The organism is Peribacillus sp. YIM B13481 (assembly GCF_042787985.1).
GTDB classification, from domain to species: Bacteria; Bacillota; Bacilli; order Bacillales; family DSM-1321; genus Peribacillus; species Peribacillus simplex_A.
The window spans coordinates 1-57,671 of record NZ_JBHZPE010000030.1 but is presented as its reverse complement, the minus strand read 5'-3'; the positions used below and the strand labels follow the sequence as shown (position 1 = coordinate 57,671).

Here is a 57,671-nt window from a genome sequence, read left to right as displayed (position 1 = left end):
GTCGGGAGGAAGACACTGGTTTCCGTTGTTTTATCAGGGTATCATCCTTAATATTTAAAAAATGGAAAAACTTTGTTATTATCAAAAAGAGAATATACATACGATGATATAAGGCCTAATAGAAGGAAGGGGAATCTGGGGATGAATGATTCTTCAAACGAAGAAATGACATTAGAAAGCAGGAAGCGCATTTTCCAAGAAGAGCTGGGTGTTTTATGGGAAAGGCGGCTCATCCCTAAATCAGAATATATCCGGATTAGCAAGGCCTACGAAAGGCATTTCCAATTAGCCCTCTATAAACAAAAGTGCTTAGAGCATGAAAAAAGGAAATCCATTCAAGGACCTGAGACGATTATCGGTGAAAGTCCCGACAAGAAGGTTCAAGATAGCCTGATTGAAGAATCTTCATTGGAATTACTGGAATCTGGTGGATTGAAAAAATCGATAATGAAAGATGAGAAGACCGGATTTGAGCCTAATGAATCAGTTTTGGAGGATAGTCTTGAACCTATCAAGGGAATCCCTGAAAGGACACCGGTTATTGAACAGCAGGAAATCAAGCGGGAGAAACCAGCAAAACCAGTAAAACCGAAGAAAACACCTGAGCAGATCAGGGAACGGAATATCTCTGTCATCCTGCTTACGGGGGTCATATTGCTTCTGTTCGGCGGGGTGATTTTGGCAACCTCTTCATGGGGGGATTTGAATGCAGTCCTGAAAGTTTTCTTCATTGGAATGGTATCCGGCATTTTTGCGGGAATGGCCTTCATCGCTTCAAAGCTGAAAATTAAACAGACCGCTTTTGCATTCCTGACGCTAGCGGGTTTATTTATCCCGATTACGATTTTATCAGCTTCATATTATCGGATTTTTGGAGAGTACCTTTCACTTAATGGTGGGGGGCGGGGGCTTCTGGGGTTTCTTGGAGGATTACTCTGCTTAGCCATTTATTTTAAGATCGCTGACTATTTTAAGTCGAAAATATTCATATTCATTTCCATATTCACGTTCGGTATTACCTGCTATTTCGGTTTAGCTTTTGTGACGCCGACTATCGAGTGGATGTTTTTGACGATTGGCATTCTTAACTTAATACTTTTATGGAATATTGAACAATTGAAAAGTCAAAAAGCCTTAACGATATTCAAACCATTCATTTTTCAATTCATCCAGTTTAAGATCATCGTGGAGGCCTTTGCGATCTTGACGTTATTTTCAAGTAACTTTGTCTATTCGCTAACGTTGATGGTCTTTTCTGTTTTGTTTTTAGTTTTTTCCGTTAAATTCCAAAAGAAACATTATGAAATGGCTTTTAGTGCCGTTTTCACTTATGGATATATCCATTTTGTTTTTAATTCATTTTTAAGTGAGTACGTGGTCATTGCTTTTGCACTTGTACCAATCATTTTTACAGCTCTTTCAAAATATCTGGCCAAATTCAAAATGAATAAGCTTTCCAGGAATTTCATGTTTACCAGTTTGATTGAGAGCGGGATTGTCTTCCTATATATAAACGCAATGGTGTACCAGGAAAACTATGCGCAAATATTCATCGCGCTCATGATAGTATCCGCACAGCTTGTCTATGTTTCCCTTCAATCGAGAAATTCAAGCTTCACGTACCCGGCGGTTGTTGTTTTCAACTTAGCGTTCGTATATCTTTTCTTTGCCTTGCCAGTCTCTTTTTCTACCGTTTTAAATCTGATTTTTATCCTTCAGGTCATTCAATATCTTGGATTATATTTATATAACCACCCAAGGTACAGCCTGTTTAGGAGGAGTATCTTACTTATCTCCCCAATGATCATGTTAATGATACTGACCAGTAAATTCAGCGAGATGGATTGGCTTGCAGTTAGCGCCGCCCTCGCCATGATCTCTGGACTTTTCTTCATCACATATATAAAAGACGATACAAAGCATATGAAGGAAAACGCCATTTACGGATTTCCAATCACTTTCGTTCTGGCTTTGGTTGCTTTCTATCCATATTTGTTGGAAAGTTTAGAGTGGGCCCGTTCAAATATCCCGGTCAGCCTCTATTTAATGGGGGTTTCCCTGATTTCCATCGGTGGGGCTTACACATTAAAAAAGGGATATCATAAATTCTTTCCTGTTTTTGCATATAGTGGTCAGATTCTTTCCTTCCTTTCCTTTTTATGGATTCCGTTCAATTCACTGAATCCTTTAGAGGCAAGCGGAGTGATTGCCGTAGCTGCTGCAATAAATGGTTGGTCCGTCCATATACATCGGAAGCACATATTCTGGGTGCCTGTCGTGATTTCAAGTGCCGGCTTATATGCTTCGCTCTACGATGTTTTTGATTTTGGTTCAATGGTGTTGAAGATTGCGTTCGTGCTGACCGGCCCTATTATCTTTTTCCTTTTAGGGGAATGGCTTGGGAATTATTCGAAAAATGGGAAACAGTACTTCATTTACGCAAGTCACCTTGCCAATATACTGGCGATTCCTGTTGGATATTTGCTCATTGTCAATACGGAAAGTTCACCGTTCCTATATACTGCACAGCTGTTGATCTATATTTTGAGTGTTTGGCGGGCACATGTGAAATGGGAAAAATACGTTTTTACGTACCTAGGGTTTTCAGTTCTTTTCCTACAGGTCCACTTATTTTTGGCAAACATGGGGCAAATGGTATTCATTACATCAATATGCTTGATGATAACAACTGGAATCATAACCATTCTGTGGGCGGTTTCCAATAAGAATTGGAAAGGCATCATGGAGTATTACCTTATTCCATTCATTCATTTAGGCATAAGCATATCCATATTGGAAACGGCAATCCGGGATTTTCCGCTTGACTGGGGATTGGTCTGGGTCGGGGTGATGACTGTACAGTTCTTGTTTACCTGGTATCTGCTCATGAAAAGGAATTGGCGGAACTATGTAGTGGTTCCTCTAAGCCTGGCGTTCATTTTTTACAATATGTATGTAAATACATTACCCCTGATTATGACGATTATCGTATTATTTTTATGCACGGCTGTGATGGTGTTTGCCAGCAGTCGCCATTTCAAAGGATTGGTCAGCCAAGAGGAATCGAAGAGATTCATTGATTATTATAGGATTTATGGCTTGTTATATCTATGTACTCTGAATCTGGAAGTGTTTACGAGCGATACAGGTTCTGCGATTTTGGGGATTTTTGTTTCCCTGCTGTTGCCTAGCTACTTCATCTTGATGAGAAGGCTCACGATCTATAAGAATGAAAGAAGCATTTACTCAGGGATAGCGGCCATCATCGGAATTTTTCCGTTTATCATGATCAAAGACTATGCACATACACTCCCAATCTTCACGAGTTTGGCTGTTCTTATTGGCTGTATGGCAGGAATGTTGTTGTTGAGCAGGCTGTATTCCAGCGGGTTACTCAAGAAAAACGGATCAGGCATCACCAGCTTTGATCCCTTCAGAATCTATGGTTTATTCTTTATGATCGATTTGAATGTAGAGGTTTTTAATAAAACTGATCAACTGTTACTCAAAGTCTTTGTATCGCTCTTGTTAACCGCTTATTTCATTTTCCTGAGAAGCTTCACAAAGGAAAAGCAAGAACGGAAAATCTATTCCAATATTGCTGCTATAGTCAGTCTGTATCCTTTCCTAATCATCGTCATCTATGCCGACAGCCTCTCTGTTGTAATGGGATTGATGGTCCTTTTCAGCTGTATGTTAGGAATGCTATTTTTAAGCCGACGTTATTTCACTGGATTAATCAAAAGGGAAGAAACAGGTATAACCATCGATGCATACAGAGTATATGGCCTGCTATTTTTACTTGCCATGAATAGGGGAGTTGCAGTAACTGAAACACCAAGCCAGTTACTCCAGGTTTTTGCATCACTCTTGATCACGGTTTACTTCATCCTGATTGGCAGTTTCACAAAGGATGTAAAAGAAAAGGGCATCTATGTTTGGCTGACGGGAATTCTCAGTTTGTATCCGTATTGGACCATCATCATGTATGCGGACACGTTACGGCCTTTCGTTGAAACGACAATCCTTTTTGGGTGTACGGCCATGATGGTACTATTAAGCAGGAAATTCTTTAAAGGCATGCTGAATAAAGGCGGGGCAGGACTTCAATTGGATTTTTACAGAGTCTATGGTCTGCTGTTCCTTCTTGCCATGAACATGGATGTTTTGACTGGGGAACCACAATTCATTCTCGAAATCATCGTGGCACTTCTGATTCCGGCCTATTTCATTTTAATGAGAAGCACGACGACAGGAACGATGGAAAGAAAAATCCAATTGGCTGCAGCGATATTGTTCAGTCTTTATCCCTATTGGGTCATCACCGATCAATTTACGATACCAGCGGTACTTGAGGTGGAGGTAAATATTCTGCCGCTTTTCATTATCAGCACCATTCTGCTGAGGAAAATCTTTGTTAAAGGAAAAATCACACAATATATTGAGATTGGTATTGTTTCCCTCCTGTTTTCAGTTTTGATCATTGATGCAATGGCGGGCAACACCTTATATGATGCGCTCATTATCGGAACAGTGTCATTGGCTGCTATGCTCTTTGGATTCATGATGAAATACAAATCCTATTTCATCGCTGGAACTGGCACCATTTTATTCAATGTCTATATGAATACCAACTCGATGTGGGGCGAGATGCCCTGGTGGCTGTATTTAATCATCGGCGGAGGGCTCCTTATCGGGATTGCATCTCTCTTTGAATGGAAAAAACAAAAAGACAACCGGACATCGAAGGAGGTTCTTGAGAAAAATAAACAAAGGATCAAGAATTGGTTCAATCGTTGGAATTAATTAATCGTATTGTTAAACCACTGTAAGGTTAATGAAGAAGAAGCGCTAAGCGGCGTTACGAATAATAGAGCATCAAAAAAACGCTTGGATTTTCCAAGCGTTTTTTTGATGCTCAAGACGAACAAGAGCTGCATGAAGAACAGCTAGAAGAGGAATCAGAACTGCTGTCATGGGAACTGTTATGATCACCACCATGAACGGCATGACCGGATTCAGAGGAAACCGCGGTCGGTTCTTTCCCAAAAATATCTTTAAATTCACTGTCAAAATCATCGGTGCTGGCATAAGTGAAATAGGCAGGAGCTGCGTAGTCCGTCTGGTTGTAATTTTTCTGCCAATTCAATTCTTTCAAGGGACGATTTTCTTTAAATTGGGAAGTGAAACATTCAAAGGTCCGTTCCGCTTGGGCACTTGTCGGTTTTCGCATATATTTCTCTTTTAACTGCTCCAGTTCCATCGTTTCAAAATCGCGGAGAAACGTTAGCCCTTTATCATGCTTGAAAAACTTGCCCCATTTTTGGATTGAAGGGGAGTCAACCGTAAATAGCTGTATATAGTAAAAGTCAAAAAGAGTGCGTTCTTCAGGTTTGAAAACGGGTTGTGAATGAGGATGGTGCTGAATGGCCCTACCGATGAAAGTCTGGCAAAACTCATTATATTCCTGTCCATAATCCAGCATGATATGCCACAACTCATCGATGACTGAATTAAACATTTCAACTTTTCCAAACACAGCAGCCATAATCAAGTAGCGTTTCAATTCACGCCATGCCTGATTGACCCTTATCTGTGAATCCCTTGGATGCTTCAGTCGGAATTCAGTATTGACCTTTTCCATATAATCGATATCCAGTGCTTTGTTAAGCTTTTCTATCAATGCTTCTGAAACGATTTCCGTTGCATGCAGATCTAAAGTTTCCGCATGGTATTTACGGAATTCATTTTGATAGCGTTCCAATTTTGCCGGCTCACTTTGCCTTTTCATGAAATTGACCAGGAAAACAGCAAAAATTGCCGCGAGAATGACATAAAAGAAGGTCATTTTGTTCACTCCTCTTAATCTATGGATATATTACTTTAACATTATCTTACATGTTATTGGAAGGGATTGTAAGTCATTACTGTGATTTTTAACCCTGAAACGGGATGCGTCCTTTTTTTGGTATGGAAGGGCTATTTAATTGCAAAGATCAAGCACTTCAAATAATGCCTCCAATCTAGTATAGTTAGTAAGGAAAAGGGGTGAAGGCATGTACTTGACAGTAAAAGAGACTGCGGAATATTTATCGATGCCGGAATCTTATATAGAAAGTTTGATCGTTCAAAATAAAATTCGCACCGTTCATGACGGTGAGCAGGTATATAATAACATTTAGACAAAACTATGTTATTCCCTTTAAAAACCTTTAAACACATTGATGTGTCTGGGTTTTTAAGGGGGTATTTTTTTATCTAATATTTTGAAAATTGAGACAGAATATAAACTTTATGCTATTCTTAATAGGGGAATATACGTTTGTATTTTGGGCAGGAGGATAGAAAATGGATAGCAAAATAACCAACAATAATACAAATAAAGTAATCGAGGTATTATAAAGCTGTACAATATATGCAAGATACATTTGTTAGGACAACATTTGTATCCACAAATAGTATAGTTCAAGGTGAATAAACACCTATTTTATGGAAAAAATCATTGGAGAATATGGCATAGTGATAGATTTTGCTTACCGGTCTTTTGTCTGGACCAATGAGGCAAAAGGAAAGGCTGCTGTCCATTGTGTAATAATAGGTTTTTCAAAAGGTACCCTCAAGAAAAAGAAAATTTTTGACGGTGACGAAGTAATACTTACCCAAAATATCAATCCTTATCTAGTAGATGCTCCTACTGTGTTTATTGAAAGCAGGAAAAATCCTCTCGTGAATGTTGCTAAAATAAATTATGGAAGTATGCCCATAGATAATGGATTTTTGATACTATCGAATGATGAAAAAAAACAGTGTGTAGATGAGAATCCCGACACAGAAATCTTATTAAAAAGATATGTTGGCGGTGACGAACTAATAAATAATAAAATTCGTTGGTGTTTATGGCTCAAAGATACTCCAGACCCCAGATTAATTCGGAAATCAAGATTTATTATGGACCGGATTAGAAACACAAAACAATTTAGAGAAACCAGTAAAAGAATAGCTACTAATAAATTAGCTGATTATCCTATGCTATTCGGTGAAATAAGACAGCCTGACAGTCAATATATAGCTATCCCAAAAGTATCATCCGAAAGAAGACGTTACATCCCTATATCAATTGTTGAACCTAACGTAATTGCAAATGGGAGTTTACTAATTATTTCTGAAGCCAATTTGTATAATTTCGGCATATTAACATCAAATGTACACATGGCCTGGATGAGGACGACTTGTGGTCGTATGAAAAGCGATTATCAATATTCTGCCAGTGCTGCCAACAGAAACATGAAAAGACCGCAATGCTTTCTTGAAGAAGAACATTGCAGCCTTTTGTTTCTTTGTTTCAGAGGTGAAAATAAATAGTGAGTTCTTAGAAATCTATAACGTGATATTATGACTCCTACGAAAAATCTGCTAAAAATGGTCACTGAAAGAATAGGGTCTTCTAAAATGGCCAACACACCCAAATACTCCAAAGCCAAATGGCTGCCATAAATCCATATTACTAATCATCAATTAAGGGTTCACGAAAAGACTCTTTTCTATCTTCGACTATCATGCGCAATCCACGCTTTGGTCTGAGTGTAATAGACGGAAGTGGTTTTACTTCATGATGGTCCGGCGCAAGCTTTATCCGATATCGTTGAGCAATGCACGCTAAAACAAGCACAGCTTCCATCATTGCGAAATGATTACCGATACAAACTCTCGCCCCTCCGCCAAATGGAAAGTAAGCGAACGGAGGTAGAGTTTTCACAAAGTTGTTTTCAAATCGCTCAGGATTAAAAGACTCTGGATTATCAAAATACTCTGGCTTGTGGTGCATCACATACTGACTTAACAAGAGCATATCGCCTTTTTTAAAATGATATCCTCCTATTACCACATCCTCCTCCACTTTCCGTGATACTATATAGCCAGGCGGGTATATGCGCATTGATTCATTGATAATATTTTGTGTGTACGTTAATTTCATATAATCGCCAGGAGTAGGGTTACGATTGCCGATTACGCTATCTATTTCATTGAAAAGTTTAGTTTCCACTTCAGGGTGTTGTGAAAGCAAGTATAAGGTCCAGGAAAGCACGTTTGCAGTTGTTTCGTGACCGGCAAGGAAAATGGTCATTAGCTCATCACGTACCTGCTGGTTTGTCATAGCTAAGCCATCCTCATCATCTCGAGCATCCATTAGAATCCCAAGCATGTCCTCATGTCTCTCTGCATCTGCCCTACGTTTTTCAATAAAGTTATAAATCACTGTATCAAGTCTTTGTATCGAATTTTTAAATTCACGGTTATTTTTAGTCGGAACCCATAGTGGCAATTGAAGAAGTGTTCTCATCCTTTTAACAGCAATTCTCATAGATGCTTCTATAGGTTCCCCGAGCTCGTCATATCCTTCTTTGAGGTTCATACTGAACATGGTCTTGCTGATAATACCGAGAGCAAGGCTCATCATATCCTCCGTAATAATCCGTTCTTCCCTGTTTTTCCAATCGGAAATATAGTTCATTGTTATATCAATCATATCCTGTGCATAATTGCTAATATGAGACCTTTTGAAAGAAGGTTGAATAAGCCTTCTTTGGCGCATGTGAATTTCTTTTTCACTTGTAAGAAGGCCTTCTCCAAGTAATGGTTTTAAAGCATGGAAGTCCTTAGATTTCAAGAAGGATTTTTGTTTTGTTACAAGTACCTGCTTAATTAAATCTGGATTTGAAATGAAGTAAACATTTTGGAAAGGTCCAAAACGAATTTTAGCAACATCTCCATATTCTTTTGCTAAGTGGGTAAGAAAGCCAAGTGTATCTGAAATAAACTCCTTTGAATGGCCAGTAATTAGTCTTCCTTTTGGGCCCTTGGGAGAATCATGTGAAAAATCTGTGTCACTCAATGGTTTGTTCCTCCATTTCGAAATAATTACTTGTAATCATTCTATGAGGAAAGTATAAATTGGTTTGGACAGGTTGTTAAAAAGAAGACTAACAAATATTTTTTTTAAAAAAAGTTTAAACAAATTGAATGAAATTACAAATGTGGATAATGGAGTTAGTATAGTTTCATGGACACATTTTAGTTAAGTCCTTACAATGATTTTTGAGAGGATGTGTCCGTCTTGGAACGTAAGAATACAGGTGAAAAATATAATAATGAATTCAAGAAGACTATTGTTTGAAAAATGTTATCCTTATCCTTAGTAGCTGCTCCAAAATATTTTTTATTGGATTTGAAAACTAAGTTTGATTGTTTATAAAAGACTGATCATTAGTAATTTGTTTCTGGAAGAGATTGGCGATTCGATCAGGAGCTGTCTCGTGATGAACGGGTAGAGGGAGGCTACATCTAATAGGTTAACTTTCACCAAAATTGGCAGCCCTTAAGAGTAGCCCTTTTATGTACTATCAATAAAAGTGACGTCAATAGGTAATTACATACCTGAGACAAAATAAGTCTGTACGTAATTAATCACCGACAGTGTAGTCGCAGGTCTCATTTTACAACAAAAAATGTTTAGTCTCAGTGAATCGTATTGAAGAAGTTTTACTGGCATATAAACTATTTTATGTAGGTTGCTATCGAGCAAAAGAAAGATGTCTATGTTAGCTATGAAGGAGTGACGAATTAATTGTATATAACAGTAGAGGAAACGGCTGATTACTTATCGGTGTCTGTACCATATGTGGAGAAATTAATTTTACAAGGGAAAATAAGAGTTTTGCATGACGGTGAGGGTGAAGTATTGGTCTACAAGGAACAGTTCAAGACCCATTTTGAACAGCTTGAGAAATATAAAAAGTTAGTGGAGGAGTTGGAGAATGAACCAATTCCAGAAGATAAAGATATTAAAGATGAAGACTAATAAAGGCTAATACCTACGTTTATCTAACAACCTTAATGTCAGATCTTCAGCTCGTTACAGGGACATAAAATTATATTTATATAAATTAAAATTACATTGGGAATACAAAGCGTAAACTGGATAAAAACAATTCAGATTATAATAATATAGTTTTATCTAAATGTTATTATATATTCGCCTGTTAATTATTAAGGGTTTTGTCCTTCTTTTAGTTTTATCCCAATTAAAAATACAGTGATATCAAAGATTAATTAGTTTTATCTCATAGTAATTTATAATATACACCCATCATTTGATTTTTAAAGAGCAGTTTAATATGCATCTTGAACAGATGGAGAAGTATAAGAAGCAATTAGCGGATTATTATAACGAGCCCATCCCCGAAGATATCGATGTGAAGGATGAGGATTAGCATCTGCCCATTTGGCAGATGTTTTTTCATGCATGAATGGCAGTGGAATTAAGGAACCGGATGTTCTAAAAAGGTCTTATCTAACGTCCGCATAATGGGGCTTACTGATGATTCAAATAATTTTGTTGTCAATGTAAGGTATTTGTAGTAGAATCCCTCAATTCCGTGTAAAATAGGAATTATCACAGCAGAATGGTAGTTAGGAGATAGGTAAGTGGTAAAAGAGTATTTGCAAAGCGAAGGTTTTTCAAGGTTAATTACATTAATTGTGTTAGTCCTCTTTTTAATAAGCATCGGAAGTATGGTTAATATCGTGTTATTCACATTTGTTTTCACTTTCTTGATGGGAAGGCTGGAGCAATTTATCATGATTCGGCTAAATAAAGTGATGCATATCAACTCAAAGGTTGTTATTAGCTTTTTATATGCAGTCGTTATTTCTTGTTTAGCCATCGTTCTTTATAAATATCTACCGGTCATAACGTTGCAATTTACGGAATTAGTTACACAAATCGTTTTCTTCTTTCAACATCCTCCCGATAGTCGGGTCATTCAATACGCCATTAGTTTAATGAACGAGAACGGATCGCCGCTCGATCTTCAAAAACAGATGAATACTCTTTATCTTTATGTATCTGATTTCGGCAAACTGGCATTACAGATTTTCCTTTCTATACTGCTTAGTCTATTTTTCTTATTGGAAAAAGATAAAATTATTCGTTTTACTTCTAAATTTAAGCGGGGTAAATTCAAATCCTTCTTTATAAATCTTGGTCACTTTGGAGTTAAGTTCATCAATTCTTTCGGAAAGGTAATTGAGGTCCAGTTCTTAATAGCCATTACGAATGCAGTCCTTTCGGTATTTTTCTTATGGATTCTTGGATTTCCACAGTTGATCGGTCTAGGAATTATGATTTTCTTCCTAGGGTTGATTCCGGTTGCAGGAGTTATTATCTCCTTAGTTCCACTTAGCATGATTGCCTACAGTATCGGCGGTATGCCAAAAGTGATTGCTGTGTTTATCATGATTGTTGTGATCCATTCACTTGAAAGCTATATTTTAAATCCGAAATTCATGTCGGCAAAAACAAATCTTCCAACATTTTTCACCTTTATCATCCTATTGTTTTCCGAGCATTTCCTTGGGATATGGGGATTGATCATCGGGATACCGATCTTCATCTTCCTGTTGGATATGTTAGATATTGAAGAGGGGACTAAGGAAGTCCCATGATAATCATTTAAGCAGCGGCCACGCTAATTTGGCCGCTGCTTATTTTTGTTCGATTAAACCTTTAGAAAGTTGGCACTATCTGTTTCCAATATAATAACCATTAATTGGAATAGAGGTGAAAAAAGTCTGTGTGTTTACTCATTAAAGCATAATTACGTTTCTAATTTACTGAGTTAATTGATTAATAATTTATTTTACTAAAGTTAATTGTCCGACTTTTTATTGCATAAAAAAACAAATAAACGTATAATATTCTTGAAGGAATAAACTGAATCTTCTATAAAATTAGATTTATCTGTTTTTTTTTGAAAAAAATAGAGTTTACGAGAGAGAAGAGGGGATTATTTTGAAAAAGGTTTCTTTTTTAGTTTTTGCCATGGTAACTTCTTTGTTATTAGTCATGACAGGATGCGGGAAGGATAAGGAAGTCTCGACAACCAGTAAAGAAGAAGAGTCCAGTGGAAAAACACTCAGGATCGTGACGGACGCCAATTATGCTCCATTTGAATTTCTTGAAGGTGATAAGATTGTAGGATTCGATGTTGATTTCATCAATGCTGTTGCTAAAGAAGCGGGTTATGAAGTTAAATTGGAAACCGTTGGTTGGGATCCGATTTTTGTTGAAATTGAATCTAAGAGAGCGGATGTCGCAATTTCTGCGATTACTGTGAATGACGAAAGAAAACAATCTTATGATTTTTCGGTTCCTTACTTTTTATCCACAAACAAGATTCTCGTTCCAGAGAAAAGTGATATAAAATCAGGAAATGAATTGAAAGGGAAGGTCATTGCCGTTCAGACTGGTACAACCGGACAGGAAGCGGTAGAGAAACTCCTTGGAAAAAATCACAAGGACATCAAGAAATTCGAAAATAATAACCTGGCCATTCAGGAATTACTAAAAGGGGGAGCTTCGGCTGTCGTAGCTGATAATACGGTTGTTGAAGAATATGTGAAAAATAACCCAGATCAAAAACTGAAAGTCGTTGAAGATAGCAATAGTTTCAATAAGGAATTCTATGGTCTTATGTTCCCAAAAGGCAGTGAATTGAAATCGGAGTTCGATAAAGCAGTGAATGCCATTTATAAAAATGGTAAATACGCAGAAATTTATAAAGAGTGGTTTGGTACTGATCCAGATATCGAAACATTGAAAGCACAACAATAAAAACAAGTGGATAGTAGAAGATTGCGTAACTTTACGTGTGAAGTTACGCAGTTTTTTTGGTCTTTAGGAGGGGAACGGAATGAGTTTTCGCTGGGATATTATTTTTGAATATGCTCCTTTCTTATTAAAAGGAACATTACTTACTATAGGGCTGTCGGTTTCCTCCATCCTCATCGGAACCTTTTTGGGGTTATTGATCGGTTTAGGGAAAATCATGAGAAACAAAATGCTTGCCTTTCCATTTTACTGTTATGTCACGGTTTTTCGCGGAACACCGCTATTAGTTCAAATCTTTTTAATCCATTTTGGCATTGTGCCCTTTTTTACCGGGGAAACGAATGCAGTAACTGCTGGGGTCATTGCTTTATCTTTAAATGCAGCCGCATATATTGCGGAAATTTTCCGTGCGGGCATTCAATCCATCGATAAAGGGCAAATGGAAGGGGCACGTTCATTGGGAATGACCCATACCCAAACAATGATTCATATTGTATTACCTCAAGCTTTTAAACGAATGATCCCTCCGTTGGGAAATGAATTCATCGTATTATTGAAGGATTCATCCCTGCTTTGTGTCATTGCAGCACCAGAATTAATGTATTGGGGGAAAGCGATGGGGAGTCAGTATTTTAAAGTTTGGGAGCCATATTTGGCATGTGCCTTCATTTATTTATTCCTGACCCTCATTTTAAGTTTCGTATTAAATAGACTCGAAAGAAGGTTGAAAACAGAATGATCAAGGTCGAGAATCTAAAGAAGTCATTTGGGGAAAATGAAGTATTGAAAAATATCAATGCAATCGTTGCACCTCAGGAAGTAGTGGTGGTAATTGGGCCTTCTGGATCGGGTAAATCCACTTTCCTTAGGTGTATCAATCAACTTGAAACGATAACGGGAGGCCATATTTTCATCGAGGGACTTGATACGACAGACAAGAAGGTCAATATCAATAAAGTTCGAACGGAAGTTGGCATGGTATTTCAGCATTTTAACTTATTCCCACATAAGACTGTTCTTGAGAATATTATGCTCTCGCCTTTAAAGGTCCGCAAGATTTCCAAAGAACAGGCTTCCCAAAGAGGCATTGAACTGCTTAAGAAAGTGGGGCTTGCCGAGAAAGCAAACGCATACCCGGATTCATTATCGGGGGGACAAAAGCAACGTGTGGCAATCGCCAGGGCGTTGGCGATGGAACCCAAAATCATGTTATTCGATGAGCCGACTTCCGCTCTTGATCCGGAAATGGTCGGTGAAGTCCTTGAGGTCATGAAGCAACTGGCCAAGGAGGGCATGACCATGGTGGTGGTGACCCATGAGATGGGGTTCGCAAAAGAAGTTGGCGATCGCGTGATTTTCATGGATGAAGGTTATATTATCGAAGAAAATATCCCCAGTGAGATTTTTGATAATCCCCAGCAGGGAAGAACCAGAGCCTTCTTGAGTAAAGTGCTATAATTACGCTTTTTAAAAAAAACCTTCCGTTAATGGAGGTTTTTTTTAGGAACATATCATTGGCTTCATTTGATGCATGAAGCGCCTAAAAGCGATTCAGGGCTTTTACCGAGCACAAGCATACTGATTTTGGCATATCCAATATTTTTATATTGGGAGAAGGTCTGAAGTAATACCTGGAAATTCGGATCATCCTTTAACTTTTGAACTTCCTCTATATATAATCTAATAACGGAGGGCATAACGAATTCAGGGGTACATTCGTTAGGGGTTACATCCATGATTAATGTCCCCATAAATTGATATTTAAATTGAAAAGCCCGTGTTAAGGCAACGACATGGAGCAGTTTATTAAATAGTTCGGGGTGTGAACTTTTAATTTTCTCCAGAGTTGCTTCTGCTGCATGTAACTCATCGACATTAGATAAAGTGATCATGAATATCTCCTTTCCGAAACTATGGAATCCATCGGCATTTACCGTGCTTACCAAGTCTAACCCCGCCCTTACGTATTGTAAAATGGTTAGATGTTATCATGTGCATAACCAAAATCTATGATAGTGCTTACAACGATCATGCCTTTTAATTCACTCTTTATGTGACAACGCTTCCCTCGTATATTTCAGCCATTCTTTTGCAGCGCATGAAAGGTAATGGTCCTTACTCCAAATGAATCCCAAATTCCAACTAATGGAGGGGGTTTTAACCTTGATGGACTTTACGCGTTCATCCTTACGACATAAACTTTCAGGCAATAGAGAAACGCCAAGTCTACAGTAGACCATTTCCTCAATAAAATCCCAGCGTGAGCTTTCCGTGACGATATGTGGAGAGAAACCTGCTTCATTACAGGATGAAATGACGAGATCACGAAGGACGTAATCTTTATTGAATAAGATGAAAGACTCGTTTTCCAGGTCGGCCAAATCGATTTCTTCCCGACAAGCATATTGATGGGAGGGATGAACTATCAAGTTGATGTCTTCTTTTAAAAAAGCAAAATGATGAAAAAGTGCGGTGTTGGTTGGCAGGACTATTACGCCTATATCAATTAAGTCATTTTGGACTGATTCTTCAATTTTCTTTGAACCATCCTCTACTAATTGAAAGGTAATATTGGGATAGTCCTCATGGAAACGGCTAAGAATTCGGGGGAAGAAAGAGGCGTCGATGATCGGCGGCAAACCGATGCGTATATGCCCCTTTTTTAAACCTAATAAATTGTCCATTTCCGTTTCTAAATTGTGAAAGGCCTTATCAATCAATTTTGCCTGCTCTAAGACGACCCTGCCAGCATCGGTCAAGATCATTTGCTTACGGGAACGATCAAAAAGTTCAACGCCTAGCTCGGTTTCCAGGTTTTTAATCATCTTGCTTATAGTCGGCTGGGTAATGAATAAATGATCGGCAGCCCGAGTAAAGCTATTGAATTTGGTTACCTCTATAAAGTATTGCAAATGTTTAATATCCATTGCTTCACCTGTTATCCTCATTAAAATTACTTTCATTTTACCTGTAAACGGAAGTGTTTGTAAAACATGATAAGTATTGAGTTACCTAATGTTCATGCTCGCATAAAGAAGCTGGATTCCAAAGGGAACCCAGCTTCTCTAGGACAGGCCATAAGAAAAGTTTGCAGCACATTTTATTTGACCAATAAGACAGGCACAGGGGAATGCTGGACGATGTAGTGACTCACGCTGCCCAGGAATTCCTTGAAACCACTCAATCCGCGGCTGCCCATGATGATAAGGTCACAATTCTGGGATTGTGCATGTTCCAATAAAGCCGTGATGGCTGAACCTTCTACGACAAATGTTTGGGATGGATTCGGGATTTCGGATAATAGCGCTTCCGCTTTTTTTATTACTTCATTGCCATACTTGAGCATGGATTCTTCAATTTCCTGAAAAGCATTGCCATATATATATGGTTTGATTGGAAGTGTAACAGCGTGAAGTACCTGGATTTCGATAGAGGGATCCAGCTTCGTTAATTCAATCGCTTTTTCTAAGGATTTAAGCGCCAATTCAGATTCATCATAAGCAACTAATATTTTTGAACATAGCATGATCTTGTCCTTCCCTTCTTTTGAAGAATATACTAATAGTATATCAGTCTAAATCTTTCGCACAGTTTCATATATTGTAAATTTTGTGAATATTTATTGAAGTTTACGTTAACGTCAATGTTAAAATAAAGGTAAATAATCCCTTTGCAAAGCGTGGTTTTAACACATGTATACCATTTCTGAGTTAGCAAAAGAATTCGAATTGACGACAAGGACTCTCCGATATTATGAGGAACTGGGTATGCTCAGGCCAAAGCGTACTGAAACGGGAAGAAGAGTTTATCGAAAGAAAGAATACGCACAACTCAAAATCATAATGCGCGGTAAGAAGTATGGGTTTTCGTTAGTGGAAATTAAGGATATTGTCCTTTTATTCGATAAGGATGGGACGGGTATTAAGCAATTGGAAAAAACGATAGAAACGGCAGGACAGAAATTAAGCGAAATAAATGAACGCATTAAAGAGCTGGATGGATTGAAGCAGGATTTTGAACAGGTAATCAAAGGCTTTACCGAAACCCTTTGTGAATTGAAGGTGAAACAGGCAAGCGGTGAAATTAATATTGAAAATAGGTTTTATGATCGTGAAAGATGAATATATATTCTAGACGAAACAAATGGGGTGAGGAATTGGAAATTCAAGAAAGCATTGCAGTGGTGACTGGCGGGGCATCAGGTCTGGGAGCGGCGACAGTAAGAAATATCATTAAAAAAGGAGGAAAAGCGGTCATATGTGACCTCTCGGAAGAAAATGGCGCTAAACTGGTGCAAGAATTGGGAGATTCAGTCCTTTTTGTTAAAACGGATGTAACAAGTGAAGAAAGCGTATTGGGAGCGTTGGAAAAAGGAATTGAAAAATTCCAGAGTATCAACACGGTCGTCAACTGTGCTGGTATTGCAATTGCTGAGAAGGTCATAGGCAGGAAAGGTGTACATGAATTGAAAGCGTTCTCAAATGTGGTGACAATCAATTTGGTCGGTACATTTAACGTGATCCGGCTTGCAGCTGAAAAAATGGCCGAAAATGAGCCTAACCAAGAGGGGGAGCGCGGGGTCATTATCAATACTGCTTCGGTAGCTGCCTTTGAAGGACAAATCGGACAAGCTGCATATAGTGCCTCCAAGGGAGGGATTGTTGGGATGACCCTGCCGGTTGCAAGGGAGCTTGCAGCCAAGGGGATACGTGTTGTATCGATTGCACCGGGTCTATTCCAAACTCCGATGTTCGATTCATTGCCTGATGAAGCAAGGACGTCATTAGGTAAAACCGTGCCATTCCCTTCAAGGCTCGGGTATCCCGAAGAGTACGCTAAACTAACGGAAAGCATCATAACGAATCCAATGCTGAATGGGGAAACCATCAGACTGGATGGGGCCATACGAATGTCACCCAGGTAAGTGTGAATTCCCTTCAGAAAAGACAATGCCATTTATTGTGATTATTTGAAAAAGGGCCTTCCTAAATGAAAAGGCCTTGGACAAAGCCGTACATGAGGAGATAAAACAGATGAAACATCCATATCTAAGTGAAGATCATGAGATTTTCCGCAAATCATTCCGAAAATTTTTGGAGAAAGAAGCAGTTCCCCACTATGAACAATGGGAAGAAGAGAAAATCATTCCCAGATCATTTTGGGTGAAAATGGGGAAACAGGGTTTTTTATGTCCGGATCTTGGTGAAGAGTATGGGGGTTCCGGGGTAGATTGGGGCTTTTCGGTCATTATTAATGAGGAATTGGAAAGAGTGGGTTCTGGTTTCATTGGTTTCGGACTACACAGTGACATCACTGTTCCTTATATTGCCGCATACGGAAATGGGTCGCAGAAACAGCGCTGGCTTCCAAAATGCACGACAGGGGAAATCATTACAGCCATCGCGATGACAGAGCCTGGAACAGGTTCGGATTTAGCCAATATTAAAACGACTGCGATTTTGGATGGAGATCATTACATATTAAATGGCCAAAAGACATTCATCACAAATGGCATTCATTCGGATTTGGTCATCGTTGCTTGTAAAACGGAACCAAGTGCCGTTCCGAAGCATAAAGGGGTTAGCTTAGTTGTGGTCGAAAGGGACACACCTGGATTTTCCAGGGGACGCAAACTGAAGAAACTTGGTTTGCACAGTCAGGATACAGCAGAACTCATCTTCGAGGATTGCCGTGTTCCAAAGGAAAACCTGCTTGGTGAAGAAGGCAACGGTTTTACTTACTTAATGGAGAAATTACAGCAGGAACGTCTTGTTGTTGCCATTTGTTCCCAAACGGCATCTGAGGATATGCTGGCCGATACGATCGAGTACGTGAAAAGCAGGGAAGCTTTCGGAAAATCCGTGAGCCAGTTTCAAAATACTCAATTCAAAATCGCTGAAATGGCAACCGAAATCAAAATGGGGCGTGTTTTCCTGGATCAATTGATCGCCAATCATATGGCGGGTGAACAGGTGGTCACGGAAGTGTCGATGGCAAAATGGCGCTTGACGGAGACTGCGAGAAAAATATCGATTGAATGCATGCAGCTCCATGGCGGCTATGGATATATGGAAGAATACAAGATTGCCAGAAGGTATCGGGATGTCCCGGTAGCAAGCATCTATGCCGGGACAAATGAAATCATGAAGAAAATCATCGCTAAGAATCTTGGCCTTAAATAAAGACAGGATGAGAAGGGAAGAGAGTATATGCGGGAAGTGGTTATCGTCGAAGGGATTCGCACGCCAGTCGGCAGAAGGAACGGTGTTTTGAAAGACGTTCGCCCAGATGATCTGGCAGGGGAAGTATTGAGGAAGCTGATTGAAAAGGCAGGCATTGATCCGTCTATTGTCGATGATGTCATTTTAGGTTGTGTTTCACAGGCTGGCGAACAGGCCGGTGATATAGCACGCGTTGCTGCACTGATTGCCGGTTTTCCGATTGAAGTTCCGGGAACGACGATTGATCGTCAATGCGGATCAAGTCAGCAGGCTGTCCATTTCGCTTCCCAAGCCATTTTGTCGGGAGATATGGATGTGGTAGTGGCGGGGGGAGTGGAAAACATGTCCCGAGTCCCTATGGGGTCTAATTATCAAGGAGCCGTAACGAGTCCAAAGTATTTAGAGAGCTATGAGGTGATCAATCAAGGTTTATCGGCTGAAAGAATTGCCGATAAGTGGGGAATAACACGTGAAGAATGTGATCAGTTTTCCGTTGAGAGTCATGGCAAAGCAATACGCGCTCAAAAAGAAGGCTATTTTGACCGTGAAATGATATCAGTAATTGGTACTGATAAGGAAGGGAATTATATGGAGGTTAAGGTAGATCAAGGTCCAAGGGCCGAAACTACGCTGGAAGTACTTGCTGGATTAAAAACGGTTTTTCAAGAAGACGGTTTAATCCATGCCGGTAATTCAAGCCAGATCAGTGACGGTGCTGCCGCTTTATTATTGATGGAACGCAGTAAAGCGGAAGAACTTGGATTGAAACCGCGCTTTAAAGTGCATACACGGGTTGTTGTCGGGTCAGATCCAACCCTGATGCTTACGGGCCCGATACCTGCCACTCAAAAGGCTTTGGAAAAAGCATGCCTTTCCATTGATGATATCGATGTCTTTGAAGTGAATGAGGCTTTCGCTCCTATCCCGATTGCCTGGCTAAAAGAAACGGGGGCAGACCCCATGAAGCTGAATCCAAATGGCGGGGCGATCGCCTTAGGTCATCCTCTTGGCGGAAGCGGTGCCCGATTGATGGTGTCGATGATCCATGAGTTAGAAAGAACAGGCGGCCGTTATGGGCTGCAAACAATGTGTGAGGGCCACGGCATGGCGAATGCCACCATAATTGAAAGATTGGACTGAAACGGGACCAACCGGTTATGAACATTGTAATTCGCACGAAAGTAATGCTGAAATAGGGATGAAACCGACCTTCGGCAGGATGGCCTGAACTCTTCCTGTTGATGGTGGGTTTACTTGAGGAGGAAAATGATATGTCAGTAACGATTAAAAATATCTTTGATCAGACGGTTCAGAATTTCCCCATAAAAGAGGCTATCTACGACGTGAGAAGAAATATCCGTTATACGTACATTCAGTGGAATGAGCAGGTGAATAGATTGGCGGCGGTCCTTCAAGCGGAAGGAGTGCGAAAAGGGGACAGGGTCTCTACATACCTTTACAACAATGAAGAGCTTGCCACCGCATTCTTTGCCTGTGCAAAAATCGGTGCAATCTTTAATCCAATCAACTTCCGCTTAATGCCAGAGGAGCTGGCCTTCATTTTAAGTGACGCTTCTCCAAAGGTCGTTATATTCGAACAAGAATTGGAATCGACCGTTGCCGCCGTTGAGAAGCGATTTCCGGAAACGGCTTTCTGGTTTATTGATGATGAAGTGCCTGGATATGCCAAAGGTTACCGCCAAAAAATGGCCAGTATCTCATCAAAGCCAGACGAAGTGGACGTTCACGAGGATGATGTTTATGCCATCATGTATACGAGCGGGACAACCGGATGTCCAAAAGGGGTCATTCACCTTCATAAAGATATGATCAAACAAGCAGCAATTTTAATAGAGGCCATGAAGTATGAACGCTCTGATATCGGTTTGATTACTGCACCGATGTTTCATTGTGCTGAATTGCATTGTTCCTTTTTACCTCGCGTACAGGTTGGTGCCACAAATGTCATATTACATCAGTTTAATCCCAAAAAGGTTATGGAAATGATTGAATCCGAGGGGATCACCAAGTTATTTGCTGTACCAACGATGTGGAACATGCTCATTCAGGAAAACTTGGATGAGTATAAATTCCAGAGCTTGAAGCTGGGGCTTTATGGAGCAGCCCCAATGGCCCCATCACTTGTACGTGCCTGTCAGGAGAAACTTGGCATCCAGTTCATCCAAGCTTATGGAATGACTGAAATGGGTCCGGCCATCACTCTCCTATTGGAAGATGATCAAATTAGGAAAGCGGGTTCTGCCGGCAAAGCATGTTTAGATCATGAAATCATCATTGCCCGTCCGAATGACGAAGGGCCATCAGATCCCGATGATATTTTGGAACCTGGGGAAACAGGTGAAATCCTTGTGAAAGGTCCATGTATTATGCAGGGGTACTTTCAAAAAGGTGGAGAGACAGAAAAAGCGCTATACAAAGGTTGGTACCATTCCGGTGACATCGGTTTCCTAGATGAAGATGGATATCTGTGGGTCAAGGACAGAGTGGACGACATGATTATCTCTGGTGGGGAAAATATATATCCACGTGAAGTGGAAGACACACTTTATGAGCATCATGGAGTTCTCGACTGTGCAGTACTTGGTCAGCCTGATGATAAATGGGGGGAAATTGTAACGGCCTTCATTGTAGCCAAAGACCCAACGCTTACGGAAACCGATTTAGAAACGTGGTGTAGGAACAGTGATACACTTGCGAACTATAAACGTCCAAGAAGATATATATTCTGTAATGATCTGCCTCGAAATGCAAGTGGGAAGATACAAAAATTCTTGCTTCGTAAACAGTTGGAAGAAAATGTTGATGGAAAAAGTTTGGGGAACCTTCTTTAATGCCGGAGGCAGTAGCCAAAAGGCCAAGATACAGCATAAATTTAACCCATGAAAATCAGCTTAGGCAGCAGCTGGTATGAATTGATTCTTTAGTTGAATTAGTAAATGCATAATAATCCTGTGGAACAAATCAAAGAGAGAGAATAGTTATCCACAACAAAAATGCAGAGTACTTAGAATAACATTCCCTTTATCCACATAATCCACAGGGTTATCCAGAAATAACATTATTTTCATGTTAATAAGGTGAGTTATTGTACTTATAGATTGTCGGTATTTTCAGAATATATCCACAATATACACAGGGTTGTGGATAAGCTATGTAAATAAAGAAAATATAAGGGGCTGATTTACAGCCCCTTGGTTAGTTTCTCCTGCTTATGAGCGGCGATTATGAGCACGGCGGTCAGCCGCATTTGCCCGGGCTTGTGCCTTGACGTCTTCCTGGTCAGCCAGTTCGGAAGAATATTCAACGTCAAGTCCGTCACTTTTCAGGTTTTTAGGAACCTGAGGAAGTTTTTGTTTGTTCTTATCTCGATTATGGTGTATGTTATTTCGTCCCATGTTAGCGCCCCCTAGAATAAAAAAATAAGCTGGAGATGAATTCACACTTATCATCTCCAGCTTATTTTGTGTTGAGTGGCTGTTCAAAATGTAAGGGAAAAAACTCCAAACTTAACGACGGGATTTCTTCTCGGTATATCCACCAGCTCGATCTGCTTTTTTAAATTCGCGAGCATAAAGAATTGCTTGGGTACTAGTTAAGTTACTTTTCTCTTTATCGTGTTTTTTGAGCAATTAGATCATCTCCATTTCACTTAATATCCCTATTTTTTCCTAAAATGACCCTTTCATACGTGAGAATCTTCTTTTAAGATATTTTGTAAAGCTTCTTTAAGGGTTGGAAAGGCGAAAATGAATCCTTCCTCTTTAAGTTTGATGGGAAGGACATTTTGTCCTTCAAGCACAAGTATGCTCATTTCCCCCAGCAGTTTCTTGAGGAAAAAGGGAGGTACAGGTAACCAATGGGGCCTGTGAAGGACAGCTCCTATCGTTTCCCCGAATGTATCCATCTGAACGGGGTCCGGTGCTGTAAAATTGACTGGACCATCTATCCTTGAATCGTTCATGCAAAAGATGATTGCACGGACAGCGTCATGAATATGAATCCAGGAAAGCCACTGATTCCCTTTACCCATCTTTCCTCCGCCGAAAAGTTTATAAGGTAGGACCATCATTGGCAATGCGCCTTCTTTTTCTCCCAGGATCACACCGAATCTTGTTAGGACGAACCTTTTACAGTAAGAGCGGGATTTAGCGGCTTCCTTTTCCCAAAGCTTAACAGTACGGACCAAGAAATCATCACCGATGGATTCAGAGGTTTCGGTAAATGTGTCATGGTCCGAAATACCATAATATCCGATTGCACTTGCGTTGATGATGACAGACACTTTTTCGGGCAGTATGGAAAGGATCCGGTTCATCTCTTTGGAAGCTTCGACCCTGCTTTCGACTATCCGGCGTTTTCTTTCAGGATTCCAACGCCCGCTGTTTAAAGATTCACCAGCAAGGTTAATGAAAACATCGAGCCCCTCCAACTGCTTTTCCGGCTTTGCGTCCTTGGTCAACCAGCCGATATATGTAGAATTTGTCCGTTTTTTGAACTTTTCGGGATGCCTGGTCAAAATATATATATCATGATTTTCTTTTGATAATTCATCAATAAGGGCTGTGCCGACAAAACCGCTTCCACCAGCAATGGCTATTTTCATGAAAACCACTTCCTTTCCCTATTCTTTTCTTCACTTTAACATGCCCATGTGCTTTTTTCATTTTTAGACATGCTATATCTAGAAATGGTACACGTAAACGGGTAAAGTAGGAATGGGGGTGGATTTTATGCCAAACATAACAAAAATAACAACCCAAAAAAAACGTAAAGATCGTTATAACATTTTCGTTGATGAAAAATATGCTTTCAGTGTGGACGAAGAAGTGCTATTGAAATTTCATTTGAAAAAGGGTATGGCACTCGATGGCCTGCTCCTGGCTGAAATACAATTTCATGATGAAATCCAAAAAGCATTTACTGATGCACTGAATTATTTATCATACCGGATGCGTTCGGAATCGGAAATTCGCCTTTATTTGAAAAAGAAGGAAACAGAAGAGCCGATTATAAAGGAAGCGATACATAAGCTATACAGCTTTAACTATTTAGACGACCTTGAATTTGCCAAGGCTTACGTACGGACCCATGTGAACGGAGGCAATAAAGGGCCCACTACCCTTAAGCTCGAGCTTAAGGAAAAAGGGGTACAAGAAAAGTTGGTTGTCGAGGCATTGAAGGAATACCCCTATGATATTCAAATTGAGCATGCAAGGAAACTTGCTGGAAAATCGGTCAAAAAGGAAAAAAACATTTCGGAACGGGCATTAAAGCTAAAAGTTGAACAAACCTTGTTACGGAAAGGTTTCCCGAGAGATGTCATCCTTGAAGCACTTGAAGATGTGGCGGTTGAAAAGGATGAAGATGAACAATGGGATTCTTTATGCCACCATGCCGAAAAAATGAAACGCAGATATAAAAACCATGAGGGCTTCGAATATGAACAAAAAATGAAGCAGGCATTATACCGAAAAGGTTTTCCAATAGAATTGATTGAGCGTTATCTTTCCAATCCTGAAATGGATTAAGTGCATCGATAGCCAAATCACAAAATTTTGTTTAATATAGAAGTAAATTAATATTTCATTTAAGGAGCCATATATATGAGCGACGTAAGATACAGCAAGTTGTCGGTCTATGAACTGCAGCAGGAAATTGCAGCATTGACTGAAAAAGCGAGAAAAGCAGAGCAATTGGGAATGGTTAATGAATTTTCTGTATTGGAACGGAAAGTGACGATGGCCAAGGCCTATTTATTAAATCCCGATGATTTCAAAAAAGGTGAAATATATCAAATTGAAGGCGATCCCGGTGTCTATTTCAAAATTGATTATATGAACGGTGTATTCGCCTGGGGTTACCGCTTGGGTGGAAGCGGTAAGGAAGAGGCACTGCCAATTTCAATGTTGAAATAAAAAGGAACCGGGAAGACCCCGATTCCTTTTGAATTGCCTTAATTCGATCGCTCGTTTGAGGCTTTCATTCGTTCTTGAGGGTGTGTATTAATACTTCCATCTGCACGCTTTGAAGCATATCTTGCCTTTGCACGAGGCTCGCCTTGGAATTTATTATTGTTTTGGTTGGGGAATCCTTTTTGTTTATTTCGCAAGTTTTTCTCCTCCAGGCATCAGATTTATGAAAGAAGCGTTTCCGCTTACCACTAGTATGGGTAAGGGACTGTATAGTTCATTCTGTAAAAATATTGGCAATGAGGTGGTTCTAATGAATGATTACCATGAAAGATTAACCAAGAAACTGCTTGAGAAAAATGATCACATCACGTATGAGCAAGCTTTGACTTGGGTGGAATTATTATGGGAAGATTTCGAAGCGACCTATGCAAAGGCTGGACATGAATATGCCGGAGAAGAAATGACATCACGTGTTGTTAGGACCTGGATCGATAACTACGGTGAGCATTTCCACGAATTCATTGCAAAAAATCCTAAATATCAACATTTATTAAATCAACAGAATCGATTGCATTAAAAAAGCTGATTCCAGAGGGATTCTCTGGAACCAGCCTTTTTTCAGGTAGGCAGCGACTACAAAATAATATTCAATTTCTTCTGCAACTTCGCTTCGCTAAAGATCCAACCGGTATACGAATTCAAGATATTCAAATCGCGGTCTAAATGGACTACTGCCACAAACGGGTAATAACCATTGCTGCGGTATCTTAAATCGATAAAACGGACTTCATAATATTCTTTTTTCTGCTCGATTTCAAAGCGGTAAACCGGAGAAAAGGACAGAAAGGCAGCCAAGTTGATATCCTTCTTGGCGACTTCAAGAATTTCACTTTCAGGTAATGGCACTCGATCAAACGTATCAAGAATCTTCACATACCCATTATCGGCTCGTGCCACATAATAATTCTTTTCGGTAATTACAGCAATTTTCCAGCGGTGAAAACGCATGGTCGGTGATAAAAGAATTTTCCTTGCTCCAGGAATTTGTTGCTTTACGGCTCTTTTAATGAAAGCCTGCTCCCTGAATCTGGAAATGTAATAAAGAACAAGTATTCCGTAAATCGAGAGAAATAAATAGCCTGGAGGAAATCCAAAGCCCCATAATATCAGGCCGGCAACATGTATTCCAAAAATGAACGGGTCGAATGTATTGATGACCCCTAAAGCTACCCATTTTGAAGAAATCGGCCTAAGAGCCTGGGTCCCATAAGCATTGAATATATCCACGAATACATGAAGGAATACGGCTAAAAAGGTCCAAAGCCAAAGGTGAAGGTAATTTGCTTCAGGTAGGATGGCGAAAAGTGCTCCGCTGATTATCAAGGGCCAAAGTAAAACAGCGGGAATGGAATGCGTGATTCCACGGTGATTTCGTATATATACAGCGTTATTCCTTAATTTTAAAACAGTGTCAATGTCTGGAGCTTGTGATCCCAATATCGTACCTGCAATGACTGCACTTGCAGTTACTGGGCTCTGCGCAATGACAGGATCTAATGTGGCAAGACCTCCAAGAGCAATTCCCATGACAAAGTGAGTACCTGTATCCAAAAAACTAACCTCCCTGCCACAATTTGAAAAAAATGGTCTTCTCTCATCATACCGTATTTATATATTAACCATCAAATGAATATAATTATCTTATTTTCGTGCCCCAATACAAATAAATGGATATGAACATGATATTAAAAAAAGAATGACCTACTATTGGTATTCCCATTTTTGATAAGAGTGTAACATCTTTGGAGGAACTGATGTGAAAGAAATAACGATCCCGACAATAGAAAAAATAAAAATTGATGATTTTCAGAAAGATTTAGTTAGCTGGTTTCTTGAAGAACAAAGAGAATTGCCATGGAGGGAAAATAAGGACCCTTATCGTGTTTGGGTTTCTGAAATAATGCTGCAGCAAACGAGAGTGGACACGGTGATTCCATATTTCAACCGGTTTGTTGAATGGTTTCCCACACTAGAGGATTTTGCCATTGCAGATGAAGAGAAAGTCTTAAAAGCTTGGGAGGGTCTCGGATATTATTCACGTGTAAGGAATCTGCATAGTGCCGTTCAGGAAGTGAAGTCTTCCTATAATGGGATTGTACCGGACGATCCCGAGGAAATTTCCAAATTGAAAGGTGTCGGCCCTTATACAGCTGGTGCGATTCTGAGTATCGCCTATGGCAAACCGGAGCCAGCCGTCGATGGAAACGTCATGCGTGTTTTATCAAGGATATTGATGATATATGAAGATATAGCAAAGCCAAAGACTAGAAAAACTTTCGAGGCTGCCGTAAGAAAGCTGATCGATCATGATCATACTTCTGCCTTCAATCAAGCATTGATGGAACTGGGGGCATTAATCTGCACACCAGGTAAGCCTGCCTGTCTATTATGTCCCGTTCAAAGTCATTGTCTTGCATTTGAAGCAGGGGTTCAGTCGGAACTGCCGGTAAAAATCCAAAAGAAAAAAACGCGGGATGTACCAATTGTGGCTGCCGTATTGACGAATGAAAAAGGTGAATTTTTGATTCACAAGCGGGCTTCTGAAGGATTGCTAGCGAATCTTTGGGAATATCTGAATTTCGAGAACCATTCATCCCTACAGCATAAAAGGGAATTCTTCGAGAATCGGTTTCAGGAAATGTATGGTGTCAAACCGGAAATTACAGAATCACTTGTGAGAATTGAACATGTTTTTTCGCATCTTGTTTGGAAAGTGGACACGTATGCCGGAATGATCAAAGAACCCATCAGTGAAGAGACATTAAAAGAACACCAACTCAAGTGGGTGAGTGAAGCAGAGATGGAGGAGTTTGCATTTCCGGTTTCCCACCAAAAAATGATAAAGGCCTATAAAGAAAAAGATCGTATTGAATAAAGGCTATTTAAATAAAGGTGCTAGTGAAATTTGGTATAATCAAAGAGGATATCCGCTAAGATATCCTCTTCTTTTGTTGATTTTTAATGTCATATCCGTATAAAATCAATCGTAAATGGTTTTCGTTCCATGAGTATAATCGGCTTCCTGCCTATTAAGTCCGCCCCTATTTTCAATTTCTTTGACGATTTCGCTATGGATACTCTGTCCTTCTTGGTTTAAATAAGGTACCATTTGTTGAAGGGAGTGATGAAAATAGGCTAGTTCACTATTTTCCCAATCCGATTTTTTCATCATCGACAACTCTGTCATATCACGTCCAACATACATAACAGTAACACTCCTTTTAAAAATGATTTTTATTACTCTGTGTTTACTCAGAAAGGATGAATAAACGAATGGAACAAAAAGTGGCACTCGTTACAGGTAGCAGTAAAGGTTTAGGTAGAAGCACGGCAATACGGCTTGCAGAGGAAGGGTACGACCTCGTTATTAATTATGCCCGGAGCAAGTCGAAAGCATTAGAAGTGGCAGCTGAAATTGAAGCGTTGGGGCGTAAAGCTCTTGTAGTCAAGGCAAATGTAGGCGACGTTGCGAAAGTGAAGAGCATGTTCGAGGAAATCGATGCTTATTATGGACGTTTGGACATCTTCATTAATAATGCGGCATCAGGAGTACAGCGGCCATTGATGGAGCTTGAAGAATCACATTGGAACTGGACTATGGACATCAATACAAAAGCCCTCCTTTTCTGTGCACAGGAAGCGGCGAAATTAATGGAGAGGAACGGCGGAGGGAAAATCGTCAGCATCAGTTCCCTAGGGTCCATTCGATATTTGAAAAATTATACAGCCGTCGGAGTATCGAAAGCGGCGCTTGAAGCATTGACAAGATATTTAGCTGTTGAACTGGCTTCAATGAATATTTGTGTCAATGCCGTTTCTGGCGGTGTGATCGATACGGATGCCCTGAAATCCTTTCCGAATCGGGATGAAATGCTTGCTGAGGCGGCAGAACAGACTCCTGCTGGACGGATGGTCGAGGTTGAAGATATGGTGAATACCATCTTGTTTTTAATTTCGGATGGAGCGAGTATGATTCGTGGACAAACCGTTATAGTTGATGGAGGCATTTCGTTGCTTGTTTAAAATAATTGGAAAAATTTAAATGTTATTAGTTGGATAACACTCCATCTTAATGGTTATCTTATTATCGTGGAGGTGATTATCAATGGCTAATAAGAATAAATCACAAGCTGGTACTGACGTTCAACAAGTGAGAAAGCAAAACGCGCAATCTCAGCAAGGTCAAGGCCAATTCGGTACTGAGTTTGCAAGTGAAACAAACGTTCAACAAGTAAGACAACAAAACGCGCAATCTCAGCAAAAAAAAGGTCAAGGTCAAGCTCAAGGTCAATTTGGTACGGAGTTTGCTTCTGAAACTAACGTTCAAGAAGTGAAACAACAAAACCAAAAATCTCAAAGCAATAAAAACCAAGGCTAATTGCTGTTTTAAAAACGAAAGGCATCCTTCTTTTGAAGGATGCTTTTCTTTTTTTGCCTCCATTGGATTCGACAAATGTTTCGTTGGGTTTACATTTTATGTCAAAGGAAAAAGCCGGATAAAAATAGAATATACATACTATAGAAAAAATACAGATTAGGAAGGTGCATTCATGGAGGAATTTAACCGGCTTATAAACAATCAGTTGAAAACGATGGATAAGCTTTTACTTTTACAATCCGAAATCGAAAGATGCCAAGATATAGAGAAGCAGCTCCTTGACCAGCGAGAGGAGAGTGAAGCAGTCAACATTCAGGAAGAGATTCAACTTAAAAAGCAGGAATTGAAAAGTATCCATGATATGTTCGAGAGGCAAACGGAGGAAGTCATCCGTTATTTTCAACAAGGACAGGCTGCAATACAATAAATAACTGGCTAATTTCTAAGTTAAAATGGGTGGATGGTCAGGCTTTTTTGACTTATTTACACATTTTCACAGGGAGATTAGCCACTTTTGTTTTAAATTTATGAATAAATCGCTATAATATAGGAATATAGGGTAAATGGAAAAAAGTATATATTTTAAATACACACAACAACTGCAAACGGAATAGGGCACAGTACGCTGTCAGGGTGTCTATAGAAAGTAGGGAGAGATAAATGGGGATTGTTCCTGCCGAAGGAGGAAAAATCCAAATCCATAGCTATAAACATAATGGACATATCCATCGTATCTGGGAAGAGACAACCGTTTTAAAAGGGACCCAAAATCTGGTGATAGCGGCGAATGATCGTACTATGGTAACGGAATCAGATGGAAGGACCTGGATTACGAGAGAGCCGGCGATTTGCTATTTTCATTCAAAGTATTGGTTTAATGTTATTGGTATGTTGAGAGAGGACGGGGTTTATTATTATTGCAACATCAGTTCCCCGTTCACATACGATTCGGGAGCATTGAAATACATTGATTATGACCTGGACATTAAAGTATTCCCAGATATGACGTTTAATTTGCTGGATGAGGATGAATATGAAAGGCATCGGAAAGAAATGAATTACCCAGATGCCATCGATTCAATATTGAAACAAAACGTAGACTATTTAATTTATATGATACGCCAGCGAAAAGGACCATTCTCCGCAGAGTTTATTGATAGTTGGTATGAACGCTTTTTGACCTACCGATGAAAGAAAAGCCTGCTGCTTAAATAGCAGGCTTTTTCTATTGTGTACCATACCTACCCACTGATCGGACCATCCTAGAAAGCAGAAATGATTTTTTAAAATATCCAGAATATCTTAAAACCCTTGCCTCCTATAAATGTGTATGAAAGATATTGAATGAAATCCTTTTGATAGTTAATCTTCGAAAAGGAAAATATAATTGAAAAGCGCATGTAAGATTCCAAGTAGGCTGTTATGGAATTTTTTTAATATTTTGATGTAATGAATCAGAGAAATGGAGGAATTCCGTGGAGAGCATTAAGAGATATTTGCAATTCGTTAAACCGTATAAATGGCAGATAACCGGGACGGTATTGATTGGACTGTTAAAGTTCGCGATTCCGCTTTTGCTTCCATTGCTCAGTAAGTATATAGTGGATGACATCATCGGAAATGGCGACCTGTCCAAAGCTGTGAAGTCCGAACGCCTTTTATGGGCAATGGGCATCATGCTGTTCATTTTTGTTGCGGTTAGACCGCCGATTGAGTATTACCGGCAGTATTTCGCTCAATGGACTGGAACGAAAATCTTATATGATATTCGAAATGATTTATTTACTCATATACAGAAACTGAGCTTTAAATATTACTCCAATACGAGAGTGGGCGAGGTCATCTCAAGGATGATCACGGATGTGGAACAAACGAAGAATTTTGTCATCACGGGTTTGATGAACCTTTGGCTGGATATAGCAACGATTATCATAGTGATAGCCATCATGTTTAAGATGGACGTGAAGTTAACCATTGTTTCCATCATCATGCTTCCATTTTATGCATTTTCAATTAAGCATTTTTTTGGCAAGCTAAGAACCTATACAAGGATCCGGTCACAAGCGTTAGCGGATGTACAGAGTCACCTTCATGAAAGGGTCTCAGGGATGTCAGTCATCAAAAGCTTTGCGATAGAAGACAGGGAACAGGAGTTGTTTGCGAAGCAAAACAAGAACTTCCTGGATAAGGCCCTAAAGCATACGAGTTGGAATGCTAAATCATTTGCTGTCGTGAATACGATTACGGACATTGCCCCCCTACTAGTGATAGGTTTTGCCGGTTATCAGGTTATTCATGAACAATTATCGCTTGGTACCATGGTTGCTTTCGTTGGTTTCATAGACCGACTTTATAATCCCCTAAGACGATTAGTTAACTCTTCGACGACAATGACCCAGACATTGGCATCCATGGACAGGGTTTTTGAGTTTGTGGATGAGAAGTATGATATTGATGATGAACCAGGGGCGAAAGAGCTGGAGCATGTAGACGGCAGAATTACCTTTCAGGATGTTTCGTTTGCGTATGACGAGAAAGAGGCATCCGTTTTAAAACATATAAATTTGGATGTTAAACCAGGAGAAACCATTGCACTTGTTGGGATGAGCGGCGGAGGGAAATCCTCGATCGTCAGTTTAATTTCCCGTTTCTATGATGTGACTGAGGGAAGAGTATTATTGGATGGGACGGATATCCGTAAATATCAAGTCCGCAGCCTAAGAGATAAAATCGGGATGGTGCTACAGGATAATATCCTATTTAGTGAATCGGTTAAGGCCAACATCCTTATGGGTCGGCCCGATGCAAGTGATGAAGAAGTATTCGAAGCCGCAAAGGCTGCGAATGCCCATGACTTCATTATTGGTCTAAAAGATGGGTATGAAACCAAAGTCGGAGAGCGGGGAGTCAAATTATCCGGAGGCCAAAAGCAACGGGTTGCCATTGCGAGGGTATTTTTGAAAAACCCGCCTATCCTTGTGCTGGATGAAGCCACATCCGCATTGGACTTGGAGAGTGAACACTATATCCAGGAGGCGCTTGATATTTTAGCGAAAAACCGGACCACCATCATCGTGGCCCATCGCTTATCGACCATCACACATGCCAATCGGATCGTCCATATCGATAATGGGGAAATTACGGAAACGGGAACACACGAAGAACTGATGAAAAAGCAAGGGCATTACTACAGCCTATTTCAAGTGCAACAATTGGATTCTTAAGGGGAAAGGGATGACCAGATTATTTCCCGTCGATGAAAAAATCCACAAGAAAGACCATTCCACTAACGGGAATGGTCTTTCTTATTATAATGATGAACTTTACTAACCGGGACGTACTCTTTATGAAATTCTTTTTTCATTCCGGAATTTTTTCCTGCCAGTAAGAAATTCCGGAAGATGCTTAATTCCCTCAGGCAAGGCGATGCCGACGATGATCAAGCACATACCGAACCATTGCAGTGACGTAACCTGTTCATTCAAGAAGATGACTGAAACGACCATCGCTGAAGGCAATTCCGCTGCACAAAGAATCGTTCCAAGCCCAACCCCCACTTTTGGCAAACTGACAGCAAAGAAAAAGAAAGGAACAAGAACACCCAAAGTGCCGAGTAACAAACCGTAGTACCATAGGTTCGTTTGGACAAGGTTCGTAACAAGCGTGACCGGATTAGTCGTAAATACAGCAGTCAGCATGGCACCCGTTGCAATGAAAAACAACCGTTTCATTGAAGATTCCCCAACTGCGAATTGAGAGTTGCAGTACATGTATAGCGCAAAAAGCAACGCAGACAATAGTCCGAACAATACTCCTTTTAGGCTTAGGGCAGATAGAGGCTGACCAAAGATTGCCCCTGCCAATAAGGTACCGATGAAGAGAACGAATATGGCTATGAGTTTATTTTTATCAGGGCGCCTTTTATTTAAGAAGCTTTCAATAAGGACGCCTATCCAAGTAAATTGAAATAAAAAGACAACGGCAATCGATGCGGGAAGCTCTGATACGGAAACGGCATATGCCTTTCCGACGAAAGTGGACATCATGCCCGTGAATAATAGTAATCCGGCACTCTTCCATGAAACTTTATATTTAAACGAAAAAAGAAATAAAACGGAGACAATCAGCCAACCGACGAGGTATTGACTGCCGACCAGCTCTCCAGAAGAATGGCCATCCATAAATCCAAACTTGATCATGGTGGATAATGTGCCATATGAGATCGAACCAATTAAGACCATTATGATATATTTCAAAAGTTGCATGTTTTTCACCCCTATAAAAATAAAAATCGCCACCTGCCAAAAAGGCAAGTGACGAACGAAAAAAGGAAATCCTTTTAAAATTCCGTCTCTCAACAAAAGCTGAGTTTAAAAAAATGTTTGGTGTTGCATTAACTTAGCTTAAATTCTTTGTGAATATTTGTCAACCAGAAAAATAAGTAAAGCCTGCAACTCGATCTTTAAGCTGAAGGCGTGTCAGAGGGCGGAGAGGATCCTTTCATGGCATATAAAACAAAAACCCCCAAAGGCAAATATGCCGGATAGGGGGGCGTGTTTCAGTCGCCATTTTGCTGGAAATCTTCCAATGTACCACGGTACTCTTCGTCTTTCATTTTGCGAAGGTTAGACTTTTTTTCTATAGGTGGCTCATCGTTAGGCTTTTGATTGTGAAGCTTGGAAAGTACCGAACGATAATCCTGGTCTTTCATTTTCAATTCATCATTGTCTGTTGGGGCGATTATTTCGGTAATGGGATCATCATCCGAAGAAGAAGCGGACTCTTCCAACGAGTTCTCTTCCTCCACAACTGGCTTATCTTCAGGTGTTAAGGCTTTGATATTGAATGTGATCAAACCCGTAATCGCTAAAATGGCAACGATGATAATTAGAATTATGCCCATTGAATCAAGCCTCCTAGAGCTCGTTTGTGAATGAACGGGTGACATGGGCTACCCGTTTTCCTAATGCTTCTCCAAGCTGTAAGTCATTTTTGGTAATGTTGTCATCCACACCGGGAGGGCAGCTTATCCCTACACCATAGTAGGAACCATATAAGGCGTTTTCCGGGACCGTACCGGGTAAACCGACAATGATCATGCCTTGATGAAGCATAGGGGTGATTAAGTTCAGCATGGTAGCCTCAAGCCCGCCATGTATGGTGGCAGTCGTACAGAACACAGCACCCACTTTATTGATCAGTGCACCTTCTGCCCATAGATATCCAAGTTTATCAATCCACGTTTTCAAGCTCGAACTGATGGTGCCGAAATGACCCGGACAGCCCCAAATGATGGCGTCCATTTCCGGAAGCTTATAGACATCCGCCTCGTTTACATGGTCAATGAGTACCTCAGCCCCAGGAACCGCAGCGGCACCTTGAGCTATTGATTCGGCAAGTGCCTTCGTATGGTTTCCTTCACTGTCATATACAACATAGATCTTCATCCTAATCCCCCCATTTAATTAAACCGATTTTTTTACTGGCGAAGGCAGCAAAGGTACATCCAATTTTTCTTGTTTAGCTTGTTTGATTGCTTTGTCCTTCCGAACGTCACGCAAAAACAGTGAGAGAACTATACCGGCAATAGCAAAACCTGTTGCCCAAAAGAATGCATCATTGATTCCCATTACATTTGCTTGACCCTGGATTTTTGAAGAAATCAGCGACATAGCAGTCTCCTGTGCCTGCTCACTAGTTTGATTCATCGAACTCATGATGGATTGAACGATTGATTGGAAATTCTGAACAAAACCAGGATCACTCGTACTCATTTCCGATCCTAAAGCAGTGCCATGGAAAGAAGCACGGGTTGTATAAATGGTCGTCACGAAGCTGGTACCAATGGCTCCGGTAACTTGTTTCAGCGTATTGCTCATAGCCGTACCATGTGTGTTCAAATGCTTAGGAAGCTGATTCATCCCAGCTGTCATGATTGGCATCATCAGTAAAGACATTCCAAGTGAGCGGATGGCATAGATGATGACCAAAGTAGAATAGGTAGTTTCCGTAGTCAATTTTGCGAACTCGAAGGTTGTAATGGCAGTAATCGCTAAACCAACAAGTGCTAATGGACGAGGCCCGACCTTGTCGAATAACGCTCCTGAAATGGGTGACATCACCATCATCACAAGGGCTCCGGGTAACATCAATAGACCGGATTGAACTGGTGTGAATCCTCGTAGAGTCTGTAAATATATAGGCAATAAGAATATCCCGGTAAACATGGCCACTGTAACGATGGCGGAAATGATATTCGATAATACGAACATGTCATACTTAAATACACGGAAGTCGAGCATAGGCGTTTCCGATTTTAACTGTTGAACCACAAATAGGGTCAGAAGGATAAGCCCAATGATGATGGTTCCCAGAACGATGGAATCCGTCCAGCCTTTGGATCCTGCTTCACTGACACCGTATAGTAACGATGCAACACCAATCAAGGATAGTGAGGCACCCATCAAATCCAATTTGATTTTCTTGGGTTCTGCTACATTACGCATACTTAAAAAGGCAAGTGTCATGATAATCATGCCTAATGGCACCATTGCGTAGAACATGACCCGCCAGCTATATTCCTGAATGACCCAACCTGATAAAGTCGGTCCGATGGCAGGGGCAAACATAATGGCCAGTCCAAAGATTCCCATTCCTTTCCCGCGCATTTCAGGAGGGAAGATGAAAAGAATGATCGTCATGACCAATGGCTGTAGAATCCCGCCCCCCGCCGCCTGAATCAGCCGACCTGTAAGGATGACGGGGAAATTTGGTGCGATGCCGCAGATGAATGTCCCGACGGTGAAAAGAAACATGGCTGCGATGAATAAGATCCGCGTGCCAAACCGTTCTATTAAAAAAGCGGACAGTGGAATCAAAGCCCCATTCACGAGCATGAATCCAGTTGATAACCATTGAATCGTAGTCGCAGCTACATTAAATTCGGCCATCATCCTCGGCATGGCGACACTAAGCAGGGTTTGATTCAAAATGACCATGAACAAACCTAGCATTAAGATAATTAACATGGGGGCAAACTGTTTCATTCCCTTGTTTTCATTTACTGATATTGTTTGAGAAGCCATTTAAGGAAAGCCTCCTTTCTATATAACTGTGTGTGCCGGTTTATTTTGTTGAAATTTTCACCTCTGCGTTCATACCAGGCAGAACTTTATCGGAGGGTGCTTTAATGGAAATTTTAACAGGTACTTTTTGAGTGACTTTCGTATAGTTTCCGCTGTTGTTTTGATTGCCCATCACTGAAAAGACGGACGTTGTAGCATAACCGATCTGTTCCAATGTACCTTCGAAAACAGTATCGGGATCTCCATCGATGATAATATCGACGCTGTCACCTTTTTCAATATCCTTCAATTTATTTTCTTCAATATTAGCTGTTATGGATAAATCATCCATATTGATAGTCTGAGCAAGAGTTTGACCAGCTTGAACTAGCTGCTCATCATGCACTTGTGATTTAACGATTGTACCTTGTGCTGCTGTTTTTACTGCTTCTTTTCCGTCTAAGGTGGTTACATAGGCAACTTTGTCATTCTTACTGACGCTGTCTCCTTCGTGTAAGTCCCAATCTGCTAATTTACCGGAAGCGGGGGCAACGATTGTATATAGATCTCCCGACACTTTCGCTTCATCCGTTTTAATGAAATTCGTACTTTCATAATAGTAATAAGCCCCACCGGCTACTACCGCTAATATAATAACCAAACCAATGACATTGATTAAAACTAAACGTCCTCTATTCACTTATTTCGCCTCCAAAAAATATTGATGATTGATTCTTGTAATCCATTGTTGATTCACTTTCATTAAATGACTTCACCTATGTGATTGCAGCCTCCTATATCCAATATATATTAGTTAACTTTAATAAATATTAATTTTCATAAATATTAATATTATTAAGTAAAGAGTTTACCAGTTTAATTTATTTTTGTCATGTAATTTATTCGGAAAAGGAGTGGAAAGTAAATACATAAAAATGGTTAAAATTTGAATTTCTTTTAGTTTTAAGGATATATGGAAAGTAAAGTTGACAATGGAATGTCATTTAATTAAATTTAAGAAGTAGGATTGTCCTATATAAGGAGTGAGAAGGCTGGATTTTAAATGGGAAGTAACCAATAGTATAGAAATGCAGATTTTCCGGATTAGGAAGAAGCTTGGGGCCATCGTAGCAAAAAATCTTCAGCCTTATGGATTAACGTCGCCACAGTTTTTCATATTATTAATATTGAAAAAAGAGGGGGCCATTAAGTCGACCCAGCTGGCTGACTTCTTAACGGTAAAGCCAAGTGCGATTACCGTATTTGTAGATAAGTTGGTCGAAATGGATTATGTGAAACGGCAGCCCTCCGAGAAGGATCGCAGGGTCATAAACCTAGAATTGAATGAGGCAGGGCAAGAAATTTTGGGGAGAGTTCTTGCGGAGCATAACCAATTGATGGGCAAAAACTTCAATTCATTCTCAGAAGAAGAGCTGCAGGATCTCTTGAAGAAATTGGATACGATTGAAAAGGCGGCTGATCAAAACCTTTTGGATGATTGAAAAAGGCGCATCCTCTAAATAGAGACGAAAAAAGACGGTTCCTAGGAACCGTCTTTTTAATCCTCTTCATACTGGACAGATATTTCGTTATCTTCCTTATGGAAGGACTGGAAGCTGACAATCAGCTTTTCAAGATGTTCCAATTGTTCGTCATATTCAATGACTGCAGAAATCAATGGAACAAGGCGGGCAGATAGGTGGCCCAGATCATCATGCATTTCGTCCACTTGATTCTGCTGTTCGAAAAAGTGGGCGAGCAGTTCTTTACGACTTAAACAATCCTGGTCCCAATCTTCAATCTCCTCGATGGATTTGATTTTTTCGATATGCAGCAATATCAATTGTTCATGCTTTCGAATCAAGGAATCAATCTGTTGTAGGATACTCCGTTGGAAATCTTCAGGCATTTGATATACTTCATTCTCGAATTTATGGACTCTCTTCAAGGTTTCAAACGCTTTTTTTGTTGTAATGATCATCTGTCGATAAACGACAAGCTTTCTTGCTTTGGCTATACTGTTCTTCTTGAAATATTCCCGTTCCTCTTTGTACATGGAATAGACTTGTTCCAGATCGAGTAACTCGGCCTTTAGTCGGCTGATGTCTTTTTTCAGTAAAGTGTGTTCTGTAGCATGTCTTGTGCTGATTCTGATCCATTTTAAGATGTCTTCCGTTACATCTGTGATGCGTGTATAAAGTTTAGCTTCATATTTTGGAGGAATGAAAACCAGATTCACGATAAAAGACGAAACGATTCCAAGCAAAACTGATGAGAGACGTATAAAGGCAAAATTCAGGAAATCCCCTTCCTGGTTTTCCATGATGGCAATTGCTGTCACGATGGAAAGGACTATCGTTTTATCCATTTTTAATTTTAGATTGATGGTTATGACAACCATCACGGCAAGACCGATAATAAAAATATCATTTCCGAACAACAAAACGAAGGAGACAGCAACCAACGCTCCAATGATATTTCCTTGAATTTGCTCCAGCACCGTTTGGTATGAACGGTAAATGGTCGGCTGTATTGCAAAAATTGCAGCAATCCCAGAAAGGACAGGAGCAGGAAGGTTAAGCAGTTCCGATATATAAAGCGCTAAAACAATTGCTATTCCTGTTTTGAGAATGCGGGCACCAAACTTCATATATAGGTTAATCCTTTCTTTGTGATGTAATTGATCATGGTAAGAAAAGGCTCTATTTATTTATAGGCTTTTGCTTAAAAATGTATTCTAACTTATTTGTTAGTACTTTACACTAAAATGAGAGGATGTAAACAAAAAGTAATATACAGGATTTTCCTTAAAGTTACAATAGGTAAACTCAAGTTTAATATATAAAGAAAATATAGGCAATTTCTTGATTGTTTTCAACTGTGTTTTTCTTCGTTTAAAAATTATCACATGGTATATGACTGAAAAAGCTGATGCTCTCGAATTGAAGAGCATCAGCTTTTTTTATAAACGAATATCAATTTAAATATATTTTCGGCATCACTCCGTGGATACAGCGGGATCTGCTTGTTCTTTAACTGGTACGACTTGAAGGAAGTGCTCTCCAGGATTTTGAAGCAGGGCCTCTAAGGAGGCTGCTTCTTCCGTTTGGCCATGATCTTTCAATAGGTCCGTGTATTTGCCGAGAAGTTCGGCCACGTCCTGCAGGCCTTTAGCAGATAGGGGCTCAATGGAAATCTTTGCCCCTTTTGCAACCCGCTTCTTAATGACCTCCTTGGTTAATCCAGATTCAGGCTGTTGCCGTAAATAAACGACACCGCCAGTCATCCCTGCGCAAATCCATGGACCTGGGTCGCCTAGAACCAAACCCCTTCCATTTGTCATATATTCAAAAGCGAATCCCTTAATATTGGAAGTCACCGCAATATTACCGGTTTCCTTTTCAGGAAGTGGTTGTTTCAATAATCCTCCAATGATCATATCAGCTCCGGATAGCCGGATTCCCGCCCTGGCATCGGCATCACCTTGGGCAATGAGGAGACCGTGCTGTGCACCGTATCCAAAGCCCTTACCGACAGAGCCATTGTAGAACTTCCCATCTTTTCCGGGAGATTTAAAGATGGCAATATTACCGCCAATTGATGTTTTGCCAATTCCATCCTGGGCGCCGCCATTCACGCTGATTGAAATCCCCTCCGTATTGTATGCCCCAAGTCCATTACCTGGGATGGAACCATCCTGGTAGGATAGGTGAACGGGAGGAAGTTTTTTGTATGATCCGTCAAGTCTTCCCCTGACGCGGTGACAGGACACCCTGCTGCCGAGTACGCGCTGTTCGGAAGTGATCGAGCTATAGTTGCGAGATTGCTGCAGATCATCTACATGAGAATCCAGATATTCAGCGCCAACGGCAACCTGCATGGAGCCTTCATTCAAATATGCCGCCGTTTCTTTATGTGAGAATGGTGTTATATCCAATTTTTTTAATAAATAGGTTAAATCCAGTGATTGTTGACCCTTAACTTGCTGAAGCAAATCAGAACGTCCGACGATATCCTGAAGATTCTTCACCCCAAGGGATCCAGTCAACGATTGGAGTTCTTTGGCAAATGCACTGAACATATTCGTTAAACCTTGAACGGCTAAATCAAATTTTCGTGGAACAAAACGCCGCAGCCCATGTTCTTTAGCTTGTGCTTCCGATTCGATTTGAGTGGCGATGCCCACATGGCAGGTATCAAGGTGACATCCGCGGCACGTTGTACAGCCGACGGCGATCATCGAAAGGGTCCCAAACCCTACGCGGTTTGCCCCAAGCAGCATTAATTTCAATACATCCATCGAGCTTTTTAACCCGCCATCAGCCCAAATTTCAACGGTCTGACGAATGCCTGACTCAAGCAGTGCGTTATGGGCAGCTTTTACACCAATCTCAACGGGTAGACCGACATGTGCGAGTGCATGAATCCTGGCAGCGCCTGTTCCGCCATCAAAACCAGAAAGCGTAATGATATCGGCCCCTGCTTTGGCGACGCCGACCGCAATCGTACCAATGTTTGGAACGACCGGTACTTTGACGGCAACTTTTGCTTTGTCGTTTGCCGTTTTTAACTCATGGATCATTTGGGCCAAATCTTCAATTGAGTATATATCATGGTTATTGGAAGGGGAGATCAAGTCGGAACCGATTGTTGCATTCCGGGCTTCCGCGATTTTCGCTGTGACCTTGGACCCGGGAAGGTGACCGCCTTCACCAGGTTTTGCCCCTTGCCCAATTTTAATTTCCAATAGATTTGAAGAGTTCAAGAGTTCTGCATTGACACCGAAACGGCCGGAAGCGATTTGCTGTCCGCGGGATTTCGGGTACTTGCCCAGCATATCCTTGATTTCCCCGCCCTCGCCATTCATGCTGATCATGCCTAATCGCTCGGCAGCTTCTGCATATGCCCGGAAAGCAACCTCATTTTGTGATCCAAAGGACATGGAGGCTATGACGAACGGCAATTCCTGTTCTCCGACGGAAAGGCTGACTTCTTCAGAAGGTATGGAAGCATCTGAAGGTTTTAATGATGTCAAATGGCGGATCGTCGTAGGATTGGACTCTTCCTGTTCGGTGATCTTTTCGCGATAAGCGTCATAGTCCCCAGTAGAAGCAACTTCCCCGATTGACTTCCAAATCCTTGGGAATAAGTGGAAGGTTTTTCCCATCCGTTCTTTTTCATTTCCGTAATCTTCCGCACGCTGGATGGCGTCGGCCTTGATTTTATCAAAATTGTAGTCCAGATCATTGGAGCCGAAGAAGTTAGCCACATTTAAATATTTCGCGATTTCCTCATGTAAACCGATGCTTGAGAAAAGTCTTCCGTAGCCTCGCAGCTCATGAATGCCGATGGTTGAGATAACTTTTTCAAGACCTTTCGTCAAGGAGTTATAAAGATTGGTAACCCCCTTAAGGTCATCTGAAGATAAGGAAAGGAACATATAATAAGGGCTGATTAAGTTGGCCCCAAGACCATAAGAAACGATGATATCATGCAGTGACCTTAGCGATGCGGAACGTAACAGGATGGAACAATCCCTCCGCTTGCCAGTTCGGACCAATGCTTGATCGACGGAAGAAGTGACAAGGTGTGGATCAAGCCAAAAGTTGCCGTTTTGATGTGCAAGTGCATCATCCAATACGATAAGCGTCTTTCCTTCATCCACTGCATTGACACTTTCATCAGTAATCCTCGTCAAAGCATCCGTGATGCTTTCATCCTCTTTGAACGTGCTTGAAATGAAATGCACGAGTTTTTGATCTTGGTAATATTTAATGAACTGGTCATAGCTTGGCTGCGATACGATAGATGAGCACTCATAACCCATTAATCCTTCAATCAATAAGGGGGTCAGCAGCTCTGTAACCTTTCCGGCCTTATTTGCTTCGAATAGGGAAGGCCGTTTTCCGATGATGGTTCGTGTTGAGAAGTGCTCGGTTTCCCGGTCCCGGTCGATTGCTGGGTTTGTTACAACGGCCACGCTTTCCTTAATGAAATCCGCAATGTTGGTCCGTTGGGGATTAAGTGCTGCCAGTGGCGCATCGTGACCAAGTGAACGAATGGGTTCGGCCCCTTTTTCGGCCATCTGTTCCACTAATTGAACATGCTCCCTTTCCCATCCAAAGGCTTTATACTGTCCATTATGAATGGCTTGCGCGTTTGACATGGAGACAACCTTTTCAAAGACTTGCGGCTGCAGGCGGACCCGGTCATTGGAAAGAACGAAACGATTATTGAAGAGTTCAAATACTTTATCCTGGTAATCCTTGTATGTGTACAGTTCAATACTGTCGCCGTTCCATTTCAAACCCACTTTTTCCCCAGGGCCCATCGGTTTCGGATTTCCGGTATATTCACTGGAAGGGATGATTCCTGGTTCGGAAGTGAACATATAGGATGATTCCGTTTCAATATTCCATAATGGGCGCAGGCCTAAAGAATCGACAGAGAACACGGCTTCATCGCCGAAACGGGAGATGATTCCGGCTGGACCTTGTGCAAAATGACCCCATGCCTCCCGTAAATACGTATATAAGTCTTGTAAGTGATCGGGGTATTCCTTGATTTCATTAATGATTGGGGGGAACATAAGGTCGACAGCTTCAAATAAAGAGTAGCCATGACGGCAGATGAAAGTTTCGATCGACTTGTTTAAATCCTGTGAGTCGCTTCCGTCTTTAGCGATTGGAACACCGATCATTTTCGCTTCATCACGCAATTTGGCAATCGTATTGATTTCGCCATTATGGCCAAGTACACTGAAAGGCTGAACCCGGAAGAAGCTTGATAGTGTATTGGTTGAAAAACGATTATGACCCAGTGTCATGGTGGAGGCAGCTAAAGGGTCCGCAAGATCAAGATAATAGGAAGGAAGCGTATCCCCCGCACCCATCACTTTGTAGACCGCATGATGCTGGCTTAGCGATGCAACATGGATAAAATCACTTTTTTCGATGTCGGAAGTCAGCTCAAAAAGAACATTTGAAAGCTCCTGGTTGTTTTCGATGGCGGAGGAACAGGCAAATTGCCAGAACACTGGGTCTTCTTGAATGGCAATCGGTCCCAATGCCTCAGAACGGTAAGCTTTATCCGTTTCGAATATCAAGGAGAGACCATGTTGAAGCAGTTTCTCCTTGACTTCGATTTTTAAGTCGTTCGCATCCGTTTTTTTGCTTAAAAATAAGTGACCGACTATGAAGGAATCTTTATCGACGATGCTTGAATCGATATTTACAGCTTCAAGCTTCTTTTTCCAAAGAGCCCGGGGAATATCGATATGGATGCCGGCGCCATCGCCCTCACCATTGATGAAGCCGCAGCGATGGTTCATTTTAACCAGGGCGTCGATACAGGCAAAGATGTTTTCGTTAGTAGGGATCTTCTTTTTTTCGATACAGGAAACGATTCCGCAAGCATCATGTTCTTCCCTGTAAAATTCTTTGAATGTAGCAGGTGTCCATTTTTGGGTCATATGTGTGGCTTGAATAAGGTTACCCTTATTTTCGGCCTTTCACCTCCTGTAGCATTTGTTTTATGGGGGGATATTAGTAAACCCGAACAATTGTCCAAGTTCTGATAGATTGAAAGAAAATGTATAAATGTATATAAATGTATCCATATCATATCATTTAAATATTCAGAAATCAATTTTTTATACAATGGATTGGATGCTGTGATTGATGGCACTTTTGTGGGGAATGGCTAAAAAGGCTAACTTTAAAGATTTATTACCCGGGAATAAGAAACCCCCAAGATTGATGTGCATCCTGGGGGGTGTATAAAAATGTATAATTATGCTGTTTTGATTTATTATATTAGGTTTTTGAATGCATGTTCAACCGCTTTTAGAGTATAAGCGATATCATCATCCGTGTGAGCTATTGTCAAGAACCAGGCTTCGTATTTTGAAGGTGCCAAATTGATGCCCTGGTTGAGCATGAGTTTGAAAAACTTAGCGAACATTTCGCCATCAGTATTTTCCGCCTGCTCATAGTTTTCAATCGTTTCTGTCGTGAAATAGATCGTCAATGCCCCTTTAAGGCGATTGATGGTGATAGGGACATTATATTGGCGAGCTGCTATCAGGATACCTTCTTCAAGAATTTTTCCCAACCGGTCAAGCTCGTCGTACAGGCCCTCTTCTTTAAGTACTTCCAAGCAAGCTATCCCGGAAAGCATGGATGCCGGATTTCCTGCCATCGTACCTGCTTGATAGGCTGGTCCTAGGGGGGCTACAGTTTCCATGATCTCTTTTTTACCGCCATAGGCACCAATCGGAAGTCCGCCGCCGATTATTTTTCCAAGCGCGGTCAAATCGGGTTGAATTCCCAAGAAGTCCTGTGCCCCTCCGTACATGAAGCGGAACGCTGTGATGACCTCGTCAAAAATGACCAGTGCTCCTGCTTCGTGTGACAATGAAATGACTTCTTCCAAAAAGCCAGGGCTCGGTTCCACGATTCCAAAGTTGCCGACGATCGGTTCAACCAGCACGCCTGCAATTTCATGTCCCCATTTATTCAGTGCTTCCTTAAATGGCTCGATATCATTGAAAGGTACCGTGATGACTTCTTGTGCGATGCTTTTTGGAACGCCCGCAGAGTCCGGTGTTCCTAGCGTGGACGGGCCGGAACCTGCAGCGACGAGAACAAGGTCGGAGTGTCCATGGTAACAGCCTGCAAACTTGATGATCTTATCACGTCCAGTGTAAGCACGGGCCACACGGATGGTGGACATGACAGACTCAGTGCCTGAATTGGTGAAGCGAACTTTATCCATGGATGGTATTGCCTCTTTCAACATTTTGGCGAATTTGACTTCATGTTTTGTCGGTGTACCGTATAAAACGCCCGTTTCTGCTGCTTTAACGATTGCCTCCGTAATATGTGGATGTGCATGTCCAGTGATGATCGGGCCATATGCAGCTAAATAATCGATATATTTATTGCCATCAACATCCCAGAAATAAGCCCCTTTGGCATGATCCATGGCAACTGGTGAACCGCCGCCTACAGCTTTGTAAGAACGGGATGGGCTGTTAACCCCACCAACGATATGTTCCAGTGCCTCTTTATGTAGAAGCTTCGAATTACTAAAATCCAATCTTAAAACCTCCTAAAAATATAAACCTGCCTTAATCATAGCACTTTTCCGCCCGTAAATCTGGGATGGAAGGCTAGGAAATGTGATCCGTCCACTGATGAAATGCTGCAGCCTTAGAAACAGCAGGATTCGTGGGCCTTCATTTTGTTTGGGAAATAGGGCCGGGCCCCAAAACTCCGGTTATGAAAGTCAGAATGTCCAAGATAGTGGCAGGGTTTTCGATGTTGAAGGATTGGCGGTTCATTTCGCCCTGGGCTTGGTAATAGATAAGATGGCCGGTTCCTTTTTCTTCATTAATATGAATGTGGAAACTTATGGGGGTGCTTTCGATCGATCCGCTGGAATCCCTTTGGATGACCTGGCATAATAATTCACCGTATTCATCTTCATAAAGAAAATCATATCGAAGGTCGATAACGACCTTTTCAATTTGGGATAGTAATAATTTTTTAATATTCATAGCATACTTGTCTCCTTTATATATGTATCTCGTACAACGGCCGGACTCGCCCTGAAAATGATACATGGCATCCAGGCATTTTTATTGTCTAAAAAGGTAAGGTTGGATAAACTAATTCATTAGGACAAGAGATTACGGAGGATGTAACAGGATGAGTGATGCAATTCAAGTGAAACAGCTTCGGAAGGAATTTAAGTCGGCATCAAGCCGTTCGGGGTTAAAGGGTGCCTTCCGGGATTTACTTACAAGAAATTATAAAATCGTCCCTGCCGTCAATGATATCAATTTTACTGTAAAAAAGGGTGAGATGGTAGCTTATATCGGGGAAAATGGTGCAGGAAAATCGACCACGATCAAAATGCTGACAGGTATTTTGGAACCGACAGCAGGTGAAATCACAGTCAATGGCATGAATCCTCATAAGGAAAGGGAAAAGTTCACACAAACAATAGGAGTTGTATTTGGTCAGCGCTCACAGCTTTGGTGGGATATTGCGGTTCAAGAATCCTTTAGGCTGCTAAAAAAGGTCTATAAAGTAACGGATGAACAATATAACGATCATATGGAACATGTCATCAAGACGCTCGATATCGGTCCCTTGCTCGACAAACCAGTGCGTAAACTCTCACTTGGTCAGCGAATGCGCTGTGAGCTTGCGGCGGCATTGATCCACAATCCGCCTTTGCTGTTCCTGGATGAGCCGACAATAGGCCTTGACGTACTCGTGAAGATGAAGATTCGTGAGTTCCTGAAAGAAATCAATGAGAAATATAATACGACAATCCTTTTGACTACCCATGATTTAGGAGACATTGAGGCATTATGTGAACGCGTAATCATGCTTGATGAAGGACAGATCATTTATGATGGGGAATTGCAGAGTTTGAAAGATAACTGGGCTGAGGAAAAACAGATCCATTTTCAATTCATCGAGCCGATTGCATTGAAGGAATTGCAATCATTAGCGCTCCCATTTACCGCAAACTGGGTTTATGATGAGAAAAATCAAACATACATTGCTCTGTTGAAAGAAGAAAGTGATCATATTTCACAGCTTGTTTCAGCTGTCGTATCTCATTTTAAAATAAAGGACATCAAAATTCATGAAACGTCCATTGAAGAGATTGTTCGCAATATTTACGAAGAAGGCACTGTCTGACTCTCTTATCATTAAGAAACAACGTGTCTATCAAGAAGGGGGAGGGCAATGGGGAAGTATCTTGCAATGATTCGCATGCGTTTTTTGATGATGCTTGCGTATCGAACGGATTATTATACCGGCATTTTAATTTATAGCATTAATATCGGTGCTTATTATTTCTTATGGAATGCAATATATGGAGAAAAAAGCTCCATCGAAGGACTTTCAAGTATACAGATGACAACATATGTCGCGGTTGCATGGATGGCGCGCGCCTTTTATTTCAATAATATTGACCGCGAAATCGCCACTGAGATCAAGGACGGCAAGGTCGCCATTGAAATGATCCGGCCTTATAACTATTTAGGCATGAAAACGATGCAAGGGCTTGGGGAAGGGATATTCCGATTCTTCTTCTTCTCGATTCCCGGAATGCTGCTGGTAGCTTTCATTTTTCCTATCGAATTGCCGCACGAACCGGCTACGTGGGGGATATTCGGCATTTCCTTGCTGTTCAGTTTCATCATCAATACACAAATTAACTTATTGACAGGAATCACTACCTTTTTCTTATATAATAATGCCGGATTGATCCGGGCTAAAAGGGTTATCATTGATTTGTTTTCCGGTCTGCTGCTGCCCATCAGTTTTTATCCGATATGGGCGCAGGAAGTGATGAAATATTTGCCATTTCAAGGGATCAGCTATGTACCAAGCATGATTTTTACGAACGGGTACAGTTCAGGCGAAATTGGCATGGCGCTTTTACAGCAGTTAATTTGGTGCATCATTCTCATAATACCGATTCAGCTTTTATGGATAGTCGCAAAAAAACAGCTGATTATTCAAGGAGGTTGACGGGATGTTTTATGTATCGATGTTTTTTCAATATGTGAGTCAATATATGAAAACAAGATTGCAATATAGAGCAGATTTCTTCATGGAAATCCTATCCGATCTGCTGAATCAGGTCGTGAACCTGGTATTTATCTTAGTCGTTTTTGGACATACCCAGTTTTTAAGCGGCTGGAGCCGTGAAGAAATCATATTCATTTATGGATTCTTCCTAATCCCATTCGCCCTTTTTTCTGCCTTTTTCAACATCTGGGATTTTAATGACCGCTATATCGTCAAAGGTGAAATGGACCGGATATTAACAAGACCGATACATAGCCTGTTTCAAGTCATTTTAGAAAGAATCGAGCTAGAAGCGTTATTTGGTGTTGTGACCGGTTTGATCATTATATTTTATTCGGGGATTTCATTGGATCTGCAGCTTGCGTGGTATGACCCGATTCTTTTCATCATTTTTGCAATAGGCGGGGCCCTTGCTTATGCAGCTATATTCGTTGCGATAGCAAGCATTGGGTTCTGGTCGGATGCGAAAACATCCATTATGCCAATGATGTACAATATCGGGAACTACGGGCGCTATCCTGTTGATATTTATAATAAGGTCATTCGTTTTGTCCTTACATGGGTATTGCCATTCGCGTTTGTTGGTGTTTATCCTGCATCTTATTTCCTTAGAAAAGAAGAGTGGTATGCATATGCATTTGCCACACCTGTAATTGGGGTTGCCTTTTTCGTGATATCCGTTTTCATATGGAATCAGGGAGTGAAGAGGTACCGCGGGGCAGGAAACTAAAAGAGCCCCTTCAACAGCATTCATGTTGAAGGGGTTTTTTGTTTATTTGCGTTTATTCTTTCTTTCAATATATCTTACTTGTGCTTGAACATATTGCTGCTTTTCCTCTTCCGTTTCCGGAATGACCTGAGGTACGTTTGTCGGCTTACCGTCTTCATCAATGGCCAGCATCGTTAAAAAAGCGCGTGCCGTAAGCTGTTTTTCACCTGTTAATAGGTTCTCACGCTCCACTTTCACGAATACCTCCATTGATGTGCGATGAGCACAGGTGACATAAGCTTCAAGGTTGATCGCATCCCCTGTCTTGATGGGGGCCAAAAAATCAAAAGAGTCGCTTGAAGCGGTCACAACGGGTTTTCGACAATGGCGCATAGCTGAAATGCAGGCTATTTTATCAACAAAGGCCATTACTTTTCCGCCAAAGATGGTATTGTGATGATTTGTATCCGGTGGAAAAACAAGATCGGTTAAAAATGTCCGTGACTGCTGTGTTGGATGGGCAATGATCTTTTCAATCATTGGCTGTTGGTTTAGCTAAAAGGTTTTCACGGACGATTTTTGCTGCTTCGACCATGTTTTTCAGGGAAGCGACGGTTTCCGGGATACCCCTTGTTTTCAGGCCGCAGTCGGGATTGATCCAAAACTGGTCTTTATCCAGTACCTTGATGCCCCGTTCAATCATATCGACCATTTCGTCCACTGCCGGCACACGCGGGCTGTGAATATCATACACACCAAGGCCAATACCTTTTTCGTATGTTCTTTCCTCGAATGCGGAAGCAAGCTCTCCGTGGCTACGGGATGTTTCGATGGAAATTACATCGGCATCAAGGGAGGAGATGACATCCATGAAACTGTTGAAGTCGCAATAGCACATATGCGTGTGAATTTGGGTTGTATCCTCGACGCTTGATGTGGATATCAAGAACGAATTAACAGCCCAGTTCAAATACTCATCGCGATCGGTTTTTTTCAATGGCAGACCTTCCCTAAGTGCAGGCTCATCAACTTGGATCATTTTGATTCCAGCCGATTCCAATGCAATGACTTCTTTTTCCAAAGCAAGTGCCAGTTGGTAGCAAACATTCTCCCTGGAAATATCATCACGGACAAATGACCAGTTCAAAATCGTGACAGGACCTGTTAGCATTCCCTTTACCGTCTTGTTCGTCAGTGATTGTGCGTATACACTTTCCCTGACTGTCATCGGTTCGATGAAATCGATGTCACCGTAGATGACTGGTGGTTTCACGCAGCGAGACCCATAGGATTGTACCCAGCCCTTTTCTAGAAAGACGAATCCGCCTAACTTATGGCCGAAGTATTCAACCATATCCGTCCGTTCGAATTCCCCGTGTACAAGAACATCCAAGCCGATTTCTTCTTGGATATCAATCCACCTGCCGATTTCTTCGTTAACGAATGTTTCATATTGCGAAGCGGTCCATTCTCCTCTTTTGAATTTCCCACGTGCTTGTTTAACTTCAAATGTCTGTGGAAAGCTGCCGATCGTAGTCGAAGGAAGAAAAGGCAATTTGAAAAATTCCTGTTGTTTTTGGTAACGTTCTTTAAATGGAAGCTGACGGCCGACGTTCCTGGTTTTAACCTTTTCGACATTGGATTGTACATTCCCATGATTCCGTGCATTTGAACTTGCTAACGTTTGAACCGTAAATTTATTAGCATCGACTTTTTCGGCGATTGCTTCAAAGCCTAGATTATTCCCTTTGACCAAGAGTATGATTTCCTCAAGTTTCTCATCAGCGAAAGCGAGAGCCTCTTTCACTTCTTTTGAAAGGGCGGTTTCATTACGAACGGTCACTGGGACATGAAGCAGGGAACAAGAGGGCTGAAGCCAGATTTGGTCTTCGGCTACCTTTTTCTTAAGAGTCTCGATCAATTGGATTTTTTTCGATAAATCAGATAGCCAAATGTTTTTTCCGTCAATCACACCTGCAGCAAGCACTTTGTCCTTCGGGAAACCGAATGCTTCAAGATTACTTAGATTCTTCCCTTTATCATGTACAAAATCAAGACCGATTCCTTGGACTTGTAATTCGATGACTTCTTGGTAATGCTCCACGGCATCAAAGTATGTTTGTAGCATGATGTTCAGGTTTGGTGCTGCTTCATTCAGTTTTTCATAGAGGTAAGTAACAGTTTGCATATCATCTTTGGAAATGGATGAAACAAGAGAAGGTTCGTCCATTTGAACCCACTTCACGCCTTCTTGCTCCAACTCTTGCAGGATTTGCGTGTATAGGGGAAGCAGGCTCAGGATGATGCCAGGGATATCTTTTTTATTGAAGCCTTTGGAAAGGGAGATGAAAGTATAAGGTCCAATCAACACGGGTTTGGTTTCAATCCCTAGCTTTTCCTTGGCCTCCCGATATGCTGCAAGTGGTTTATTTTCTGTTAAAGTCAGCTGTGACAGGCTTAATTCAGGGACAATATAGTGATAGTTCGTATTGAACCATTTCGTCATTTCGGAAGCGACTTCATCATTGTTTCCGCGGGCCATTGAATAATAAACGGAAAGGGGAACGCATCCGCCTTCATAGGCTGAATAACGTTCAGGAACAAGACCGAACATGACGGACATATCCAGCATTTGATCATATAAAGTGAAGTCGTTGGCAGGAATGATATCAATGCCTCGTTTCTTCTGTTTTTGTAAGTTGCCTAAACGGATGGCTTTTAGTTGTGCCGTAAATTCTGCTTCATCGATTTTACCGGACCAGTAAGCTTCTAATGTACGTTTCCATTCACGATCTTCCCCGATTCGCGGGTAACCCAAACTACTGCTTTTCAAAATTCCCATCCTCCTACATTCATTTGATTGAACAATAAAAAAGCATCCCTAACCGTCAAAAGAGAAAGTTAGAAATGCTTAAAATAAAGAGGCATGCAGAATGCCCCTTACAATTATAAGGTCCCTAACACCTCCCTATCTCCCGTAGGTTAAAACAGTGTTGTCGAAATAGGCAGGTCTCCTGACTTAGGGAATATCATTAGCGACGGGCCTTCCCGATCCGTTGATCAGTGGCATATTGGATGGCGCTAACATTCCCATTACAGTGGCGGGACCGTGCCGGAATTACACCGGGCTTCCCTTTTAATCCTAATGAAAATTAGGAACCTATTTCCACATATGAAATTTCACAAAACCTGCTGGGTAAACTGATTGCAGGTGGTGAATATTTATAAAATAAAAATTATTATAAATATTTAGACAACCTTAACATATCCGACTAAAAGGGTCAACATGAAAAAGATTCGGGATAAGGTCCCAAATTCCTGACAAATGCGTTTAGGATGTGTTAGTGATAAGGATAAAGTCTGTCCCTAAGAAAGAATATATTGTTTGGACAGGGAGTATGTATAGAGGGAGTGGCGTTTTGAAATGGGGCGTGGGGGATGACTTTCTACATCTTGATTGCAGGAATCATTTTTTGCATGGTGATGAGCATTCGTACCTTATTTCTTGTTGAGTCGGGAGGAAAGAAGTTTTCTCTGGAGGATATGCTGTGGCTTGGCAATTTATATGCGACGATATTAGTTGGATTTGCACTGATTTATTTATTATACGAGCTTCAGAATCATTCAGTGATTCTTGATATGGGCAATCGTTTGGACGGCAGTTTTTACGAGCAACTGAAGACTTCTTTTTATTTTAGTGCGATGACGATGTTTTCTGTAGGGTATGGGGATATAGCCCCGATAGGCGTAGGCAGGATGATTGCGACAATCCAGGCATTCATCGGCTATACGCTCCCGGCCGCGTTTGTAATTCGGACGGTGATTGATTTAGATCAGGAAAGAAGGAATAAATGAAAGTTGTATTTCTTTCGATTATTGGGTACTCTTACCATAATGAAAGAAATGGAGGGTTCAATATGACTGTTAAAATTGGAGAAAAAGCACCTGATTTTCAACTCCCAGCAAACAATGGTGAAATGGTTTCCCTATCGGATTTTACGGGGAAATACATTGTTTTATATTTTTATCCAAAAGACATGACGCCAGGATGCACGACGGAGGCCTGTGATTTCCGGGACCACAATGAGCAATTTGAGGGATTGGACGCTGTCATCATTGGTATCAGCCCAGACCCAGCGGCACGACATGAAAAATTCATCGAAAAACATGGATTGCCTTTTCTGCTGCTAGCTGACGAAAATCATGAAGCTGCTGAATCATTTGATGTGTGGCAATTGAAAAAGAACTTCGGCAAGGAGTATATGGGCATTGAACGTTCAACATTCCTGATTGATAAGGCAGGTAAGATAGTCAAAGAATGGCGTAAGGTAAAAGTAAAAGGCCACGTCGAAGAAGCTCTTGAAACTCTTCGCGACCTCAAAAAATAAGGGACAGGCAAATGAAGGATGAGCGAATAACGAAGCTTGCTGCCAGGCTGATTCATCATTCGATACAATTAAAGCCAAAAGAGAGAATCCTTATTCGGGGCCATATCAACACGAAACCATTATTGAAAGAGCTGATTGATGAAACATACAGAGTGGGTGCTTATCCATATGTAGAACTTGAAGACGATGAGATAAGCCGGCATCTATTACAAGGGAATGTGAAGGAACAACTTGACACATCATCGCAATGGGCTCTGAAGAAATATACGGATATCGATGCGGTCATCATCATCACCGGTGAAGAAAACGATGTGGAAATGACTGATGTTCTCCTCGAAAGGCACCGTCTTCAAGGGGAGGCTATGAATTCTCCAACTCTTTTTTATGTGAACAACCGACGTTGGGTCTTGCTTAATTATCCCACCAACACATCAGCGCAAAAAGCCGGCATGACTTTCGACAGGTATCAAGACTTCCTTTTGAACGTATGCACAATGGATTATGGGAAAATGGAGGCGGCATTAAAACCGTTAAAACTATTGATGGAACGGACTGACAAAGTCAGGATCGTTTCACCAGGGACAGATTTGACCTTTTCCATTAAAGGTATGCCGGCTATCATATGTGCCGGAAAAAAGAATTTACCGGACGGGGAAGTATTTACTGCACCTATAAAAGAGAGCGTCAATGGAAGGATATCCTTCAACACACCCACAACCTATGAAGGAATCACTTTTAGTGACATAGAATTAAACTTGAAAAAGGGGAAAATCAGTAAAGCCATTTCCAATCAATCTTCTAAAATGAACCGAATTCTGGATATTGATGAGGGGTCCCGTTTTATCGGGGAGTTCGCAATTGGAATCAATCCATACATATTGGAACCTATGGACGATATATTGTTTGATGAGAAAATAAGCGGGAGTCTGCACTTGGCTCTTGGACTTGCCTATGAAGAAGCTGATAATGGAAACCGTTCATCCATACATTGGGATATGGTCTTGATCCAGCGTCCCGAATATGGCGGTGGTGACATCTACTTTGACGATGTGCCGATCAGAAGGGATGGCGTTTTCATATTGCCGGAATTATATGCATTAAACCCAAATTCATTAAAATAAAGCCTTTTTTAATAAGGGTAAGGCTTTTGTCCAACTCAAAAAGGGGACACCTGAATATGCTTTATTAAGGGAATACCTCCTCAGAGAAAGTTGCGCGGGACATACAGAGCCCGTGTTTTTTTATGTTAATTATAAGGGAGAGACAAACATGTTAATACTTTCAACGATCATTCCTAATGAAGGAATCCAAACGAAGATGAAGGATGCTTTTCCTGAATTGAACTTCATTTATCAAGAAGGATGGATGGATGAGCGACTTAGTGAAGCGGAAATCTTAATTACATACGGTGAGGACTTAACTGAAAAAATCATTGGGAAAGCGGCGAACTTGAAATGGATTATGGTCATGAGTGCAGGAATGGAGTTAATGCCTTTTAAAGCCATTGAGGAACGCGGCATTTTGGTTACGAACGCAAAAGGCATTCATAAAATTCCAATGGCCGAGTATACGATAGGGATGCTTTTGCAATATGAAAAGAAATTGAAACTGCTTATGAAGAATGAAAGGGAAGAAATGTGGGATAGAAAGATCGAAGTAGGGGAATTGAATGGCAAAACGATGCTCGTCCTTGGTGCCGGTGCAATAGGAGGAGAAGTGGCTCGTCTCGGGAAAGCCTTTAGGATGACGACACTGGGGGTGAACCGGAGCGGGAAGCTGGTGGAGTCCATTGATCGCCTTTATACCCTGGATAATTTACTGGAAGCCATACCTGGAGCTGATTACATCGTATCTGTCTTGCCTAGTACGGATGAAACGAAGGATCTTCTGCAAAAAGAACACTTTAAAGCAATGAAAGAATCTGCAGTATTCGTGAATATTGGCCGCGGCGATCTTATTGACGAGGAAGTGTTGATAGAAGCCCTGGAAGCCGGCGAATTGGCTCATGCCATCTTGGATGTATTTGATCCGGAACCTTTAGAAAAAGGGCATCCTTTTTGGAGGATGGAGAGTGTTACGGTCACGCCGCATCTTTCAAGTAAAAGCGGAGAATATTTACCAAGGACCTTTGCGATATTCGAGAAAAATATGCGTGAATACCTGAAGTCTGGAAAAGATTTCATCAACGTAATCGACTTATCGAGGGGATACTAAACACAATACAAAAATGTGAAAGATTCAAAGCTTTGTGAATAAACTAAAAAAGGACGGTAAAACCATTGAATTATTGACAAATTCAACGTATAAAAGGTACACTATTTATAAATATTATAATTTAAGAATTCATACTTAATAAGAAAAAGGGGTGGATGACGGTGTCTGAAGTTCAGTTAAAAGAAGCGTTGGATTCCCTAAAAGATACCGGTGTAAGAATAACTCCTCAACGCCATGCGATACTAGAGTATTTGATTAGCTCCATGTCCCACCCTACCGCTGATGATATATATAAAGCGCTGGAAGGCAAGTTTCCGAATATGAGCGTGGCGACAGTTTATAACAACCTGCGTGTTTTTCGTGAGGTAGGTTTGGTAAAAGAACTTACGTATGGTGATTCTTCTGCAAGGTTTGATTTCGTGACGACGAATCATTATCATGTAATCTGCCAAACCTGCGGGAAAATTGTGGATTTCGATTATCCTGCATTGGATGAAGTCGAGCATTTCGCAGCACAAGTCACTGGTTTCAATGTTAGTCACCATCGGATGGAAATCTACGGCGACTGCACGGATTGTGCAGAAAAAGAAACGCATTAAAAAAAAGTTCCTCCACTTGGTTGGAACTTTTTTTCATGGTTATGAAGAAATCAAAAGGTCTTTATGTTAAGAAGTTCAGCTAGCTGGAATTCTTCTAGTCATGCAGGCTTTTGCGATTATATTTTTCGTTGAATTCTTCGCCTTCCAACTTTTTGTCAAGGGTCAAGGGTTCTTCACAATGCATGCAAATATCTACACGCCCTAATATTTTTGTGGGTTTGCCGCAGTTAGGACAGATAACCTGGATCGTTTTTGTAGAAAGCATTCCAATCCAAAAATAAACCCCGGTGCTTGCGATTATGAATAAAAGGCCAAGTCCCATGAAAAGTGTCATGATAACAGGATGTGTTTTGAAGAAAAGTCCAATATACATTACGATAAAGCCGATGAAAATCAAACTCAAGGCAAATGTACGTATTTTATTGATTTTGCTAGAATGTTTAGCCATGGATTGTCCCTCCTAAAATATAACTTTAACTATAACATAAACTAAGGATGGAACAAAAAAGAAATAAAGGATACATATTACTTTTGAATTGAAATGGTTTAGGGTAATGGACTTAAGCAGGAATATGAAGAGTTTTGTCGAAAGTTATAAAAAAAAGGTTTTGGAGGAATTTATGATGGAAGATATCCTTCGCCCGATTTATCAAGAGCGAGCAAGTTTAAAATCTACACTTGGAATCTTGTTAATTGAAAAAAGAGATGATAATAGCCCGAATACCGATACGTTTGACTACATCCTTTTTGTGATTGCAGACGATGCCCAAGAGGCCGTGTTTTTAAAACATTACACTTACCAGGATAAAAAAGCGGCCTTGCATATCGTTAAGGAAGACCAGTTAAAAGAATGGCTCCTATTAGGGACGAACCGCAAAGTGGTTGACTGGATTTATAACGGGAAGGTCCTTTTTGACCGGAATGAATATTTGGACCGTTTGAAAACCGAAATTCGGGAGTTCCCCTTCTATGGAAGGAAGTTAAAGATGGGGATGGAGTTCGCGAAGTTAATTCGCAGGTACATGGATGGGAAAAGCTTCTTTGAAAAAGGCCATTATCTTGAGGCATACAACCATATCGTTCATTCCCTGCATCACTTGGCCCGTTTGGAAATAATAGAACAAGGCTTTTATCCAGAGGTTACGGTATGGAACCAAGTGAAGCATATGGAGCCTGAAATCTACAAGTTGTATAAGGAATTGATCAGCAGTGAGGAAACTCTCGAAAAAAGATTGGAGCTTCTATTCCTTGCGAGTGAATTTCTTATTTATTCAAGGACGAATGCTGGTTCACAGCATTTGGTTGAAATAATGGGGACGAAAGAAGATCCGTGGACGATTGCGGAGCTTATGGAGCATCCGGAAGTTAAGTTTTATTCAGTCGATCTAGGTGTTTTACTGGAATATTTGATAGAGAAGAAGGTAATCGATGTCATCAAATCGGAGACCAAAGGACACGAGGTTTATCATCGGTTTTATCGAGTGTCAAAAAACTTTTAAAAAAATGTGTTTTTATTGTTGACCAATAATAATATAGGTGTTATATTAATACATGTCGCTGCGGGACATCAGCTTTCGCAGCTTCATTAAAACAAAAAAATAAAAAAACATGTTGACAACATGGTTGATAACATGATAAGATGTAAAAGTCGCTTACGAAGTAACGACAAAAAAATTGCTCTTTGAAAACTGAACAAAACAAAGCGCCAACGTTAAAATTTAAGTGAGCACACACTATTAAAAAAAGCAAAATGAGCAAGTCAAACATTTCTTCGGAGAGTTTGATCCTGGCTCAGGACGAACGCTGGCGGCGTGCCT

The 57,671-nt window shown here is 40.9% G+C and carries 54 protein-coding genes, 1 pseudogene and 1 riboswitch; of the genes and pseudogenes, 32 read left to right on the top strand and 23 right to left on the bottom strand.

Going from position 1 to position 57,671, the window contains the following annotated elements; translation table 11 throughout:
• Nucleotides 1–141 precede the first annotated feature (141 nt).
• Nucleotides 142–4,806, top strand: coding sequence for a hypothetical protein (locus tag ACFX4X_RS16800; RefSeq protein ID WP_377384853.1), 4,665 nt, complete (start codon nucleotides 142–144; stop codon nucleotides 4,804–4,806).
• A gap of 112 nt (nucleotides 4,807–4,918) precedes the next feature.
• Here ACFX4X_RS16800 and ACFX4X_RS16795 read toward each other — a convergent pair whose 3' ends face one another.
• Entirely contained in the window at nucleotides 4,919–5,848 is a 930-nt protein-coding gene (locus ACFX4X_RS16795) for a glycine-rich domain-containing protein (RefSeq protein ID WP_377384851.1), read from the bottom strand.
• A 208-nt stretch (nucleotides 5,849–6,056) separates the two neighbouring features.
• On the opposite strand from ACFX4X_RS16795, the pseudogene ACFX4X_RS16790 reads away from it, so the two are divergent.
• Nucleotides 6,057–6,176, top strand: a pseudogene (locus tag ACFX4X_RS16790) (excisionase family DNA-binding protein); the annotation flags it as partial.
• A gap of 313 nt (nucleotides 6,177–6,489) precedes the next feature.
• Nucleotides 6,490–7,362, top strand: a complete 873-nt coding sequence (locus tag ACFX4X_RS16785) for a type IIL restriction-modification enzyme MmeI (protein ID WP_289321016.1) — start codon at nucleotides 6,490–6,492, stop codon at nucleotides 7,360–7,362.
• 142 nt (nucleotides 7,363–7,504) lie between these two features.
• Here ACFX4X_RS16785 and ACFX4X_RS16780 read toward each other — a convergent pair whose 3' ends face one another.
• The gene (locus ACFX4X_RS16780; protein ID WP_377384849.1) at nucleotides 7,505–8,893 is read right to left on the bottom strand and encodes a cytochrome P450; all 1,389 of its coding nucleotides are present in this window, start codon (nucleotides 8,891–8,893) and stop codon (nucleotides 7,505–7,507) included.
• Between the two features lie 732 nt (nucleotides 8,894–9,625).
• Here ACFX4X_RS16780 and ACFX4X_RS16775 point away from each other — a divergent pair.
• The 5 genes from ACFX4X_RS16775 (at nucleotide 9,626) to ACFX4X_RS16755 (ending at nucleotide 14,128) form a co-directional block, all read left to right on the top strand.
• Nucleotides 9,626–9,859: an excisionase family DNA-binding protein gene (locus ACFX4X_RS16775; protein WP_061461713.1), complete on the top strand. Its 234-nt coding sequence runs from the start codon at nucleotides 9,626–9,628 to the stop codon at nucleotides 9,857–9,859.
• 626 nt (nucleotides 9,860–10,485) lie between these two features.
• Nucleotides 10,486–11,505: an AI-2E family transporter gene (locus tag ACFX4X_RS16770; RefSeq protein WP_061461714.1), complete on the top strand. Its 1,020-nt coding sequence runs from the start codon at nucleotides 10,486–10,488 to the stop codon at nucleotides 11,503–11,505.
• A 346-nt stretch (nucleotides 11,506–11,851) separates the two neighbouring features.
• On the top strand, nucleotides 11,852–12,673 hold the full coding sequence (locus ACFX4X_RS16765) for a transporter substrate-binding domain-containing protein (protein WP_377384847.1): 822 nt from the start codon (nucleotides 11,852–11,854) through the stop codon (nucleotides 12,671–12,673).
• 79 nt (nucleotides 12,674–12,752) lie between these two features.
• Nucleotides 12,753–13,409: an amino acid ABC transporter permease gene (locus tag ACFX4X_RS16760; RefSeq protein ID WP_377384845.1), complete on the top strand. Its 657-nt coding sequence runs from the start codon at nucleotides 12,753–12,755 to the stop codon at nucleotides 13,407–13,409.
• Entirely contained in the window at nucleotides 13,406–14,128 is a 723-nt protein-coding gene (locus ACFX4X_RS16755) for an amino acid ABC transporter ATP-binding protein (RefSeq protein ID WP_377384843.1), read from the top strand. The genes ACFX4X_RS16760 and ACFX4X_RS16755 overlap by 4 nt, the downstream gene beginning before the upstream one ends.
• A gap of 62 nt (nucleotides 14,129–14,190) precedes the next feature.
• Here ACFX4X_RS16755 and ACFX4X_RS16750 read toward each other — a convergent pair whose 3' ends face one another.
• The 3 genes from ACFX4X_RS16750 to ACFX4X_RS16740 form a co-directional block, all read right to left on the bottom strand.
• On the bottom strand, nucleotides 14,191–14,616 hold the full coding sequence (locus ACFX4X_RS16750; protein ID WP_377384841.1) for a hypothetical protein: 426 nt from the start codon (nucleotides 14,614–14,616) through the stop codon (nucleotides 14,191–14,193).
• A gap of 96 nt (nucleotides 14,617–14,712) precedes the next feature.
• The gene (gene cidR, locus ACFX4X_RS16745) at nucleotides 14,713–15,597 is read right to left on the bottom strand and encodes a cidABC operon transcriptional activator CidR (RefSeq protein ID WP_377384839.1); all 885 of its coding nucleotides are present in this window, start codon (nucleotides 15,595–15,597) and stop codon (nucleotides 14,713–14,715) included.
• Between the two features lie 173 nt (nucleotides 15,598–15,770).
• Nucleotides 15,771–16,196 (bottom strand): universal stress protein, encoded by a 426-nt coding sequence (locus ACFX4X_RS16740; protein WP_061461719.1) that lies wholly within the window; start codon nucleotides 16,194–16,196, stop codon nucleotides 15,771–15,773.
• Between the two features lie 166 nt (nucleotides 16,197–16,362).
• Here ACFX4X_RS16740 and ACFX4X_RS16735 point away from each other — a divergent pair, with 166 nt between their 5' ends.
• The 5 genes from ACFX4X_RS16735 (at nucleotide 16,363) to ACFX4X_RS16715 (ending at nucleotide 21,743) form a co-directional block, all read left to right on the top strand.
• Complete coding sequence (locus ACFX4X_RS16735; protein WP_284471736.1) at nucleotides 16,363–16,791, top strand: MerR family transcriptional regulator; 429 nt, start codon at nucleotides 16,363–16,365, stop codon at nucleotides 16,789–16,791.
• A 35-nt stretch (nucleotides 16,792–16,826) separates the two neighbouring features.
• Nucleotides 16,827–17,594, top strand: coding sequence for a 3-hydroxyacyl-CoA dehydrogenase (locus ACFX4X_RS16730; protein WP_284471735.1), 768 nt, complete (start codon nucleotides 16,827–16,829; stop codon nucleotides 17,592–17,594).
• Between the two features lie 109 nt (nucleotides 17,595–17,703).
• Nucleotides 17,704–18,852, top strand: a complete 1,149-nt coding sequence (locus ACFX4X_RS16725; protein WP_377384836.1) for an acyl-CoA dehydrogenase family protein — start codon at nucleotides 17,704–17,706, stop codon at nucleotides 18,850–18,852.
• A 27-nt stretch (nucleotides 18,853–18,879) separates the two neighbouring features.
• The gene (locus tag ACFX4X_RS16720) at nucleotides 18,880–20,031 is read left to right on the top strand and encodes a thiolase family protein (protein ID WP_377384834.1); all 1,152 of its coding nucleotides are present in this window, start codon (nucleotides 18,880–18,882) and stop codon (nucleotides 20,029–20,031) included.
• A gap of 131 nt (nucleotides 20,032–20,162) precedes the next feature.
• Nucleotides 20,163–21,743: a fatty acid--CoA ligase gene (locus ACFX4X_RS16715; protein ID WP_377384832.1), complete on the top strand. Its 1,581-nt coding sequence runs from the start codon at nucleotides 20,163–20,165 to the stop codon at nucleotides 21,741–21,743.
• 378 nt (nucleotides 21,744–22,121) lie between these two features.
• On the opposite strand, the gene ACFX4X_RS16710 is transcribed toward ACFX4X_RS16715, so the two are convergent.
• From ACFX4X_RS16710 to ACFX4X_RS16700, 3 genes are all read right to left on the bottom strand, one after another.
• On the bottom strand, nucleotides 22,122–22,307 hold the full coding sequence (locus ACFX4X_RS16710) for a YfhD family protein (protein WP_061461725.1): 186 nt from the start codon (nucleotides 22,305–22,307) through the stop codon (nucleotides 22,122–22,124).
• A 111-nt stretch (nucleotides 22,308–22,418) separates the two neighbouring features.
• Nucleotides 22,419–22,541, bottom strand: a complete 123-nt coding sequence (locus ACFX4X_RS16705; RefSeq protein WP_081088510.1) for a YfhE family protein — start codon at nucleotides 22,539–22,541, stop codon at nucleotides 22,419–22,421.
• 53 nt (nucleotides 22,542–22,594) lie between these two features.
• The gene (locus ACFX4X_RS16700; RefSeq protein ID WP_377384830.1) at nucleotides 22,595–23,515 is read right to left on the bottom strand and encodes a TIGR01777 family oxidoreductase; all 921 of its coding nucleotides are present in this window, start codon (nucleotides 23,513–23,515) and stop codon (nucleotides 22,595–22,597) included.
• Nucleotides 23,516–23,642: 127 nt separating this feature from the next.
• On the opposite strand from ACFX4X_RS16700, the gene recX reads away from it, so the two are divergent.
• Entirely contained in the window at nucleotides 23,643–24,440 is a 798-nt protein-coding gene (gene recX, locus ACFX4X_RS16695; RefSeq protein ID WP_061461727.1) for a recombination regulator RecX, read from the top strand.
• Nucleotides 24,441–24,515: 75 nt separating this feature from the next.
• Complete coding sequence (locus tag ACFX4X_RS16690) at nucleotides 24,516–24,827, top strand: YfhH family protein (protein WP_061461728.1); 312 nt, start codon at nucleotides 24,516–24,518, stop codon at nucleotides 24,825–24,827.
• A 38-nt stretch (nucleotides 24,828–24,865) separates the two neighbouring features.
• On the opposite strand, the gene ACFX4X_RS16685 is transcribed toward ACFX4X_RS16690, so the two are convergent.
• Nucleotides 24,866–25,021, bottom strand: coding sequence for a small, acid-soluble spore protein K (locus ACFX4X_RS16685; RefSeq protein WP_034305387.1), 156 nt, complete (start codon nucleotides 25,019–25,021; stop codon nucleotides 24,866–24,868).
• Between the two features lie 113 nt (nucleotides 25,022–25,134).
• On the opposite strand from ACFX4X_RS16685, the gene ACFX4X_RS16680 reads away from it, so the two are divergent.
• Nucleotides 25,135–25,401 carry a YfhJ family protein gene (locus ACFX4X_RS16680; protein ID WP_061461729.1) on the top strand — a complete coding sequence of 89 codons (267 nt, stop codon included), beginning with the start codon at nucleotides 25,135–25,137 and terminating at the stop codon, nucleotides 25,399–25,401.
• Nucleotides 25,402–25,457: 56 nt separating this feature from the next.
• On the opposite strand, the gene ACFX4X_RS16675 is transcribed toward ACFX4X_RS16680, so the two are convergent.
• Nucleotides 25,458–26,435: a metal-dependent hydrolase gene (locus tag ACFX4X_RS16675; protein WP_284471730.1), complete on the bottom strand. Its 978-nt coding sequence runs from the start codon at nucleotides 26,433–26,435 to the stop codon at nucleotides 25,458–25,460.
• Between the two features lie 205 nt (nucleotides 26,436–26,640).
• On the opposite strand from ACFX4X_RS16675, the gene mutY reads away from it, so the two are divergent.
• Entirely contained in the window at nucleotides 26,641–27,759 is a 1,119-nt protein-coding gene (gene mutY / locus ACFX4X_RS16670; RefSeq protein WP_125163531.1) for an A/G-specific adenine glycosylase, read from the top strand.
• A gap of 105 nt (nucleotides 27,760–27,864) precedes the next feature.
• Here mutY and ACFX4X_RS16665 read toward each other — a convergent pair whose 3' ends face one another.
• Nucleotides 27,865–28,089, bottom strand: coding sequence for a hypothetical protein (locus ACFX4X_RS16665; protein ID WP_061461732.1), 225 nt, complete (start codon nucleotides 28,087–28,089; stop codon nucleotides 27,865–27,867).
• A gap of 68 nt (nucleotides 28,090–28,157) precedes the next feature.
• Here ACFX4X_RS16665 and fabL point away from each other — a divergent pair, with 68 nt between their 5' ends.
• The 5 genes from fabL (at nucleotide 28,158) to ACFX4X_RS16640 (ending at nucleotide 32,486) form a co-directional block, all read left to right on the top strand.
• Nucleotides 28,158–28,907 carry an enoyl-[acyl-carrier-protein] reductase FabL gene (gene fabL / locus ACFX4X_RS16660; RefSeq protein ID WP_061461733.1) on the top strand — a complete coding sequence of 250 codons (750 nt, stop codon included), beginning with the start codon at nucleotides 28,158–28,160 and terminating at the stop codon, nucleotides 28,905–28,907.
• A gap of 82 nt (nucleotides 28,908–28,989) precedes the next feature.
• A complete protein-coding gene (locus tag ACFX4X_RS16655; RefSeq protein ID WP_377384826.1) occupies nucleotides 28,990–29,262 on the top strand; it encodes a gamma-type small acid-soluble spore protein in 273 nt (90 codons plus the stop codon).
• A 172-nt stretch (nucleotides 29,263–29,434) separates the two neighbouring features.
• A complete protein-coding gene (locus ACFX4X_RS16650; protein ID WP_377384824.1) occupies nucleotides 29,435–29,689 on the top strand; it encodes a YgaB family protein in 255 nt (84 codons plus the stop codon).
• Nucleotides 29,690–29,922: 233 nt separating this feature from the next.
• Nucleotides 29,923–30,453, top strand: coding sequence for a nucleoside tri-diphosphate phosphatase (ntdP, locus tag ACFX4X_RS16645; RefSeq protein ID WP_048685440.1), 531 nt, complete (start codon nucleotides 29,923–29,925; stop codon nucleotides 30,451–30,453).
• Between the two features lie 284 nt (nucleotides 30,454–30,737).
• Entirely contained in the window at nucleotides 30,738–32,486 is a 1,749-nt protein-coding gene (locus ACFX4X_RS16640) for an ABC transporter ATP-binding protein (RefSeq protein WP_317778123.1), read from the top strand.
• A gap of 120 nt (nucleotides 32,487–32,606) precedes the next feature.
• On the opposite strand, the gene ACFX4X_RS16635 is transcribed toward ACFX4X_RS16640, so the two are convergent.
• The 5 genes from ACFX4X_RS16635 to ACFX4X_RS16615 all read right to left on the bottom strand — a co-directional run bounded on the left by ACFX4X_RS16635 (nucleotide 32,607) and on the right by ACFX4X_RS16615 (nucleotide 37,026).
• Nucleotides 32,607–33,527, bottom strand: coding sequence for an EamA family transporter (locus ACFX4X_RS16635; RefSeq protein WP_377384822.1), 921 nt, complete (start codon nucleotides 33,525–33,527; stop codon nucleotides 32,607–32,609).
• Nucleotides 33,528–33,820: 293 nt separating this feature from the next.
• Nucleotides 33,821–34,165, bottom strand: coding sequence for a hypothetical protein (locus tag ACFX4X_RS16630; RefSeq protein ID WP_377384820.1), 345 nt, complete (start codon nucleotides 34,163–34,165; stop codon nucleotides 33,821–33,823).
• 13 nt (nucleotides 34,166–34,178) lie between these two features.
• Nucleotides 34,179–34,709: an NAD(P)H-dependent oxidoreductase gene (locus tag ACFX4X_RS16625; RefSeq protein WP_061461739.1), complete on the bottom strand. Its 531-nt coding sequence runs from the start codon at nucleotides 34,707–34,709 to the stop codon at nucleotides 34,179–34,181.
• Nucleotides 34,710–34,727: 18 nt separating this feature from the next.
• Nucleotides 34,728–36,332: a DHA2 family efflux MFS transporter permease subunit gene (locus ACFX4X_RS16620; protein ID WP_377384857.1), complete on the bottom strand. Its 1,605-nt coding sequence runs from the start codon at nucleotides 36,330–36,332 to the stop codon at nucleotides 34,728–34,730.
• A gap of 55 nt (nucleotides 36,333–36,387) precedes the next feature.
• Nucleotides 36,388–37,026 carry a biotin/lipoyl-containing protein gene (locus ACFX4X_RS16615; RefSeq protein WP_061461741.1) on the bottom strand — a complete coding sequence of 213 codons (639 nt, stop codon included), beginning with the start codon at nucleotides 37,024–37,026 and terminating at the stop codon, nucleotides 36,388–36,390.
• Nucleotides 37,027–37,369: 343 nt separating this feature from the next.
• Between ACFX4X_RS16615 and ACFX4X_RS16610 the strand changes: the two genes are divergently transcribed.
• The gene (locus tag ACFX4X_RS16610) at nucleotides 37,370–37,828 is read left to right on the top strand and encodes a MarR family winged helix-turn-helix transcriptional regulator (RefSeq protein ID WP_377384817.1); all 459 of its coding nucleotides are present in this window, start codon (nucleotides 37,370–37,372) and stop codon (nucleotides 37,826–37,828) included.
• 56 nt (nucleotides 37,829–37,884) lie between these two features.
• Here the strand turns inward: ACFX4X_RS16610 and ACFX4X_RS16605 are convergent, their stop codons facing one another.
• The 4 genes from ACFX4X_RS16605 to ACFX4X_RS16590 form a co-directional block, all read right to left on the bottom strand.
• Nucleotides 37,885–38,976 (bottom strand): FUSC family protein, encoded by a 1,092-nt coding sequence (locus tag ACFX4X_RS16605; RefSeq protein WP_284471723.1) that lies wholly within the window; start codon nucleotides 38,974–38,976, stop codon nucleotides 37,885–37,887.
• A 348-nt stretch (nucleotides 38,977–39,324) separates the two neighbouring features.
• Nucleotides 39,325–43,797, bottom strand: coding sequence for a glutamate synthase-related protein (locus ACFX4X_RS16600; protein ID WP_377384815.1), 4,473 nt, complete (start codon nucleotides 43,795–43,797; stop codon nucleotides 39,325–39,327).
• Nucleotides 43,798–44,135: 338 nt separating this feature from the next.
• The gene (locus tag ACFX4X_RS16595; protein ID WP_089362905.1) at nucleotides 44,136–45,425 is read right to left on the bottom strand and encodes a glutamate-1-semialdehyde 2,1-aminomutase; all 1,290 of its coding nucleotides are present in this window, start codon (nucleotides 45,423–45,425) and stop codon (nucleotides 44,136–44,138) included.
• A gap of 139 nt (nucleotides 45,426–45,564) precedes the next feature.
• Complete coding sequence (locus ACFX4X_RS16590) at nucleotides 45,565–45,885, bottom strand: hypothetical protein (protein WP_061461746.1); 321 nt, start codon at nucleotides 45,883–45,885, stop codon at nucleotides 45,565–45,567.
• A 151-nt stretch (nucleotides 45,886–46,036) separates the two neighbouring features.
• Between ACFX4X_RS16590 and ACFX4X_RS16585 the strand changes: the two genes are divergently transcribed.
• Genes ACFX4X_RS16585 through ACFX4X_RS16575 form a run of 3 tightly spaced genes read left to right on the top strand, consistent with a single transcriptional unit; the run spans nucleotide 46,037 to nucleotide 48,674 of the window.
• Nucleotides 46,037–47,044 (top strand): ABC transporter ATP-binding protein, encoded by a 1,008-nt coding sequence (locus ACFX4X_RS16585; protein WP_061461747.1) that lies wholly within the window; start codon nucleotides 46,037–46,039, stop codon nucleotides 47,042–47,044.
• A gap of 48 nt (nucleotides 47,045–47,092) precedes the next feature.
• A complete protein-coding gene (locus ACFX4X_RS16580) occupies nucleotides 47,093–47,884 on the top strand; it encodes an ABC transporter permease (protein WP_125163271.1) in 792 nt (263 codons plus the stop codon).
• A gap of 4 nt (nucleotides 47,885–47,888) precedes the next feature.
• Entirely contained in the window at nucleotides 47,889–48,674 is a 786-nt protein-coding gene (locus ACFX4X_RS16575) for an ABC transporter permease (protein ID WP_048678294.1), read from the top strand.
• Nucleotides 48,675–48,716: 42 nt separating this feature from the next.
• On the opposite strand, the gene ACFX4X_RS16570 is transcribed toward ACFX4X_RS16575, so the two are convergent.
• Entirely contained in the window at nucleotides 48,717–49,193 is a 477-nt protein-coding gene (locus ACFX4X_RS16570) for an acyl-CoA thioesterase (protein ID WP_377384812.1), read from the bottom strand.
• Entirely contained in the window at nucleotides 49,186–51,495 is a 2,310-nt protein-coding gene (gene metE, locus ACFX4X_RS16565) for a 5-methyltetrahydropteroyltriglutamate--homocysteine S-methyltransferase (RefSeq protein WP_377384810.1), read from the bottom strand. The genes ACFX4X_RS16570 and metE overlap by 8 nt, the downstream gene beginning before the upstream one ends.
• 145 nt (nucleotides 51,496–51,640) lie before the next feature.
• Nucleotides 51,641–51,832, bottom strand: a riboswitch (cobalamin riboswitch).
• A gap of 259 nt (nucleotides 51,833–52,091) precedes the next feature.
• Between metE and ACFX4X_RS16560 the strand changes: the two genes are divergently transcribed.
• The 5 genes from ACFX4X_RS16560 to perR all read left to right on the top strand — a co-directional run bounded on the left by ACFX4X_RS16560 (nucleotide 52,092) and on the right by perR (nucleotide 55,854).
• Nucleotides 52,092–52,508 (top strand): potassium channel family protein, encoded by a 417-nt coding sequence (locus tag ACFX4X_RS16560; RefSeq protein WP_284471719.1) that lies wholly within the window; start codon nucleotides 52,092–52,094, stop codon nucleotides 52,506–52,508.
• Between the two features lie 62 nt (nucleotides 52,509–52,570).
• Nucleotides 52,571–53,041, top strand: coding sequence for a thioredoxin-dependent thiol peroxidase (gene bcp / locus ACFX4X_RS16555; RefSeq protein WP_377384808.1), 471 nt, complete (start codon nucleotides 52,571–52,573; stop codon nucleotides 53,039–53,041).
• A gap of 11 nt (nucleotides 53,042–53,052) precedes the next feature.
• Complete coding sequence (locus tag ACFX4X_RS16550; protein ID WP_377384807.1) at nucleotides 53,053–54,162, top strand: aminopeptidase; 1,110 nt, start codon at nucleotides 53,053–53,055, stop codon at nucleotides 54,160–54,162.
• A gap of 148 nt (nucleotides 54,163–54,310) precedes the next feature.
• Nucleotides 54,311–55,255, top strand: coding sequence for a D-2-hydroxyacid dehydrogenase (locus tag ACFX4X_RS16545; protein WP_377384805.1), 945 nt, complete (start codon nucleotides 54,311–54,313; stop codon nucleotides 55,253–55,255).
• 155 nt (nucleotides 55,256–55,410) lie between these two features.
• A complete protein-coding gene (gene perR, locus ACFX4X_RS16540; RefSeq protein ID WP_061461753.1) occupies nucleotides 55,411–55,854 on the top strand; it encodes a peroxide-responsive transcriptional repressor PerR in 444 nt (147 codons plus the stop codon).
• Between the two features lie 94 nt (nucleotides 55,855–55,948).
• Here perR and ACFX4X_RS16535 read toward each other — a convergent pair whose 3' ends face one another.
• Entirely contained in the window at nucleotides 55,949–56,302 is a 354-nt protein-coding gene (locus tag ACFX4X_RS16535; protein ID WP_284471716.1) for a YgzB family protein, read from the bottom strand.
• A 175-nt stretch (nucleotides 56,303–56,477) separates the two neighbouring features.
• Between ACFX4X_RS16535 and ACFX4X_RS16530 the strand changes: the two genes are divergently transcribed.
• Nucleotides 56,478–57,353, top strand: a complete 876-nt coding sequence (locus tag ACFX4X_RS16530) for a nucleotidyltransferase-like protein (RefSeq protein WP_061461755.1) — start codon at nucleotides 56,478–56,480, stop codon at nucleotides 57,351–57,353.
• The last annotated feature ends 318 nt before the right edge of the window (nucleotides 57,354–57,671 follow it).

Bases quoted from the DNA above. Each gene is read 5' to 3' on its own strand.
- ACFX4X_RS16650 (WP_377384824.1), top strand. From the start codon at position 29,435: ATGGAGGAATTTAACCGGCTTATAAACAATCAGTTGAAAACGATGGAT.
- ACFX4X_RS16800 (WP_377384853.1), top strand. From the start codon at position 142: ATGAATGATTCTTCAAACGAAGAAATGACATTAGAAAGCAGGAAGCGC.
- ACFX4X_RS16690 (WP_061461728.1), top strand. From the start codon at position 24,516: ATGAGCGACGTAAGATACAGCAAGTTGTCGGTCTATGAACTGCAGCAG.
- ACFX4X_RS16735 (WP_284471736.1), top strand. From the start codon at position 16,363: ATGTATACCATTTCTGAGTTAGCAAAAGAATTCGAATTGACGACAAGG.
- ACFX4X_RS16795 (WP_377384851.1), bottom strand. From the start codon at position 5,848: ATGACCTTCTTTTATGTCATTCTCGCGGCAATTTTTGCTGTTTTCCTG.
- ACFX4X_RS16530 (WP_061461755.1), top strand. From the start codon at position 56,478: ATGGAAGATATCCTTCGCCCGATTTATCAAGAGCGAGCAAGTTTAAAA.
- metE (WP_377384810.1), bottom strand. From the start codon at position 51,495: ATGGGAATTTTGAAAAGCAGTAGTTTGGGTTACCCGCGAATCGGGGAA.
- ACFX4X_RS16700 (WP_377384830.1), bottom strand. From the start codon at position 23,515: ATGAAAATAGCCATTGCTGGTGGAAGCGGTTTTGTCGGCACAGCCCTT.
- ACFX4X_RS16725 (WP_377384836.1), top strand. From the start codon at position 17,704: ATGAAACATCCATATCTAAGTGAAGATCATGAGATTTTCCGCAAATCA.
- ACFX4X_RS16630 (WP_377384820.1), bottom strand. From the start codon at position 34,165: ATGGGCATAATTCTAATTATCATCGTTGCCATTTTAGCGATTACGGGT.
- ACFX4X_RS16580 (WP_125163271.1), top strand. From the start codon at position 47,093: ATGGGGAAGTATCTTGCAATGATTCGCATGCGTTTTTTGATGATGCTT.
- ACFX4X_RS16590 (WP_061461746.1), bottom strand. From the start codon at position 45,885: ATGAATATTAAAAAATTATTACTATCCCAAATTGAAAAGGTCGTTATC.
- cidR (WP_377384839.1), bottom strand. From the start codon at position 15,597: ATGGATATTAAACATTTGCAATACTTTATAGAGGTAACCAAATTCAAT.
- ACFX4X_RS16605 (WP_284471723.1), bottom strand. From the start codon at position 38,976: ATGAAGTTTGGTGCCCGCATTCTCAAAACAGGAATAGCAATTGTTTTA.
- perR (WP_061461753.1), top strand. From the start codon at position 55,411: ATGACGGTGTCTGAAGTTCAGTTAAAAGAAGCGTTGGATTCCCTAAAA.
- ACFX4X_RS16635 (WP_377384822.1), bottom strand. From the start codon at position 33,527: ATGCAACTTTTGAAATATATCATAATGGTCTTAATTGGTTCGATCTCA.
- ACFX4X_RS16710 (WP_061461725.1), bottom strand. From the start codon at position 22,307: ATGGGACGAAATAACATACACCATAATCGAGATAAGAACAAACAAAAA.
- ntdP (WP_048685440.1), top strand. From the start codon at position 29,923: ATGGGGATTGTTCCTGCCGAAGGAGGAAAAATCCAAATCCATAGCTAT.
- ACFX4X_RS16545 (WP_377384805.1), top strand. From the start codon at position 54,311: ATGTTAATACTTTCAACGATCATTCCTAATGAAGGAATCCAAACGAAG.
- recX (WP_061461727.1), top strand. From the start codon at position 23,643: ATGCCAAACATAACAAAAATAACAACCCAAAAAAAACGTAAAGATCGT.
- ACFX4X_RS16575 (WP_048678294.1), top strand. From the start codon at position 47,889: ATGTTTTATGTATCGATGTTTTTTCAATATGTGAGTCAATATATGAAA.
- ACFX4X_RS16550 (WP_377384807.1), top strand. From the start codon at position 53,053: ATGAAGGATGAGCGAATAACGAAGCTTGCTGCCAGGCTGATTCATCAT.
- ACFX4X_RS16655 (WP_377384826.1), top strand. From the start codon at position 28,990: ATGGCTAATAAGAATAAATCACAAGCTGGTACTGACGTTCAACAAGTG.
- bcp (WP_377384808.1), top strand. From the start codon at position 52,571: ATGACTGTTAAAATTGGAGAAAAAGCACCTGATTTTCAACTCCCAGCA.
- ACFX4X_RS16560 (WP_284471719.1), top strand. From the start codon at position 52,092: ATGACTTTCTACATCTTGATTGCAGGAATCATTTTTTGCATGGTGATG.
- ACFX4X_RS16625 (WP_061461739.1), bottom strand. From the start codon at position 34,709: ATGAAGATCTATGTTGTATATGACAGTGAAGGAAACCATACGAAGGCA.
- ACFX4X_RS16720 (WP_377384834.1), top strand. From the start codon at position 18,880: ATGCGGGAAGTGGTTATCGTCGAAGGGATTCGCACGCCAGTCGGCAGA.
- ACFX4X_RS16715 (WP_377384832.1), top strand. From the start codon at position 20,163: ATGTCAGTAACGATTAAAAATATCTTTGATCAGACGGTTCAGAATTTC.
- ACFX4X_RS16585 (WP_061461747.1), top strand. From the start codon at position 46,037: ATGAGTGATGCAATTCAAGTGAAACAGCTTCGGAAGGAATTTAAGTCG.
- ACFX4X_RS16785 (WP_289321016.1), top strand. From the start codon at position 6,490: ATGGAAAAAATCATTGGAGAATATGGCATAGTGATAGATTTTGCTTAC.
- ACFX4X_RS16600 (WP_377384815.1), bottom strand. From the start codon at position 43,797: ATGACCCAAAAATGGACACCTGCTACATTCAAAGAATTTTACAGGGAA.
- ACFX4X_RS16755 (WP_377384843.1), top strand. From the start codon at position 13,406: ATGATCAAGGTCGAGAATCTAAAGAAGTCATTTGGGGAAAATGAAGTA.
- ACFX4X_RS16680 (WP_061461729.1), top strand. From the start codon at position 25,135: ATGAATGATTACCATGAAAGATTAACCAAGAAACTGCTTGAGAAAAAT.
- ACFX4X_RS16740 (WP_061461719.1), bottom strand. From the start codon at position 16,196: ATGCTATGTTCAAAAATATTAGTTGCTTATGATGAATCTGAATTGGCG.
- ACFX4X_RS16535 (WP_284471716.1), bottom strand. From the start codon at position 56,302: ATGGCTAAACATTCTAGCAAAATCAATAAAATACGTACATTTGCCTTG.
- fabL (WP_061461733.1), top strand. From the start codon at position 28,158: ATGGAACAAAAAGTGGCACTCGTTACAGGTAGCAGTAAAGGTTTAGGT.
- ACFX4X_RS16665 (WP_061461732.1), bottom strand. From the start codon at position 28,089: ATGTATGTTGGACGTGATATGACAGAGTTGTCGATGATGAAAAAATCG.
- ACFX4X_RS16570 (WP_377384812.1), bottom strand. From the start codon at position 49,193: ATGATTGAAAAGATCATTGCCCATCCAACACAGCAGTCACGGACATTT.
- ACFX4X_RS16760 (WP_377384845.1), top strand. From the start codon at position 12,753: ATGAGTTTTCGCTGGGATATTATTTTTGAATATGCTCCTTTCTTATTA.